This is a genomic window from Nocardia barduliensis, from assembly GCF_013315795.1.
GTDB lineage: Bacteria > Actinomycetota > Actinomycetes > Mycobacteriales > Mycobacteriaceae > Nocardia > Nocardia barduliensis.
In genome coordinates this window covers 1-53,604 of record NZ_JABLTE010000050.1, presented here as the reverse complement: position 1 = coordinate 53,604, position 53,604 = coordinate 1, and the positions used below count along the sequence as shown (strand labels likewise).

The 53,604-nt window shown below is 66.8% G+C and carries 45 protein-coding genes, 3 tRNA genes and 2 pseudogenes; 33 read left to right on the top strand and 17 right to left on the bottom strand.

From position 1 onward, the window contains the following. The first annotated feature begins 58 nt into the window (after positions 1–58). The 6 genes from HOV91_RS21715 to HOV91_RS21690 all read left to right on the top strand — a co-directional run bounded on the left by HOV91_RS21715 (position 59) and on the right by HOV91_RS21690 (position 8,644). Positions 59–4,000 (top strand): murein biosynthesis integral membrane protein MurJ, encoded by a 3,942-nt coding sequence (locus tag HOV91_RS21715; protein WP_438822684.1) that lies wholly within the window; start codon positions 59–61, stop codon positions 3,998–4,000. A gap of 303 nt (positions 4,001–4,303) precedes the next feature. Then, positions 4,304–4,885: an RNA polymerase sigma factor SigM gene (gene sigM / locus HOV91_RS21710; protein WP_174187241.1), complete on the top strand. Its 582-nt coding sequence runs from the start codon at positions 4,304–4,306 to the stop codon at positions 4,883–4,885. A gap of 102 nt (positions 4,886–4,987) precedes the next feature. Next, positions 4,988–5,776 carry an RsmA family anti-sigma factor gene (locus tag HOV91_RS21705; protein WP_174187240.1) on the top strand — a complete coding sequence of 263 codons (789 nt, stop codon included), beginning with the start codon at positions 4,988–4,990 and terminating at the stop codon, positions 5,774–5,776. Between the two features lie 109 nt (positions 5,777–5,885). After that, positions 5,886–6,902 (top strand): thioredoxin-disulfide reductase, encoded by a 1,017-nt coding sequence (gene trxB / locus HOV91_RS21700; protein ID WP_174187239.1) that lies wholly within the window; start codon positions 5,886–5,888, stop codon positions 6,900–6,902. Between the two features lie 57 nt (positions 6,903–6,959). After that, on the top strand, positions 6,960–7,292 hold the full coding sequence (gene trxA / locus HOV91_RS21695; RefSeq protein WP_174187238.1) for a thioredoxin: 333 nt from the start codon (positions 6,960–6,962) through the stop codon (positions 7,290–7,292). A gap of 158 nt (positions 7,293–7,450) precedes the next feature. Next, on the top strand, positions 7,451–8,644 hold the full coding sequence (locus HOV91_RS21690; protein WP_174187237.1) for an N-acetylmuramoyl-L-alanine amidase: 1,194 nt from the start codon (positions 7,451–7,453) through the stop codon (positions 8,642–8,644). Between the two features lie 71 nt (positions 8,645–8,715). Here HOV91_RS21690 and HOV91_RS21685 read toward each other — a convergent pair whose 3' ends face one another. From HOV91_RS21685 to rpmH, 9 genes are all read right to left on the bottom strand, one after another. Continuing rightward, positions 8,716–9,444, bottom strand: coding sequence for a GNAT family N-acetyltransferase (locus HOV91_RS21685; RefSeq protein ID WP_174187247.1), 729 nt, complete (start codon positions 9,442–9,444; stop codon positions 8,716–8,718). Positions 9,445–9,696: 252 nt separating this feature from the next. Further along, on the bottom strand, positions 9,697–10,710 hold the full coding sequence (locus HOV91_RS21680) for a ParB/RepB/Spo0J family partition protein (RefSeq protein WP_174187236.1): 1,014 nt from the start codon (positions 10,708–10,710) through the stop codon (positions 9,697–9,699). 70 nt (positions 10,711–10,780) lie between these two features. Continuing rightward, complete coding sequence (locus HOV91_RS21675) at positions 10,781–11,737, bottom strand: ParA family protein (protein ID WP_245560272.1); 957 nt, start codon at positions 11,735–11,737, stop codon at positions 10,781–10,783. 2,634 nt (positions 11,738–14,371) lie between these two features. Next, positions 14,372–15,166 (bottom strand): 16S rRNA (guanine(527)-N(7))-methyltransferase RsmG, encoded by a 795-nt coding sequence (rsmG, locus tag HOV91_RS21670; protein WP_174187235.1) that lies wholly within the window; start codon positions 15,164–15,166, stop codon positions 14,372–14,374. Between the two features lie 142 nt (positions 15,167–15,308). Beyond that, positions 15,309–15,815 (bottom strand): Jag family protein, encoded by a 507-nt coding sequence (locus tag HOV91_RS21665; RefSeq protein ID WP_174187245.1) that lies wholly within the window; start codon positions 15,813–15,815, stop codon positions 15,309–15,311. A gap of 159 nt (positions 15,816–15,974) precedes the next feature. Continuing rightward, a complete protein-coding gene (yidC, locus tag HOV91_RS21660) occupies positions 15,975–17,051 on the bottom strand; it encodes a membrane protein insertase YidC (protein ID WP_174187244.1) in 1,077 nt (358 codons plus the stop codon). 4 nt (positions 17,052–17,055) lie between these two features. Further along, entirely contained in the window at positions 17,056–17,454 is a 399-nt protein-coding gene (gene yidD, locus HOV91_RS21655) for a membrane protein insertion efficiency factor YidD (RefSeq protein WP_174187234.1), read from the bottom strand. After that, the gene (rnpA, locus tag HOV91_RS21650) at positions 17,451–17,882 is read right to left on the bottom strand and encodes a ribonuclease P protein component (protein WP_174187233.1); all 432 of its coding nucleotides are present in this window, start codon (positions 17,880–17,882) and stop codon (positions 17,451–17,453) included. Before rnpA ends, yidD begins: the two co-directional genes overlap by 4 nt. A gap of 21 nt (positions 17,883–17,903) precedes the next feature. After that, entirely contained in the window at positions 17,904–18,047 is a 144-nt protein-coding gene (rpmH, locus tag HOV91_RS21645; RefSeq protein ID WP_006550910.1) for a 50S ribosomal protein L34, read from the bottom strand. A 631-nt stretch (positions 18,048–18,678) separates the two neighbouring features. On the opposite strand from rpmH, the pseudogene HOV91_RS41315 reads away from it, so the two are divergent. From HOV91_RS41315 to HOV91_RS21590, 12 genes and pseudogenes are all read left to right on the top strand, one after another. Next, a pseudogene (locus HOV91_RS41315) lies at positions 18,679–18,967 on the top strand (chromosomal replication initiator protein DnaA); the annotation flags it as partial. Between the two features lie 557 nt (positions 18,968–19,524). Beyond that, positions 19,525–20,616: pseudogene (dnaA, locus tag HOV91_RS41310) on the top strand (chromosomal replication initiator protein DnaA); the annotation flags it as partial. 871 nt (positions 20,617–21,487) lie between these two features. Next, the gene (gene dnaN, locus HOV91_RS21635; protein ID WP_174187231.1) at positions 21,488–22,663 is read left to right on the top strand and encodes a DNA polymerase III subunit beta; all 1,176 of its coding nucleotides are present in this window, start codon (positions 21,488–21,490) and stop codon (positions 22,661–22,663) included. Between the two features lie 243 nt (positions 22,664–22,906). Next, a complete protein-coding gene (recF, locus tag HOV91_RS21630) occupies positions 22,907–24,154 on the top strand; it encodes a DNA replication/repair protein RecF (RefSeq protein WP_174187230.1) in 1,248 nt (415 codons plus the stop codon). Between the two features lie 358 nt (positions 24,155–24,512). Beyond that, a complete protein-coding gene (locus HOV91_RS21625; RefSeq protein ID WP_174187229.1) occupies positions 24,513–25,073 on the top strand; it encodes a DUF721 family protein in 561 nt (186 codons plus the stop codon). Positions 25,074–25,278: 205 nt separating this feature from the next. Continuing rightward, the gene (locus HOV91_RS21620) at positions 25,279–26,190 is read left to right on the top strand and encodes an alpha/beta fold hydrolase (protein WP_174187228.1); all 912 of its coding nucleotides are present in this window, start codon (positions 25,279–25,281) and stop codon (positions 26,188–26,190) included. A gap of 308 nt (positions 26,191–26,498) precedes the next feature. Further along, positions 26,499–28,541 (top strand): DNA topoisomerase (ATP-hydrolyzing) subunit B, encoded by a 2,043-nt coding sequence (gene gyrB, locus HOV91_RS21615; protein WP_174187227.1) that lies wholly within the window; start codon positions 26,499–26,501, stop codon positions 28,539–28,541. Positions 28,542–28,650: 109 nt separating this feature from the next. Then, positions 28,651–31,164: a DNA gyrase subunit A gene (gene gyrA, locus HOV91_RS21610; RefSeq protein WP_174187226.1), complete on the top strand. Its 2,514-nt coding sequence runs from the start codon at positions 28,651–28,653 to the stop codon at positions 31,162–31,164. A gap of 39 nt (positions 31,165–31,203) precedes the next feature. Next, positions 31,204–32,469: a DUF3566 domain-containing protein gene (locus HOV91_RS21605; protein ID WP_174187225.1), complete on the top strand. Its 1,266-nt coding sequence runs from the start codon at positions 31,204–31,206 to the stop codon at positions 32,467–32,469. Between the two features lie 197 nt (positions 32,470–32,666). Next, a tRNA-Ile gene (locus HOV91_RS21600) sits at positions 32,667–32,740 on the top strand. A 123-nt stretch (positions 32,741–32,863) separates the two neighbouring features. Then, the gene (locus HOV91_RS21595; RefSeq protein WP_174187224.1) at positions 32,864–33,109 is read left to right on the top strand and encodes a hypothetical protein; all 246 of its coding nucleotides are present in this window, start codon (positions 32,864–32,866) and stop codon (positions 33,107–33,109) included. Positions 33,110–33,366: 257 nt separating this feature from the next. Next, positions 33,367–33,693, top strand: coding sequence for a hypothetical protein (locus tag HOV91_RS21590; RefSeq protein ID WP_174187223.1), 327 nt, complete (start codon positions 33,367–33,369; stop codon positions 33,691–33,693). 83 nt (positions 33,694–33,776) lie between these two features. On the opposite strand, the gene HOV91_RS21585 is transcribed toward HOV91_RS21590, so the two are convergent. Both HOV91_RS21585 and HOV91_RS21580 read right to left on the bottom strand, forming a co-directional pair. Next, entirely contained in the window at positions 33,777–34,889 is a 1,113-nt protein-coding gene (locus HOV91_RS21585; protein WP_174187222.1) for an Rv3169 family protein, read from the bottom strand. Positions 34,890–34,948: 59 nt separating this feature from the next. Further along, complete coding sequence (locus HOV91_RS21580; RefSeq protein WP_174187221.1) at positions 34,949–36,040, bottom strand: phosphotransferase family protein; 1,092 nt, start codon at positions 36,038–36,040, stop codon at positions 34,949–34,951. A gap of 366 nt (positions 36,041–36,406) precedes the next feature. Between HOV91_RS21580 and HOV91_RS21575 the strand changes: the two genes are divergently transcribed. After that, positions 36,407–37,279, top strand: coding sequence for a helix-turn-helix transcriptional regulator (locus tag HOV91_RS21575; protein ID WP_246350519.1), 873 nt, complete (start codon positions 36,407–36,409; stop codon positions 37,277–37,279). Positions 37,280–37,617: 338 nt separating this feature from the next. Continuing rightward, complete coding sequence (locus HOV91_RS21570) at positions 37,618–38,859, top strand: phosphotransferase (RefSeq protein WP_174187219.1); 1,242 nt, start codon at positions 37,618–37,620, stop codon at positions 38,857–38,859. Positions 38,860–39,311: 452 nt separating this feature from the next. Here the strand turns inward: HOV91_RS21570 and HOV91_RS21565 are convergent, their stop codons facing one another. From HOV91_RS21565 to HOV91_RS21555, 3 genes are all read right to left on the bottom strand, one after another. After that, complete coding sequence (locus HOV91_RS21565; RefSeq protein ID WP_174187218.1) at positions 39,312–39,941, bottom strand: hypothetical protein; 630 nt, start codon at positions 39,939–39,941, stop codon at positions 39,312–39,314. Between the two features lie 254 nt (positions 39,942–40,195). Next, a tRNA-Ala gene (locus HOV91_RS21560) sits at positions 40,196–40,268 on the bottom strand. A gap of 215 nt (positions 40,269–40,483) precedes the next feature. Then, positions 40,484–41,140, bottom strand: a complete 657-nt coding sequence (locus HOV91_RS21555; RefSeq protein WP_174187217.1) for a TetR/AcrR family transcriptional regulator — start codon at positions 41,138–41,140, stop codon at positions 40,484–40,486. 126 nt (positions 41,141–41,266) lie between these two features. On the opposite strand from HOV91_RS21555, the gene HOV91_RS21550 reads away from it, so the two are divergent. The 7 genes from HOV91_RS21550 (at position 41,267) to HOV91_RS21525 (ending at position 45,658) form a co-directional block, all read left to right on the top strand. After that, positions 41,267–42,400 carry a VOC family protein gene (locus tag HOV91_RS21550; protein ID WP_174187216.1) on the top strand — a complete coding sequence of 378 codons (1,134 nt, stop codon included), beginning with the start codon at positions 41,267–41,269 and terminating at the stop codon, positions 42,398–42,400. Then, positions 42,397–43,332: a fumarylacetoacetate hydrolase family protein gene (locus tag HOV91_RS21545; protein ID WP_174187215.1), complete on the top strand. Its 936-nt coding sequence runs from the start codon at positions 42,397–42,399 to the stop codon at positions 43,330–43,332. Before HOV91_RS21550 ends, HOV91_RS21545 begins: the two co-directional genes overlap by 4 nt. After that, complete coding sequence (locus HOV91_RS21540; RefSeq protein ID WP_174187214.1) at positions 43,329–43,481, top strand: hypothetical protein; 153 nt, start codon at positions 43,329–43,331, stop codon at positions 43,479–43,481. The genes HOV91_RS21545 and HOV91_RS21540 overlap by 4 nt, the downstream gene beginning before the upstream one ends. Further along, entirely contained in the window at positions 43,478–43,834 is a 357-nt protein-coding gene (locus HOV91_RS21535) for a DoxX family protein (RefSeq protein WP_174187213.1), read from the top strand. The genes HOV91_RS21540 and HOV91_RS21535 overlap by 4 nt, the downstream gene beginning before the upstream one ends. Next, the gene (mhpA, locus tag HOV91_RS21530; protein ID WP_174187212.1) at positions 43,831–45,363 is read left to right on the top strand and encodes a bifunctional 3-(3-hydroxy-phenyl)propionate/3-hydroxycinnamic acid hydroxylase MhpA; all 1,533 of its coding nucleotides are present in this window, start codon (positions 43,831–43,833) and stop codon (positions 45,361–45,363) included. Before HOV91_RS21535 ends, mhpA begins: the two co-directional genes overlap by 4 nt. Before the next feature lie 108 nt (positions 45,364–45,471). Continuing rightward, positions 45,472–45,579 carry a DLW-39 family protein gene (locus HOV91_RS39515; protein ID WP_217441000.1) on the top strand — a complete coding sequence of 36 codons (108 nt, stop codon included), beginning with the start codon at positions 45,472–45,474 and terminating at the stop codon, positions 45,577–45,579. Between the two features lie 6 nt (positions 45,580–45,585). Next, positions 45,586–45,658: transfer RNA gene (locus tag HOV91_RS21525), tRNA-Ala, on the top strand. 239 nt (positions 45,659–45,897) lie between these two features. Here HOV91_RS21525 and HOV91_RS21520 read toward each other — a convergent pair. Both HOV91_RS21520 and HOV91_RS21515 read right to left on the bottom strand, forming a co-directional pair. Then, positions 45,898–46,746, bottom strand: coding sequence for a hypothetical protein (locus HOV91_RS21520; RefSeq protein ID WP_174187211.1), 849 nt, complete (start codon positions 46,744–46,746; stop codon positions 45,898–45,900). Between the two features lie 42 nt (positions 46,747–46,788). Next, a complete protein-coding gene (locus tag HOV91_RS21515; protein ID WP_246350517.1) occupies positions 46,789–47,316 on the bottom strand; it encodes a type VII secretion system-associated protein in 528 nt (175 codons plus the stop codon). A gap of 277 nt (positions 47,317–47,593) precedes the next feature. Between HOV91_RS21515 and HOV91_RS21510 the strand changes: the two genes are divergently transcribed. From HOV91_RS21510 to HOV91_RS39985, 3 genes are all read left to right on the top strand, one after another. Continuing rightward, positions 47,594–48,319 carry a ParA family protein gene (locus HOV91_RS21510; protein ID WP_174187209.1) on the top strand — a complete coding sequence of 242 codons (726 nt, stop codon included), beginning with the start codon at positions 47,594–47,596 and terminating at the stop codon, positions 48,317–48,319. Then, the gene (locus HOV91_RS21505; RefSeq protein WP_174187208.1) at positions 48,319–49,110 is read left to right on the top strand and encodes a hypothetical protein; all 792 of its coding nucleotides are present in this window, start codon (positions 48,319–48,321) and stop codon (positions 49,108–49,110) included. The genes HOV91_RS21510 and HOV91_RS21505 overlap by 1 nt, the downstream gene beginning before the upstream one ends. A gap of 655 nt (positions 49,111–49,765) precedes the next feature. Further along, entirely contained in the window at positions 49,766–50,281 is a 516-nt protein-coding gene (locus HOV91_RS39985; protein ID WP_438822683.1) for a C40 family peptidase, read from the top strand. A 59-nt stretch (positions 50,282–50,340) separates the two neighbouring features. Here the strand turns inward: HOV91_RS39985 and HOV91_RS21495 are convergent, their stop codons facing one another. Then, complete coding sequence (locus HOV91_RS21495; protein ID WP_174187207.1) at positions 50,341–51,045, bottom strand: YoaK family protein; 705 nt, start codon at positions 51,043–51,045, stop codon at positions 50,341–50,343. A gap of 230 nt (positions 51,046–51,275) precedes the next feature. Here HOV91_RS21495 and HOV91_RS21490 point away from each other — a divergent pair, with 230 nt between their 5' ends. Genes HOV91_RS21490 through HOV91_RS21480 form a run of 3 tightly spaced genes read left to right on the top strand, consistent with a single transcriptional unit; the run spans position 51,276 to position 53,537 of the window. Continuing rightward, entirely contained in the window at positions 51,276–52,052 is a 777-nt protein-coding gene (locus HOV91_RS21490; RefSeq protein ID WP_312884725.1) for an SDR family oxidoreductase, read from the top strand. Further along, positions 52,049–52,534 (top strand): pyridoxamine 5'-phosphate oxidase family protein, encoded by a 486-nt coding sequence (locus HOV91_RS21485; RefSeq protein ID WP_174187206.1) that lies wholly within the window; start codon positions 52,049–52,051, stop codon positions 52,532–52,534. Before HOV91_RS21490 ends, HOV91_RS21485 begins: the two co-directional genes overlap by 4 nt. 55 nt (positions 52,535–52,589) lie before the next feature. Beyond that, complete coding sequence (locus tag HOV91_RS21480; protein ID WP_174187205.1) at positions 52,590–53,537, top strand: acyl-CoA dehydrogenase middle domain-containing protein; 948 nt, start codon at positions 52,590–52,592, stop codon at positions 53,535–53,537. Positions 53,538–53,604 lie beyond the last annotated feature (67 nt).

The window sequence follows — 53,604 nt, the reverse complement described above, 5'->3', positions numbered from 1 at the left end:
ACGCGGGCCGCAGTCCGGCGCGATGCCGGTCACGCCGCGTCCACCTCGTTCCGGCGCGATGCCCGCGGTGCCGAGGCCGCCGCAATCGGGGCCGATCCCAGCCGCGCAACGCCCACCCCAACCGGGCCCGATCCCGGCCGCCGCGCCGGAATCCGATCGGGTGCCGCCGCCGCGCTACGCCCCGCCGCAGCCGCAGCAGTTCCCGCCACCGCCCCGGCAGCGGCCCGCCGCTCCGGTCCGGCATGAGCCCGCCGAACCGGATCGCCCCCGGACCAGGGAGTGGGCCGCCGCGACCCGCACCGCCGAGCCGCCGAAGGCGGAGGATGCGAAGCAGAGTGCGAGTTCCCGGCTGCTCAGCGACTCGGGATCGATCGCGTTCGCGACGCTGATCAGTCGGATCACCGGCTTCGGTAAGCAGTTGATGCTGCTGACCGTGCTCGGCCCAGCGATCGCCAGTGCGTTCACCGTCGCCAGCCAGATTCCGAACATGATCGCCGAGCTGGTGCTCGGCGCGGTGCTCACCGCGATCGTGGTGCCCACGCTGGTGCGCGCGGAGCAGGAGGACCCCGATCGCGGAGCGGCGTTCGTCCGGCGTCTGGTGACCGCGGCTTTCGTGGTCCTGGCCACCGCGGCGCTGCTGGCGACGGCCGCGGCGCCGGTGCTGACCACGCACGTCTTCCTGTCCGACGACGGCCAGGTCAATACCGCGCTCACCACGGCGCTGGCTTTCCTGCTGTTGCCCGCCATCCTGTTCTACGGCATGTCGGCGCTGCTCACGGCGATCCTGAACACCCGGCAGATGTTCAAGCCCGGCGCGTGGGCTCCGGTGCTGAACAATCTGGTCGTCCTGACCGTGCTGGGCTTGTACGTCCTGATGCCAGGGGAGATCACGCTCGACCCGGTCCGGATGAGCGACCCGAAACTCCTGGTGCTCGGGGTCGGCGTCACGATCGGCGTGGTGGTGCAGGCGGTCAGCCTCGTTCCGGCGATCCGCAGGGCGGGCATCGACCTGCGCCCGCTCTGGGGGATCGACGCCCGGCTCAAGCAGTTCGGCGGCATGGGCGCGGCCATCATCCTGTACGTGCTGATCAGCCAGGCGGGTTTCGTCTTCGCCACGCGGATCTCCTCGCATGCCGACGCGGCGGGTCCGGCGATCTACAACAACGCGTGGCTGCTGCTGCAACTGCCCTACGGCGTGCTCGGTGTCACCGTGCTCACCGCGATCATGCCGCGGCTGAGCCGCAACGCCGCCGCCGATGACACTCCCGCGGTGGTCGACGATCTCTCCGCCGCCACCCGGTTGACCATGATCGCGCTGGTCCCGGTGGTCACCTTCCTCACGCTGGCCGGTCCGCAGGTCGGGCAGGCGCTGTACGGCTACGGCAACTTCGGCTCCGACGCCGAACGTCTCGGGCTCGCGGTCAGCTGGTCGGCGTTCGCGCTGATCCCGTACTCGCTCGTGCTGATCCACCTGCGGGTGTTCTACGCCAGGGAGCAGGCGTGGATCCCGACCTGGATCATCCTCGGCATCACCGCCGCCAAGATCGTCTTCTCGGCGCTGGCTCCGGTGCTCACCGACGCCGAGCACGTGGTGATCGCGCTCGGCGTCGCGAACGGGCTCGGCTTCGCGGTCGGTGCCGTGGTGGGCGGTTACCTGCTGCACCGCAGTCTGGGTGATCTCCGGATGGCCAATGTCGGCCGCACGGTGACGCGTGTCGTACTTGCGTCGCTCGCGGGCGGCGCCGTGATGTGGATCGTGGACCGGGTACTCGGACTGGATCGCCTGACCGAGTCCTTCCACGGACCGGGTTCGCTGATCCGGGTGGCGATCACCGCGATCGTCATGTTCGCGGTGGCGTTCGGCTTGATGCGACTCGCCGGTATCCCGGAGATCGTCGCGATCACCGTGGCCATCTCCCGGCGCCTCGGCTGGACCCCGCCTGCCCCGGATCTCGACCTGGAGAGCCCGGTCGAAGATCCCTACGTCACGCAGGTACTGCGCAGGCCCGACTCGTATCTGGACTACCCGCGGTTCGATCCGTACATGGATGCCCAGACCATGGTGCTGCCTGTGATCAGACCTGATGCCGTTGACCGCACCGGCATGGGTGAGTTCCCGTACCCTGTTCGGCAGAGAAGCACAAGTGGCGAATTCGCCGGAACCTCGACATACCAGGGCGAAGGAGGACCGAGGGTGAGCGACGACGCGGTGGGCGGCGTCCCAGCCGCCGATTCTTCTGCGACCACGCCCGGCGGACTGTTCACCGATGTACCGCCGACCGCGGGGGAGCCGTTGGATCCCGCGTACGCGAACACGGAATCGGGCACGGCTCCGCCGGATCAGGCCGCGGCGAGACCGCAGGACAACCAGCTGCCGCCACGCGATCCGATGTACGACACCGGGATGATTCCCATCGGCTCGCCGGAGATGCCGCCGATGGGCGGCGAGAACCTGGGCGCCCGGCGGATTCCGCGCGGCCCCAAGCTGATACCGGGCGCTTCGGTGGCCGGTGGGCGCTACCGCCTGCTGGCCGGTCACGGCGGGGCCCGCGGTCTGAAGTTCTGGCAGGCGCTGGATATCAAACTCGATCGCGAGGTCGCGCTGACCTTCGTCGACGCCGACCAGAAGGCGACCGAGAACTCCGGTCAGGACGGCCCGCAGGCGATCCTGTCCCGGACACTGCGCCTCGGCCGGATCAACTCGCCGGGCCTCGCCCGGGTTCTGGACGTCGTGCGTGGCAGCTCCGGCGGCATCGTGGTGGCGGAGTGGACGCCGGGCCGGTCGCTGCGCGAAATGGCCGAGACGGTGCCGTCGCCGATCGGTGCGGCGCGCGCCATCCGCGCACTCGCCTCGGCGGCCGAGCTGGCCCACCGCGGCGGCGGATCGCTGTCCATCGACCATCCCGACCGGGTGCGCATCAGTGCCTCCGGTGACGCGGTGCTCGCCTTCCCTGGCACGCTGTCGGACTCCGACGCGCAGTCCGACGTGCGCGGCCTCGGCGCCATGCTCTACGCGCTGATCACCGCCCGCTGGCCGATCCGCTCCGGCGGTGTCACCGGCAGCGCGGCGACGGTGGGCGGGCTGCGGCTGGCCGACTTCGGCCCGGACGGCACGCCGGTGGAGCCGAGGCAGATCCGTCCGGAGGTACCGTTCGAGATCTCCGCGGTCGCCGTGCGCTCGCTGGAGTCGAACAAGGGCGTGCGCACCGCCGCCACGGTCCAGCACGTGCTGGAGCAGGCGTCGGTGGTCGATCAGAAGACCGACTTCATCCCGGTGCTCCGGCTCGGCCAGCGGCCGCCCGCGAACATGGACGACTCGCTCGCCGATCCGGAACTGCTGGCGGCCGAACGCGAACGCTCCCAGCGCATGATGTGGATCATGGTCGGCCTCGGCATCCTCGCCGCGCTGGTGGTCGGCATCGTGATCTGGTGGATGGTCAGTGTGTTCGCGCCCAGCGCGTCGGACGCGCCGCTGAACGAACAGCGCAATATCGGCCTGACCACGAACAACCAGCCCGTGCCGACACCGGCGGCCGCGGGTCCGAACCTCACGACGACCGGTGTGCCGGTCCCGGTGACCGGTGTGTCGGTGTTCTCGCCGGAGGGCACCGCCGACGGCGTGGCCAACGTCCAGGCGGTGCTGGACAACGATCCGGGCACCCAGTGGCGCACCGATCAGTACTTCCAGCAGTTCCCGGCGCTCAAGAAGGGGGTCGGGCTGCTTGCGACGCTGCCCGCCCCCGCCAAGCTCACGAACGTCTCGATCAACTCGCCGAGTGCGGGCACGTCGGTAGAGATCCGCACTTCACCCACCGGCTCGCCGACGCTGGATCAGACCCAGCTGATCGGCTCCGCCCGGCTGGACGACGGCGTCACCGACATCCCCGTGCGCGCCGACCAGGCCGCCCGCTATGTTCTCGTCTGGATCACCGGACTGGGCAACTCCGGAGGACAGTTCCAGACCGCTATCGCCGATATTCGTCTCGACGCCGCGCCCTAGGCCCCGGCTCCCCTACGCCCGCCCCTCCTGCGTGCGGGCCGTTCCCAGTGCGACGCTGAGCGACGCGCATTCCGCCGGACCCGGCCTCGAAGCCGGTTGCTGCCAAATCGTTACGGACGCTATGATCTTCGGGCGCTCTCAGCAGGGGAGCTTCCCAGGTTCCGGCGTTTTCGATCCTGGATGCTTGCGATATCTCGGTGATGGCCGAACCGTGCCCGTTGCCGCCGTGAGAGCTGTCCAAGGGGTTGGCTTTTGTCGTCCGAAGTGAACGAGGAGTTTGGCGGGGGGACGTCGCGACCGGTGATGTGTCATGAGCGTTCGTTCGCACCCGACGAGTACACCGATGTCGAGCTGTTGCGGGCGCATGTCCGCGGTCAGCGGCACGCGTTCGCCGAGTTGCTGCGCAGGCACAACGATCATCTCTGGCAGACCGCGCTGCGCACGTCCTACACGCGCGAGGACGCGGCCGATTCGCTGCAGGACGCGCTGTTGTCGGCGCATCGTACGGCTGCCTCGTTCCGCGCGGAGTCGGAGGTGCGCAGCTGGCTGCACGCGATCGTGGTGAACTCCTGTCTGGACCGGATCCGGCGCAACAAGACCAGGCGCGCGTTGTCGCTCACACCGGAAACGATGCCCGAGCCCAAATACGAGCGCGACGAGATGGCCGAGGTGGAGATGTCGATGGTGGTCGACCGCGCGCTGTTCTCGTTGCCGCCGGATCAGCGGACCGCGCTCGTGGCGGTCGATGTGGAGGGGTATAGCGTGGCCGAGGCGGCCGCCTTGCTCGGTGTGCCCGAGGGAACGATCAAGAGCCGATGCGCCCGCGCACGGCAGCGGTTGAAAGAGCGATTGGATTTTCTGCGTGATCCGGGGAACCGGAAGTAGTTGGGATGCGTCATTAACAGTGACGAACCACTGAACGATCCACAGGCAGTCCCCGTCGGCGAGGGGATACCCGCGATGTCAGATGCGAACAACGGAGGTGCGATGGCGACCGGGTCCGTGCCGCTGCCCCCGTTCACATCCGAATTGCTGGCTGACCTGCACGCCGACAATGTGACGCCGGAGCAGCGCGAGCAGTTGTGGCCCGTGGTCTCGCGCGATCCGGAAGCTGTGCGTTACCTGCGCTCACTCGACGAGGTCAGCGCCGAGTTGCGCGCCCTCGGCCGGGATGAGCGCATCGTCCATTCGATGCCCGAGGACGTGGCGGCCCGGCTCGCGCTGTTCGTCGACGCGCTGGAACCGCCCGAGGACGAATCGGCGGGGGATGCCGCGGTTCACCAGCTGCCGCGCCCGGCGGCGGATGAATCCGACCGTGCGGCAGAGCGTTCCGCGGCTGCGCCGATCGCTCTCGACGAGCGTCGCCACGGCAGGTTGCGCTGGTTGGCCGCAGCGGCTGCGACGATCGTCACCGTGGCGTGCGCCGGTGTGTTCGTCTCGACCATGCGCGACGAGGACGCCCCCGCGCCCACCGCACAGCCCACCACCGGCCCCGACGATCTGGGCGAGGACCTCACCGCCACAGCCGCCCTCAGTGCGCTGGGGCGCCACAGCGTCACCGGCTCGCTGGCAGGCCCGGGCGCACTCGAGCGTTGTGTCCTGGCGAACGGACTCGACCGTACGGTGCTCGGTTCCACCGACATCAGGTTCCAGGGCAGCAACGCGGTGCTCATCCTGCTCAACGGCCCGCGCCCGCCCAAGATCACCGCGTTGGTGGTCGGAACCGGTTGCGGTACAGGTGATCCACAGCGCAGGGCACTGCGGGACATCGGCTGACGGTGCGACCTGGGCCACGTGCACGGTGTGACCCCGGCGACGCGGGAACAACAGCCATTACCCTGTTGTTGACCGACACGTCCGAAACGAATCTTCCCGGAAGGGCCCCATGAGCGAGCGTAGCGAGCGAACGAGCGACACCGGCACGCCAGTTCGCGACCTGATCATCGTCGGCTCCGGACCGGCAGGCTACACCGCCGCCGTCTACGCGGGCCGCGCCGAGCTCCAGCCGCTGCAGTTCGAGGGGACCCAGTTCGGTGGTGCGCTGATGACCACCACCGAGGTCGAGAACTTCCCCGGCTTCCGCGAGGGCATCATGGGCCCGGATCTCATGGAGGAGATGCGCGAGCAGGCCAAACGGTTCGGCGCGGAGATCCGCACCGAGGACGTGGACGCCATCGACCTGACCGGACCGATCAAGAAGGTCGTCGTCGGCGGCGAGACGTTCGAGGCATACGCCGTCATCCTCGCCATGGGCTCGGCCGCGCGCTACCTGAACGTTCCGGGTGAGCAGCGGTTGCTCGGCCGCGGCGTCAGCGCTTGCGCCACCTGCGACGGCTTCTTCTTCAAGGGCCAGGACATCGTGGTGGTCGGCGGCGGCGACTCGGCGATGGAGGAGGCGACCTTCCTCACGAAGTTCGCCTCCAGCGTCACCATCGTGCATCGCCGCGAGGAATTCCGTGCCTCCCGCATCATGCTGGAGCGCGCGAAGGCGAACCCGAAGATCAAGTTCGTGCTCAACGCCGCAGTGGTCGAGGTGCACGGTGAGACCAGCGTCACCCACCTGACCTTGCGCGACACCCGCACCGGCGAGACCTCCGAGCTGCCCGCCACCGGCCTGTTCGTCGCGATCGGCCACGACCCGCGCAGCGAGCTCGTCAAGGGCCAGGTAGCCCTGGACGACGAGGGATACGTGCTGGTCCAGCACCCGACGACCGCGACCGACATCCCGGGCGTCTTCGCCGCGGGCGATCTGGTCGACCACACCTACCGCCAGGCGATCACCGCCGCGGGCACCGGTTGCCGAGCGGCCATCGACGCCGAGCGCTGGTTGGCCGAGCAGGGCGACATCACCTCGAACACCCTCGAGCACGCGGGTGAGTCGGTGGCCGTCCCCGCCAACTGACTTCGCGCCGTCCGTGCTGCTGATCCTCCGTCTCGCTGTATCGCAAGGAGAACATCTATGTCCAAGTCCGCCAACACGGTCGTCGTCACCGACGCGTCCTTCGCCGACGACGTACTGCTGAGTGAGAAGCCCGTCCTCGTCGATTTCTGGGCCGACTGGTGCGGGCCGTGCAAGATGGTCGCACCTGTCCTGGAGGAAATCGCGGGCGCGCACGCGGACAAGCTCACCGTCGCGAAGCTCGACGTGGATGCCAACCCCAGCACGGCCCGCGATTATCAGATCCTCTCGCTGCCCACTATGATGCTGTTCCGCGGTGGTAAGCCGGTCAAGCAGATCGTCGGAGCGAAGGGCAAAGCGGCTCTTCTGCGCGAACTCGAAGACGTCATCTGACGACGCGACCCCACGACGCGCCGTAGGATGCCTGGACCCGGGATTGTCGAAACCCGGTCCGGGTCTGAGACAATCGACCGACGCTCCGGTCGTGCGAAGGTGTATCCCATCGCATGGGTGGGTACCCGCGGGTTGACGGAAGGAAAGGGCTCTCACGCATGCACCGACTTCGTCACGGCGATTCCGGTCCAGCCGTAGCAGAGGTTCGGAGCACCCTGGCAAGCCTCGGGTTCCTACACGCGCACGTCAGTACCGACCACGCGGACGCGCGCGAATATTGGAAAGACACCGAAGTCTCCTTCGATCACCACCTCGACTCCGCGGTTCGCGCGTTCCAGCAGCATCGCGGTCTGCTCGTCGACGGTGTGGTCGGCCCGGCCACCTACCGGGCACTGAAGGAGGCGTCCTACCGGCTCGGCGCGCGCACGCTGATCTATCAGCTGTCCGCGCCCCTGTACGGCGACGACGTGGCCACGCTCCAGCGCAGGCTGCAGGACCTCGGTTTCTACGTGCACCGCGTCGACGGCTACTTCGGTCCGCACACCCATGACGCGCTGACCGCTTTCCAGCGCGAGATCGGGCTGTCGGCCGATGGCATCTGCGGCCCCGACACGCTTCGCTCGCTCGACTTGCTCGGCGCCAGGGTGACCGGTGGCAACCCGCACCGGATCGCCGAGGAAGAGGTGGTGCACCGGGCCGGTCCTCAGCTCACCGGCAAGCGGATCGTCATCGATCCCGGTCTCGGGGGTCCGGACAAGGGGTGCGCCGTGCCCACCGAGTACGGCGACGTCTACGAATCGGAAATCCTGTGGGATCTCGCGAGCCGCCTGGAAGGGCGGATGGCGGCCACGGGGATGGAGACCTTCCTGTCTCGTCCGTGGGGCGCCAACCCCACCGATGTCGAACGCGCGGACACCTCCAACGCGTTCGACGCCGACCTGATGATCTCGCTGCGCTGTGCCACCAACCCGAGTCCGCTGGCCAACGGCGTCGCCGGTTTCTACTTCGGCAACTCGCACGGCTCGGTGTCCATGATCGGTCAGGTGCTGGCCGGCTTCATCCAGCGGGAAGTCGTCGCGCGAACCTCGTTGCAGGACTGCCGTACCCACGCGCGCACCTGGGATCTGTTGCGCCTCACCAAGATGCCCACCGTGCAGGTCGACATCGGTTACCTGACGAACGATTACGACGCCTCGGTGCTCACCAACCCGCGCATGCGCGACGTGATCGCCGAAGCCATCCTGATCTCGGTGAAGCGGCTGTACCTGCTCGGGCAGGACGACCAGCCCACCGGCACATACACTTTCGCGGAACTGCTGGCCGAAGAACTGGCCGCCGCCGACCGGATGTAGCCCCGGTCTTCTCCGCAACGCGAAGCGCCCCTTGCCTTTTCGTATCGGCAGGGGGCGCTTCGATGTCTATCTCAGCGCGCCCCGATGCGGGTCGGCGCGGTCATCGAGGCGGCCGCGAGCAGCTGGTCCAGTGCCCGTTCGACGTCTTCCTTCCAGCCGTGGTCGGAGTCGAGCTCCAACCGCAGCCGCGGGAAGCGGTGATGGGGGGCCACGATCTCGAAGCCCACGTCCTCCAGGAAGTCGGCATCGATCATGCAGCTCTCGGGCGAGCATTCGGTCGCGGCGCCCGCCGCGCTCGCGCTCTTGATCGGAGCGACGATCCGCTCCAGCAATGTCATCGAGCCGAACCGCTCGGTCAGCGCATGCGTCGGCGGTTCGGTGCGGATGCCGAATGCCTCCAGCGCGCGCACGCCGCGTCGCACCAGATCGGCTACCACAGCCTGGATCAAGCGGTGGGCAACATCGGCATCCCGGTAGGGGAATTCGGCCCGCAGCGTGGTCAGCAGGACCGCGTCCGGGCTGACCGGGGAGGTGGGGAAGAGGGTAGCCCTCGGTACCGCGCTCGGCGGTGCGTAGAGCGCACAACCGGCCACGTTGCCGTCCACGTTCGCTACCTGTCCGCACGAACCCCACTCGAGCATGACCGTGGACAGCCAGGCTTCCTTCTCGAAGACCGGATCGCTGAAATTGCGCGAATCCTCCGCCACCGCGGGGTCCATCTCCCAGAACACACAGCGGCGCGCATGCGCGGGAAGCATTTCCAGTCCGCCGAGGGTTAGTGCTGTGACGCTGGTCGACACCGCTCTGCTCAGCCTCCAGCTGTCCGATTCATCCACGCTCACGTCGCATCTAAGTTTGCTCGCCAGCAAGAATAAGCGATCAACGAGAACCCGCCTCATTCCATGTCGCTGTGCTGTTGGTCAGAAGAACTTGTGCTGCTTCGCCGGGAGGCGATGCGCGCTCCACAACCGCGCGAATCCCTGCCGTCACAGTGACGTTTCGGCCGGGCACCCGCACCTATCGAACCCACAAGTTAAATTTCGTCACTTCTGTCACACGTTGGGGGCGTTCTGCTCCATCAGGGCGACGATGCGTTCGAGGTCATCGACCGACCCGAACTCGACGACGATCTTGCCTTTGCGCTTGCCCATACTCACGAGGACCCGGGTGTCGAAGGAGCCGGACAGTCGATCGGCCACAGCTTGTAAGCCCGGCATCTCGATCGGCTTGCGTCGCGCCACGGGAGAGGGCGCGGCCGCGTCCTGCTCTCGGTTCGCCAGCATGACGGCTTCCTCGGTAGCCCGGACCGAGAGTCCCTCGGCGACGATTCGGGCGGCGAGCACCTCTTGAGCGTCCGCACCCGCTTCGAGACCGAGCAGTGCTCGCGCGTGCCCGGCGGACAGTACGCCCGCCGCGACCCGGCGCTGCACCGGGATCGGCAACTTCAGTAGACGGATCATATTCGTCACCACTGGGCGAGAGCGGCCGATTCGGGCAGCCAATTCCTCGTGGGTGACGTCGAATTCCTCGAGCAGCTGCTGGTAGGCCGCCGCCTCTTCGAGCGGATTCAGCTGCACCCGGTGGATGTTCTCCAGCAGGGCGTCGCGCAGCATCGACTCGTCCGCGGTCTCCCGGACGATCGCCGGGATGGCAGCCAGGCCGGCCTCCTGACAGGCCCGCCAGCGCCGCTCACCCATGACCAGCTGATAGCGGTCCACGCCCGGTTCGGTCCGGCGCACCACGATCGGCTGCATCAGACCGAACTCACGAATCGAATGCACCAGCTCGGCGAGTGCGTCTTCTTCGAAGACCGTGCGCGGCTGTTTCGGGTTCGGCTCGATCTGGTCCGGCGGGATCTCCCGGTAGACGGCGCCACCGGCCTCGAGTTCGGCGTTCTCGGCGGGATCGGGTACCCGATGCAGGTAGGTCGCGGGTGGCTGCGGCCCCACCGGATCCAGACCGATGACACTCGCAGCGGCGCTGCTGAGGCCCGGTGTGGCCGTCGGTGTCGTCGGGATCAGCGCGGCGAGACCGCGCCCGAGCCCACCCTTCTTCGCCTGACTCATCGGTCTACCGACCCCTTCCTCGTTCCGCCACCAAACCGGACTGTGCCGAGCGTCGACTCGGCTGACCGAGTCACTCCGCCGACTTCGCCGCGGCGGCCTGCGGGACTACCGCGCGGGCCGCCATCTCACGTCCGGCATCCAGGTAGCTCATCGCGCCCCGGGAGCCTGGATCATAATCGAGCACCGTCATGCCGTAGCCCGGCGCCTCCGACACCTTGACACTGCGCGGAATCACCGACCGCAGCACGACATCGCCGAAGTGACCGCGGACCTCCTCCGCGACCTGGTCGGCCAATTTGGTGCGGCCGTCGTACATCGTGAGGATCACGGTCGAGACGTGGAGTTCCGGATTAAGGTGCGCCTGCACCAGACCGATATTGCGGAGCAACTGGCCGACACCCTCCAGCGCGTAGTACTCGCACTGGATCGGGATCAGCACCTCCTTCGCCGCGACGAGGGCGTTCACCGTCAGCAGCCCCAGCGAAGGCGGGCAGTCGATCATCACGTAATCGATGTCGTATCCGGCGATATTCGCCTCCTGGATGGCGGCTTTCAGCCGACCTTCCCTGGCCACCATCGACACGAGTTCGATCTCGGCGCCCGCTAGGTCGATCGTCGCGGGTATGCAGAGGAGGCGGTCGCTGTGCGGACTCGTCTGGATCGCGTCCCGAACCGAGACCTCGCCGATGAGCAACTCGTAACTGGAGGGGACGCCCGAATGATGTTCGATCCCCAGGGCGGTACTGGCGTTGCCCTGTGGATCGAGATCGATCACGAGAACCGTCATCCCTTGGTGCGCCAGCGCGGCCGCCAGATTCACAGCGGTGGTCGTCTTCCCGACGCCGCCTTTCTGATTGGCGATGGTGATGATGCGTTGCTCGTGCGGTTTCGGCACAGTCACCTTTCCTGGATGGAGGACCTGACTTGCACGTTGCGCTTCGGCAGCTATCGGGGTCTCACTGGGGGAGATGTGCCCGAACGGTGTGCTTCCGAATGCTTCCGCGTCGAAATTGCTGGAGTCCAGCATCCCCGGCACGCGCGACGTCGTTTCCCGTGAAACATTCGCCGGACCGCTCGACATAGACAGCTCCTAACCCGAGAAACTTCAGGACACGCGCGCGCGACGGGACGGGTCGACGTCGTGCCTGCAATAGCCTTTGTCGGATCGAACACGATGCACAACCGGGTCCGCGGCGCCCGATCGACCGAGCGGAGCTCCTCGCCGCTGTGACAACCAGATCCCTCCGTGGCACCGACGCTCACGCCCGACGACCACTAGCTTGCCAGCACTTCGCGCTTTAAGAAAGCTGAATCGCGGCGACGCGCAAAGCGACACGCAAAACCGCACGATTTCACACCGACACGCCCGCTGTTTCACATGAAACATTGCCCGCGCACTGACGTTTCCCAGGGATCGACAGCTGCGGAGGAGGCTCGGGCAATGAGCCAGTTCCCAACAGCCAAGGCCAAACGAAGCGCCCGCAATGGGAGACAACCCGATCCTGGGCGATGCTGGGGGAGATGTCGCCGGGCCACCCGAAGCTTCTGCCTATTCCCGAGCCGTGGATGGCTCGAGCCAACTCATCCTCTTTCTCGCAGACAGTTCCGCGAGGTGATGTTTCACGTGAATCATGCAGAGTCCGGGTGCGACAGCAGGTCCCGTGCCCACAGAACCTCCGGTCCACACACCAACCTCCGGTCCACACCGAGCTCTTGGCCGCACACCGAGCTCTTGGCCGCACATCGACCTTTTGGCCGCACACCGACCTCTTGGCCGCACCCGATCACTTGGCCGCCACACCGACCACACTTGGCGCCGGTTGACCATCTAGCGCACGCAAACCATCTGGCACACGCCGACTCTCCCGGACCACACGGACCTCCCCGCCCACGCCAACCACCCGAGCCACGCCGACCACCTAGCACGTGCGGACATCCCTGCGCGCGGGGACATCCGGGCGCAGGCCGACTAACCTAGCCCGCCGCAAGCCACCTAGTCCATGAGGCAATCCAAGCACCGGCACGCGGGAACCTCCGACGGACCGCTCGACGCGCGTTGATCTGATCTCGGAACTGCCGCCGGTTGTGGCGCGATTGTCGACCCTCGCGCCGCACTCCCGTCACGCGACACAGATCACCGCAGGGCATCAGGTTGGCCCACGTGAAACAGCGGCGTCAGCGCACCCCACCGCACCAACCACGTTGGGCACCCATCACCTGGCTTGTGCTTCACGACCACCTCAGCGACTCCGCGCCCGCGCGCTTGCGACACTCATTCAGCGCCCGAGGACCTTTGTGCTGGACCGCCGCCGGCCACACGAGAACCACCGGATTCGCAACAACCAATGAGCACGGCAGCCCCGGCGAGCACACCCGATACACACTGCTGCAGGTCCACCACACGAGCGACTGCCGCTATGGTGCCCGTCAATCGCAACGAAGTCCGGCGAGTATCGCCGCCACTGGCAGTCGCAATGTATGCGGGCCACGGCGCGTTCGACAGCAGCGCAAGTCCGCCCCCAACTGCACAGCTCGCTTGTTATTCCGCAGCCTCGGTTCGATCACTCCGGTAGAGAGATTCCGCACCGCGAGGGGCGCGTAATCGCTTCTCCGTCTGAAAGGCTCGCCCGTGGCGGGGTGCTGTCGAAGTAGCCGTCGAACCCAACTGTGTCACCTCAGGATGAGGACCACTGCCGGTGCAATCGGCTCGCACCACTGTTCGGCACCCCATCATCCGGCATGGTCGCATCGGCTGCCCGTGGTCGTCCCGCTAGGAGGGCTGATCCGCGCGGACACGTCCCCCCGGGTGATGTTGAGCGCAGCTCCGCATCGGCCGACCGACTTCGCTCTGATTCACGTGAAACATCCCCGGCGCAGGTGCGCTCACAAGCAGCAGGGACGGAGAGCCGAACTGCGGCACCCGCCACTCGGGGGCGTAATCGCAAAGCGTGCCACAGTGGTCCTACCGAACCGATCCTTCTTACGTGAACATCCGGGACATTTCATCTAGGCGGTAGAGAACAGAACACTGTCCGCGTGGACTTAAGAGCTTCGCGAGATCTGTCGCTCGACTATAGGGAGCGCACGCCAAATGGATGTTTCACGTGAATCACGGAGCACACACTTCCAGCGACGGACATCCACCGGCCAGCCTCGAATTCCCGGTCCGGACCCGAAGCGTCAGAAGTACACGGATCACCGCGTGGGTCTTGGAAGCTCCTCAGCCGCGACGCGACCACCGCCGCGGCGAGCGGGAGGATTCGGTGGCTCGGAAACCGAAGCCGACGGACACCAAACCAGCGAAGCCCTGCAGGCGGTGCGAAAGGTCGACCCGAACCGATCAACGTCAAGCCCTCGTCTGACGCCCGCGGCTGTAGCGGCATAACGAGGACGCCGGTGCGGCAAGCATCAGTAGCGCAGAGCCATCCAGCGTTGCCGCAACTGCCGCGACGGTCATCAATACCGCGATCGAGCGAATCCCGCCCATGTTCGCCGACCTCCGATACCCTGCGACGACTCGCCATTCCGTCAGAGTGACGAAACGATCCCGGGTCCAAGGTCGCACCCCAGCCCTTCGCGGTTGAGCGTAAAGAAAACAGATAGCAAGCGGTAGCTCACGGCGAGCGGCGACCCGCTTACGTCCGACTACAACCGCTAACGCTCACTGAGCCTTCCGCGCAGCACGCTTGGTGCGCCCCCGCTCCGTCCCTGTGGCTCGCGTCGCCTTCTCGCCGCGCTCGACCGCCCGTTCGGCGCGCCGCCGAGAAGTGCGCTCGGCACGGGGGAGCCGCTCCGCGCTGATCACCATGGTCGGCGTGGAAACCAAACCGGCGCCGCATTCCAGCAGGACCGCATTGCCGGCCCCGGCTTTCGCTAGGGCTTCGCCATCGCGCGCGAGTTCCTCCGCAGCACTGGCGCCCTTGAGGGCGAGCATGTGCCCGTGGTCGCGGAGGAGGGGAAGTGACCACTGGGCGAGTTTCCCGAGCGGAGCCACCGCACGGGACGTGACGACATCGGAACCACCGGCTTCCTTCATCACCCCGGACTGTTCGGCGCGCCCGCGTACCACAGTGACGTCCAGTCCGACGGATTCGATGAACTCGCTCAGGAAGATGGTCCGGCGCAGCAGTGGTTCGACGAGGGTGATCCGGAGGTCGGGCCGCGCGATCGCGAGCGGGATGCCGGGTAAACCCGCGCCGCTGCCGATATCGACCACGGAGGCGCCCTCAGCGATCAACTCACCGAGTACCGCGCAGTTGAGAATGTGGCGATCCCAGAGGCGAGGCACCTCGCGGGGACCGATCAGCCCGCGCTCGACACCTGCGGTCGCGAGTGCCGTGCAATATCGACGCGCGAGATCGAGTCGGTCGCCGAAGATGGTGGCCGCCGACACGGGTGGCTCCAACTCCGCGGGCACCGCGGGGGTTCCACCGAGATCTCGTTCCACGTGAAACATCCTTCCGAACTCGGGTCGATCTACGTGCGAGCAATCGGGCTCCGGACACGAACAAGGCCCCCGGTCCGAAGACCAGAGGCCCTATCCAACCACTACCCAGGCGAGGCGCGAAACATGCCGCCCGCTTCGGGAATGCCGCCGCTCAGCCGGGAACGACCACCACGTGGCGGTTCGGTTCGACGCCTTCGCTCTCGCTGCTGACGCCTTCCACCGCGGCCACCGCGTCGTGCACGATCTTGCGCTCGAACGGCGTCATGGGCGCCAGCGACTCCGGCTCACCGGATTCCAGCACGCGCTGGGCCGCGGCCGCGCCGAGCTCGCTCAGTTCCGACCGCCGCTTCGCCCGCCAGCCCGCCACGTCCAGCATCAGCCGACTGCGTACTCCGGTCGTCTGCTGAACGGCAAGACGAGTCAGTTCCTGCAAGGCGTCGAGCACCTCGCCGTTGCGTCCCACGAGCTTCGTCAGGTCACGGCCGCCGTCGATGCTCACCACGGCACGGTCACCTTCGACGTCGAGATCGATGTCGCCGTCGAAGTCCAGCACGTCGAGCAACTGCTCGAGGTAGTCGCCGGCGATCTCGCCTTCCTCGATGAGAGCTTCCTCGGCATCACTCACGGCATCGCCGGTGTCCGCCCCGGCGCTCACCATCGTCGTCGCCACGGTGGCGTCCCCTCCGTCGGTGTCAACAGTCATTTGATTTCCTTCATCTGCTCATCGCGCGCGCCGGGCAATCGCCGCCGGGCGGTACTCGCGATCAAGGGGTTGCTCAGTGATCGAGGCGGACTGTTCGTCCCACCGATCGTGGGCTCAGCGCCTGCGCTTCTGGTTCGCCCTGCCTCGGCTGCCCGGCCGCTTCTGACCGGCCGGACGGCGTTGGCCCGAGGCTTGCTTCGAGGGCTTGCTGGTGCCGTTCGTCGACGCGTCGGCGGTGTCGTCCGATGCGGTGTCGGTGGCGGCAGGTGCCGGCTTCTTCTTGACGTTGACCGGCTTGGCACCCGGCTTCGGCGCGTTCTGAGCGCGCTGCTCGAGCTTCGCCTGTTTCTTGGCTTCCTCTTCCTTCTCCATGCGGCCGAAGACGAGGTGCTGCTGCCCGTAAGTCCAGATGTTGTTGGAGACCCAGTAGAGCAGGATGGCGATCGGCAGGAACGGACCACCGACGAGCACACCGAGCGGGAACACCCAGAGTGCGAGCTTGTTCATCATCGCGGCCTGAGGGTTGGCCGCCGCTTCCGGCGTCTGCCGCGCCACCGAGGCGCGCGCGTTGAAGTGGGTGGCCAGACCGGCGATGACCATCAGGGGAATCGCGACGAGCGCGATGCTCAGCCGGCTCGGCACGCCGCCGAAGTCGGCGAATGCCTGCAGTTCGGCGACCGGCGTGGTGATGAACGCCGAGATCGGTGCGCCGAAGATGCGCGCGCTCAGGAAGGACTGGACGTCGGCGGCGCTGAATACGTAGTTCGCGGTGTTCGCGTTCTGCTCGGGCGTCAGGCCCAGCTGCCCGAACCCGTGACCGGTCCGGTTGAACGAGCGCAGCACATGGAAGAGCCCGAGGAAGACCGGTACCTGGGCGAGGATCGGCAGGCAACCCATCAGCGGGTTGAAGCCGTTGTCCTTCTGCAGCTTCTGCATCTCGAGCGCCATCTTCTGGCGATCGTTCTTGTACTTCTTCTGCAGCTCTTTGATCTGTGGCTGCAATTCCTGCATCTGCTTGGTGGTGCGCACCTGCTTGACGAACGGCTTGTAGAGCACCAGGCGCAGGGTGAACACCAGGAACACCACGGCGAGCGCCCAGGTGAGACCGTTGTCCGCGCCGAACGCGAACCCGAAGACCCGATGCCAGAACCAGAGGATCCAGGACACCGGGTAATAAATGAAGTCGAGCACGGCTCTATGCACTCCCGTCGTTCGTGTCGCCGATCACCGCGTGCGGCGATCCTTTACAAGCGTTCGGCTGCGACCGCGGTCCGGCGGACAGGCTCGGGTCCTGCGCCGCCGCGTCGGTCGCTGCCCCGTCTGCCGGCTCGGTGCGCGCTGTGCTCCGCTTCCGCTCCGGGACGGGGTCCCACCCACCAGGGTGCCAGGGCGCGCATTTGGCCAAGCGCACGACCGTCAGTCCGAGCCCGATGAACAGGCCCCGGGTGCGCAGTGCGGTCACCGCGTACTCGCTACAGGTCGGGGTGAATCGGCACACCGGCATGCGGGTGGGGGAGACGTAGGTCCGATACAGCTCGATCAGAAAGATCAGCACGTTCACGGGCAGTCTGGCGATCGTCGCCGAGCGGCTCATGCCGAACCACCCGTTGCCATGCCCGTCTCGGCGCCGACGCCGAGCTTGCGCAGTGCGGCGCGCAGCTGACGCAGCAGGTCCTCCGACGACGCCGTCGCCGCGCCCGGGAGCGCGCGGATCACGACATCGGTCCCAGGCGGCACTTCATCGACCACCCGGGCGCACATATGACGCAGGCGGCGGGCAACGCGATGTCGAACCACCGCGTTGCCCACCGCCTTGCTGACGATCAACCCGAAGCGTGGCCCGCCTACACGGACCAGCGCGTCCTCCGGGAGCTGATCGAGTCGTCCATTCGCGCCCACAATTCCGTCATACCCGTACGCGAGCGCATGCACGACCAGATCACGCCTCCCGATTCGCTGGCCGCGGCGCACCGTCCGGGAGAAGTCGGCACGATGATGCAACCGATACGGCTCAGGCAACACCCGAGCGTCCGAGAGCGAGGATCAGGCAGTGAGGGAAGCGCGGCCCTTGCGGCGACGCGCCGAGACGATGGCGCGGCCCGCACGGGTGCGCATCCGGAGGCGGAAGCCGTGAACCCGCGCCCGACGACGGTTGTTCGGCTGGAACGTCCGCTTGCCCTTGGCCACGGTCAACACTCCTCGAGTAGGCGGGCACCAGGTAGTGCCCGAAGCTTGTCGGTGATACGTATATTGCGCGAATGAATCGCAGGTCTGGTCATCATCGGCGCGCGTCGGTCCTGGCGCACAGTCGGTCGATCACGACCTAAACGCGGTCAGCACAAGACCGCCACCGCACCAAGGGGTGACTGTACGAGGGTACTGATCGGCTCGGAACGGGTCAAACTCGCCCCACCCTTCGGCCCGGTACCGGCGACCAGGCAGAACCGGTTCCCCGGTCAGTCGCTCCGGCAATCAGCGTGAGTTCGTCCACACCCCTAGGCATCGCGCGCCGCGGACCACTAAGGTGCATAGCCAGGCGATTGCTGCAGAACCGCAGGTCGTGGCGTCGGCCAATTCGCGCGTGCGCGCGTTCCACAGCTCCCCAGGGTTCTCCACATCTGTGGATAATTGTGTGGAAAGACCCCTGGAGTGGCATATTCGTAGGGCCGACGGTGCCACGCCGCTGTCCAGATGGGGGACCCGGGCAGCGTCCGAACCGGCTACGGACGTACGCAGATCACGGGACCGACCCAGAGCGTCGCACTCCACGCGTGCCCCGGCCGTCTGCTCCTATCGACCTACTCCGGGGAGGAACTGCATGGACGACGAGCAGAATGTGTTGGCCACCGTATGGCCCGAGGTTGTCACCGAGCTCACCACCGGCTCACCCGACGGCGCGATTCCTCCGGTGACCCGAGCACAGCAGGCTTGGCTGAAGCTGGTCAAGCCGCTGACGGTCGCACAGGGGTTCGCCCTGCTCTCGGTGCCCTCGTCACTGGCCCAGGAGGCCATCGAACGCGATCTGCGCGAGCCCATTCTCCGTTCCCTCGCCCGCCGGCTCGGTCCCCAGGTGGAAGGACTCGGTGTCCGCATCGCCGCCCCGACCACGCCGACCGTCGACCGGCAGAGCAACACGCCACGGCACGCGCGGATGACGAGCAGGCCCGAGCGCACCCGAGAAGGCCGCGGACCCACCGCGTATCCCGGTTCGGAATTCCCCGGCCGGGACGCCTACCCGGGGCCGCGTTATGCACAGTCCGCCGACTTCGCGCCGGCGGCGCCGTACCACGACGGCTCTGACTATCCGGGCGCCGAGTACGGCCAGGACTTCGCGCCGCCGGAGGAGTACCGCCAGCCGGATTACGCTCGTGCCGAGTACCCGCCGCGCGGCGAGTACTCCACGACTGCCGAGCTGCCGACGATGTCCGGGCCGGACGTCGCCCCCCGCCGGGAGCCCGGCCTTCCGCCGCGCCGGGAGTCGGCCATCCCGCCAGGGCAGGAGTCGCTGTTCAATCCCGAACCGTCCCCGGGCGGAATGCGCGGCCCGATCCGAGCGCAGGTACGCGAGACAACCGGCGACGACTCGGGTTTGGCCCACGACCCGGTGCGTGAACCCGTGGGAGACCACCCGCGCGGCGATCACGACGACGAGCCCGTGGTCAACGTTCGCAACTCCTGGCCGACCTACTTCGCCAAGTCGCAGGAAACCCCTGCCCCTTCGACGTCCTCGGCCAGCTTGAACGCGAAGTACACCTTCGAAACCTTCGTCATCGGCGCGTCCAATCGCTTCGCGCACGCTGCGGCAGTCGCCATCGCCGAAGCCCCGGCTCGCGCGTACAACCCGCTGTTCGTCTGGGGCGCTTCCGGGCTGGGCAAGACACACCTGCTGCATGCGGCGGGCCACTACGCACAGCGACTGTTTCCCGGCATGCGGGTCAAGTACGTCTCGACCGAAGAGTTCACCAACGACTTCATCAACAGCCTGCGCGACGACCGGAAGGTGGCGTTCAAGCGCCGCTACCGCGAGACCGACATCCTGCTGGTCGACGACATCCAGTTCATCGAGGGCAAGGAAGGCATCCAAGAGGAGTTCTTCCACACCTTCAATACCCTGCACAACGCGAACAAGCAGATCGTCGTCTCCTCGGACCGGCCGCCCAAGCAGCTGGCCACGCTGGAAGAGCGGCTGCGGACGCGCTTCGAGTGGGGCCTGATCACCGACGTGCAGCCCCCGGAGCTGGAGACACGCATCGCCATCCTGCGCAAGAAGGCGCGGATGGACCGGCTGGATGTGCCGCACGACGTGCTGGAGCTGATCGCCAGCCGGGTCGAGCGCAACATCAGGGAGCTGGAGGGCGCGCTGATCCGGGTGACCGCGTTCGCCTCGTTGAACGGCCAGCCGCTGGATCTGCCGCTGGCCGAGGTGGTGTTGCGCGATCTGATGCCGGACACCGCGGCGCTGGAGATCAACGCGGCGACCATCATGGCCGTCACGGCGGAGTACTTCAACACCACCCTGGAAGAGCTCACCGGTCCTGGCAAGGCGCGGCCGCTGGCGCAGGCCAGGCAGATCGCCATGTACCTGTGCCGTGAGCTGACCGATCTGTCCCTGCCGAAGATCGGTCAGGCGTTCGGCCGCGACCACACCACGGTGATGTACGCGGAGAAGAAGGTGCGCAAGGAGATGACCGAGCGGCGCCGAGTCTACGACCAGGTGCAGGAACTCACAGCCCGGATCAAGCAGCGCTCCCGCTGAGCCGTATCCACACCCGAGCACCGCCCTGACCTGGGGCGGTGCTTTTTTGTGCCTGTGGATTCCTCGAGGAATCCTTGTGGAGTCCTCGAGGAATCCCCTGGTTTGTCCACCGGTTCGTACACAGGGCGGGCTGACGGTCCCCGCAGGTTCCCCCACAGGCCGAATTCAACAGTTTCCCCAGGCTCAGTTGCGCACAGCCACTGACCAGCGGAGTGTCCGGATCCGGCCTTGTGGAATCCTCGAGGAATCCGTGTGGAGTCCTCGAGGATTCCTCGAGCTGTCCACGATTTCGTGCACATGTGTGAACAACTGGGTGAATCCGGTGGAACAACTCGAGGACCGCTCGAGGATGAATCCGGGACAACCTGGCAGCCTCCACAGACGCCCGCTGTTCATCCTCGAGACACCCCGCAGTCATCCCCACGGCACCACGCCCCGTGACCAGCGGATTCGGCCGCAGTCCACAGAATCCACAGTGCCTACTACTACTTCAGTTCTTCTCATTAGAGATCTCTCTTCAAAACAGGGTGTGTGGAAAGTCGGTCGGACAGCGCGCGTTCGGAGCCGGCCGGGTTCCTCGCAAGGACGACAGCGCGGAGGAGGTACGCCGACGGGTGATGCGGGCACGCGGTTCGCGTCGGCACAGCGCACGCTCGATCCCCCGCCTGACTGCCCCTCTCGTCCCTGCTCCGGACGCGACCGTCCGTAACGCCGGAGGGTCGGGCTAGGTGCGCGTGCCGCGCGCGGGTACGGTTTGATGTCGGTCGCCTGTGCCAGACTGCGAAGGCGGCCGATTCGGCAGGACCCTTTCGAGCACCGACACTGACGAGCCGACAACAGATCACGGAACCGGGAGAGGACAGATCGGGCCATGGAGCTTGCGAGCATGAAGTTTCGGGTCGCCCGTGAGGATTTCGCCGACTCCGTCGCCTGGGTGGCGCGCAGTCTTCCGTCCCGGCCCCCGGTTCCGGTGCTCGGCGGTGTGCTGCTGGTCGCGGACGAGGACGGTCTCACCGTGTCCGGCTTCGACTACGAGGTCTCCGCGCAAGTGCGGGTCGCGGCCGAGGTCGCAGGACCGGGCCAGGTGCTCGTCTCCGGTCGTCTGCTGGCCGACATCACCAAGGCGCTGTCCAACAAGCCCGTCGACGTGTCAGTGGACGGCACCCGCGTGCTGATCGCCTGCGGCAGCGCGAAGTTCTCCCTGCCCACCATGCCGGTCGAGGACTATCCCCAACTGCCCGAGGTGCCGCAGCAGACCGGTGAACTGGCTGTGGATGTCTTCGCCGAGGCCGTCGGCCAGGTCGCCGTCGCCGCGGGCCGGGACGACACCCTGCCCATGCTGACCGGTATCCGGGTGGAGATCGAGGGATCGCAGGTCGTCCTCGCGGCGACCGACCGATTCCGCCTCGCCGTCCGGCACATCGAATGGCGGCCCGCGCGCGCCGACATAGAGACTTCGGTGCTCATCCCGGCCAGGACGCTGTCGGAGGCCGCCAAGACGCTCGGCCCCTCCGACGCGCCCGTCCAGCTGTCCCTCGGCACCGGTGCGGGGTCGGACGGACTGCTGGGCATCGTGAACGCGGGCCGGCGGACCACCACCCGCCTGCTCGATGCCGAATTCCCCAAGTTCCGCCAGTTGCTCCCCAAGGAGCACACCTCGATCGCCACCCTCGCCGTCGCCGCGCTCACCGAGGCGATCAAGCGCGTCGCGCTGGTCGCCGAGCGGGGCGCTCAGGTGCGGCTGGAGTTCTCCTCCGACGGCCTGCTGCTGTCCGCGGGCGGTGACGACGCGGGCCGGGCCGAGGAGTGGCTGGAGGCCGATTTCCGCGGCGAATCGCTCACCATCGCGTTCAATCCCGGCTATCTCATCGACGGCTTGTCCGCGCTGCACGCGGAGCGGGTCACCTTCGGATTCACCACGCCGAGCAGGCCCGCCGTGCTGCTGCCCGCGTCCGAGGAAGAGCCCGAGGCGCTGGATTCCGGGACGTTCGCGGCGCTGTCGAGCCCGTACATCTATCTGCTGATGCCGGTCCGGCTGCCGGGCTGATCACCTGTGCGCGACCGGCAATCGTGCGGATCCGCGCCGCGTGATCCGGTGCGGCTGAGCGGCCACGTCGCTGGTTCATCCCCAGCGACGTCGGAGAACTCGCTTTTCCGACGGCCGGGACACGAGGTTATCCACAGATGCTCCACAGGGCTGCGGCACATCGCACGGTGCTCGCCGGACGCGGTGGCGACGTGCCGTTCGGCGGAAATGTCCGCTTCGGCCCAGGCAGGGGCACGATAGCGGATGTTCGTCCGAACTCTGTCGCTGCGTGACTTCCGCTCGTGGGAATATGCGGAACTCGAATTATCCCCAGGTCGAACCGTTTTCTTGGGATCGAACGGCAACGGTAAGACGAACCTGCTGGAAGCGATCGGCTACCTGGCCACCCTCGGCTCGCATCGCGTCGCCACGGAAGCCCCGCTGGTCCGGACCGGGACCGAGCGGGCGCGGATCGGCGCCACGGTGGTCAACGCAGGCCGCGAACTGCGCATCGATGTCGAGCTGAACCAGGGCAGCGCCAATCGCGCCCAGATCAACCGCTCACCGGTTCGCCGGACCCGGGAGATCCTGGGGATCCTCCAGACGGTGTTGTTCGCGCCGGAGGATCTCGCGCTGGTGCGCGGCGATCCCGGGGAGCGCCGCCGATTCATGGACGAGTTGTGCACAACTCGCCTGCCCAGGCTGGCCGCGGTCCGCGGCGACTACGACCGGGTCCTGCGCCAGCGTTCGGCCCTGCTGAAAACGGCCGGACGGCACGCCAGGTCGAAGGCGGATCTCAGCACCCTCGATGTCTGGGACGGGCACCTGGCCGAGCACGCTGCCGTGCTGCTCGCTCAGCGGCTGCGCTTGGTACACGACCTCGCGCCGTATCTCGCCAGGGCCTATGCCTCGATCGCTCCGGAGTCGCGTCCTGCCTCGATCGCCTATCGCAGCGCCGCGCTGCCCCCGGAGTTCCTGGATCCGGCCAGAACCCCGCTCCCGGAGGACACCGAGGAACTGGCGGCGATCGTGCTGCGCGAACTCGCCGCCGCGCGACCGAAGGAACTCGAGCGCGGGGTGTGCCTGGTCGGCCCGCATCGCGACGAACTGGATCTTCTGCTCGGGGATTCGCCCGCGAAGGGTTTCGCCAGTCACGGCGAATCCTGGTCGTTCGCGCTGTCCCTTCGGCTGGGGGCGTTCGAACTGCTGCGCGCCACCGGCGCCGAACCGGTACTGCTGCTCGACGACGTGTTCGCCGAACTCGATCGCCGCCGCCGCGCCGCGCTCGCGGCCGTCGCGGCGGACGCGGAGCAAGTGCTGATCACGGCAGCAGTGCCGGAGGACGTGCCTGCCGAGCTGGCTGCCGTGCCGCTGCGGGTGGACACCGCGGGTGGCCCCGAGGGCCGCGTCTCGCGAATCGTCGCGCAGGACCGTCCGGGGAATGGCGCGGACCCGGCGCTCGAGCGAGAAGGAGATCCGATCACCGGAGCGCCGGAATCCCGGGCGCCGTAGTTATTCACAGGAGGAATGGACAGGCGATCCGCGTGTCGGCGTCGACCGCTCCCGTCCACTACAGTGACCAGTCGTCGGGGAGACCGCTCGAGTTCGCACCAGCCGAAACCGTTTTCAACACCTGTGGACAACTACACCGGGCGCGCCGGGAAAGTTTGGTGGAGCGCAGGATAGCAACAGTCGAGCAAGCGATCGGTCTCGTCTGGAGAATCCGTCATTTGGGCGTCGAACAGGTCGTATTCCATGCGGAATTCGAGGTCGGTCCGCCGAGTTCCCGGCACTGGCAACCTTCGGCTGAGGCTGGGGACAACTTGAACGAAACTGGGGACAAACTACCGGCCGCGAAGGGAGAGGGGCGATGAGCGATCAGCCCGCGGAGCCCGAATCCGCAGGCCCGCAGCCAGAATTACGCGGGATCGATCTGGCTCGGCGTGCTCTGGAGGAGGCGCGGGCCGCGGCGCGGGCGAGTGGCAAGGCGGTCGGTCAGGGGCGTTCGTCGCCGCAACGCAGGCTGCGGGCCGGTGGCCGCAGGCGCACCGGATGGTCCGGGGCTGGACCGGACGATCGTGATCCACAGCCGTTGTTCAAACTGGCGGGCTCCATCGCCAAGAGCCGCGGATGGTCGAACAAGGTGGCCGAGGGCATGGTGTTCGGCCGCTGGGCGGCGGTGGTCGGCGAAGACATCGCCGCGCACGCCACACCGGTGACCCTGAAGGACGGCGTGCTGAGCATCGCCGCCGAGTCGACCGCCTGGGCGACCCAGTTGCGCATGTTGCAGGGCCAGATCCTCGCGAAGATCAATGCCGCGGTCGGCCAGGGCGTGGTGACCTCGCTGAAGATCGCGGGGCCTGCCGCGCCGAGCTGGCGCAAAGGTGAGCGGCATATCAGAGGGCGCGGCCCGCGGGACACCTACGGATGACCACCCGGAGCAGTATCTGATACGCGGTGTTACATTTACCCTTGCGCGGCGGCGTTCTGCGTCGGTCGGCCACCTCGGCCGACCTGCCCACCTGGGTGGACAACGCGCTGGGGTGCCATCGCGAGATGCGTTTCACGTGGAACGCTCGCCGATGCGCCCGAGGATCGCCGGGTCGAATCGGAATCGTCCGGATAGAAGGGGTTCGATGACCATCACCACGTCGGTCGGTCCGTTTCCGGCGGCCGCGACTCGGATCGTTCGCCGGGGCGAGGTCGAACTCGCGGTCTACGAATGCGGCAATCCCGAGGGCGTGCCGGTCCTGCTGATCCACGGCTGGCCCGACACCCATCTGCTGTGGAGCCGGGTGGCGGCTCAACTCGGCGGTCGGCACCGTGTGATCGCCTTCGACAACCGGGGCGCGGGCGACAGTTCGACGCCGAACGCGGTCGAGGCGTACCGGATCGAGGAACTCGCGGCAGATGTTCGTGCGGTCATCGACGCGGTCGCGCCGGGCGAACGGGTGCATGTCCTCGGACACGACTGGGGATCGGTGATCGGCTGGGAAGTGGTCGCCGCACCGGACGCCGCCTCGGCGGTCGCGTCGTTCACCTCGGTGTCCGGCCCGAATCTGGATTTCCTCGGCGCCTACCTGCGTGGTCCTCTCACCGCGGCACGGCTGCGCGGCGCGCTGGCCCAAGCCGTCGCCTCGGCCTATACCGTCGCGTTCCAGATCCCCGGGTTGCCCGATCCGGTGTTGCGGGTGTTGTCCGGCCGATGGCCGCGTTTCCTCGCGTTCTTCGACGGCATCGACCCCGCGCTGGTGGATACGGCGCCGACGCTGCGCGCCGATATGATCAACAACCTGAAGCTCTACCGGGCCAACATCCGCTCTCACCTGCGTCATCCGCGCCCGCGTCCGATCGAGGTACCCGTTCAGTTGATCGTCGCCACCGGCGACCGTGCCGTGCGGCCGGTGGTCAACGCCGAGGCCGATCGATGGGTGCCGCGTTTGACCCGGGTCGAGATTCCGGCGCGGCACTGGTCGCCGATCTCGCACCCGGCGGAGCTGGCGCGTCACACCGCCGCGTTCGTCGCTCGGGTCGAGGACGCTTGCTGATCCGAGCGCTCCGAACGGGATCCGCCGACGCATCTCTCAGCCCACTTCTGATGGATCAAAACCGTCGCGAGGCGGAACCGGGTCGCCGAAATCCGATTTCTCGCATCCACGGCGCTGTGAGGGGTGTCGGAGGTGCGTTGTAAGTTGGGTGTACCAGTAGGATGGTGACGTAACTAGCGGCGATACCTTCGGCGCGTTCCGCACAGTCCGCGTGTGGACCCTCATTCTCGAGAGACATGAGCAGGGCCCCACGTGTGCTGTCCGATCGCTCTATGCCGGGATCAGCAAGTAAGGAGAGCTACCGACCAGTGGCTGCCAAAGACTCCAACGCATCGGGTTCGACCAGAGCGACCGGGAAGCAAGACTACGGTGCCTCCTCCATCACGGTTCTGGAAGGGCTCGAGGCGGTTCGTAAGCGCCCGGGCATGTACATCGGCTCCACCGGTGAGCGTGGTCTGCACCACCTGATCTGGGAAGTAGTCGACAACTCCGTCGATGAAGCGATGGCCGGACACGCCACACGGGTGGATGTCACTCTGCTGGCCGACGGTGGGGTCGAAGTGAAGGACGACGGCCGCGGTATCCCGGTGGAGATGCATGAACAGGGGATCCCCACCGTCGAGGTGGTCATGACCCAACTCCACGCCGGCGGCAAATTCGACTCCGAGTCCTACGCGGTTTCCGGCGGTCTGCACGGCGTCGGTATCTCCGTGGTCAACGCTCTCTCGACCCGAGTCGAGTTGGAGATCGATCGCGACGGTTTCCACTGGAGCCAGAACTACATCGAGGCGAAGCCCGACGCGCTGGTCAAGGGAGAGCCCACCACTCGGACCGGCAATACCACACGCTTCTGGCCGGATCCCGAGATCTTCGAGACCACTACGTTCAACTTCGAGACGGTGGCGCGGCGGCTGCAGGAGATGGGATTCCTCAACAAGGGACTCACCATCACGCTCACCGATGAGCGCGTGACCGATTCCGAAGTCACCGACGAGGTGGTCAGCGAAACCGCAGATGCCCCCAAGCACGCTGGCGACAGCGCGCCCACCGAGCACAAGGTGAAGACCAGGACCTACCACTACCCGGGTGGTCTGGAGGACTTCGTCCGCCACATCAACCGGACCAAGCAGCCGATCCACAACTCCGTCGTCGGGTTCACCGGCAAGGGCACCGGCCACGAACTCGAGGTGGCGATGCAGTGGAACTCCGGTTACTCCGAGTCTGTGCACACCTTCGCCAACACCATCAACACCCACGAGGGCGGCACGCACGAAGAGGGTTTCCGCGCGGCGTTGACCACGGTGGTCAACAAGTACGCGAAGGACAAGAAGCTCATCAAGGAGAAGGACGGCAACCTCACCGGTGACGATATCCGTGAGGGCCTGGCCGCGATCGTGAGCGTCAAGGTCGGCGAGCCGCAGTTCGAGGGCCAGACGAAGACCAAGCTCGGCAACACCGAGGTGAAGTCGTTCGTGCAGCGCACCTGCAACGAGCACCTCACCCACTGGTTCGAGGCCAACCCGGCCGACGCGAAGACCATCGTGAACAAGGCGGTGTCCTCGGCGCAGGCCCGCGTCGCCGCGCGCAAGGCCCGCGAGCTGGTGCGGCGCAAGTCCGCCACCGACCTGGGCGGTCTGCCCGGCAAGCTGGCCGACTGCCGGTCCAAGGACCCGAGCAAGTCCGAGATCTACATCGTCGAGGGTGACTCCGCAGGCGGCTCGGCCAAGTCCGGCCGCGACTCGATGTACCAGGCGATCCTGCCGATCCGCGGCAAGATCATCAACGTCGAGAAGGCGCGGATCGACAGGGTCCTCAAGAACAACGAGGTCCAGTCGATCATCACCGCGTTCGGCACCGGCATCCACGACGAGTTCGACATCAGCAAGTTGCGGTATCACAAGATCGTCCTGATGGCCGACGCCGACGTCGACGGTCAGCACATCTCCACGCTGCTGCTCACGCTGCTGTTCCGGTTCATGCGCCCGCTCGTCGAGCACGGTCACGTCTACCTCGCGCAGCCGCCGCTGTACAAGCTCAAGTGGCAGCGCACCGAGCCGGAGTTCGCCTACTCCGATCGGGAACGCGACGGCTTGCTCGAGGCCGGTCTCGCGGCGGGCAAGAAGATCAACAAGGACGACGGCGTGCAGCGCTACAAGGGTCTCGGCGAGATGAACCCCAAGGAACTGTGGGAGACCACCATGGATCCGGCGGTGCGGCTGTTGCGTCAAGTGACGTTGGACGACGCGGCCGCGGCCGACGAACTGTTCAGCGTCCTGATGGGCGAGGACGTGGAGGCGCGGCGCAGCTTCATCACCCGCAACGCCAAGGACGTCCGCTTCCTCGATCTGTGAGCCCGTGCGTCTTTCGTGACGCGCGAACCCACGATCCCGCACTACACCATCTTGCGGCGCTCATGACGCCGAACGGGTGCGCGAGCAGCCGCAAGACACAGGAGACCTCATGACCGACACCACCCTGCCCCCGACCGGCGGCGAGCGCATCGAGCCGGTCGATATCCAGCAGGAGATGCAGAACAGCTACATCGATTACGCGATGAGCGTGATCGTCGGCCGCGCGCTGCCCGATGTGCGCGACGGTCTGAAGCCGGTGCACCGGCGCATCCTGTACGCGATGTACGACAACGGGTACCGGCCCGACCGCGGTTACGTGAAGTCCGCGCGTCCGGTCGCCGAGACCATGGGTAACTATCACCCGCACGGCGACGTACCGATCTACGACACCTTGGTGCGCATGGCGCAGCCGTGGTCGCTGCGTTACCCGCTGGTCGACCCGCAGGGCAACTTCGGTTCCCGTGGCAACGACGGCCCGGCGGCCATGCGCTACACCGAGTGCAGGCTCACGCCCATCGCGATGGAGATGCTGCGCGAGATCGACCACGAGACGGTCGATTTCGTGCCGAACTACGACGGCCGCTCGCAGGAGCCGGTGGTACTGCCGTCTCGGGTGCCGAACCTCCTGATCAACGGCTCGGGCGGCATCGCGGTCGGCATGGCGACCAATATCCCGCCGCACAACCTCAGGGAAGTCGCCGAAGCGATCTACTGGGCGTTGGAGCATTTCGACGCCGACGAGGAAGCCACCCTGGCCGCGTGCATGGAGCGGGTCAAGGGGCCCGACTTCCCGACCGACGGCTTGATCGTCGGCAGCCAGGGCATCCACGACGCCTACTCCACCGGTCGCGGTTCCATCCGCATGCGCGGTGTGGTCGAGATCGAAGAGGACAACAAGGGCCGCACCACGATCGTCATCACCGAGTTGCCCTACCAGGTCAACCCGGACAACCTCATCTCCTCGATCGCCGAGCAGGTGCGCGACGGCAAGATCGCGGGCATCTCCGACATCCACGACGAGTCCTCCGACCGCGCCGGCCTGCGCATCGTGGTCACCGTCAAGCGCGACGCCGTGGCCAAGGTGGTGCTGAACAACCTCTACAAGCACACCCAGCTGCAGACCAGCTTCGGTGCGAACATGCTGTCCATCGTCGACGGGGTGCCGCGCACCCTGCGGCTGGACCAGATGATCCGCCACTACGTCAACCACCAGCTCGACGTGATCGTGCGGCGCACCCGCTACCTGCTGCGCAAAGCCGAGGAGCGGGCCCACATCCTGCGCGGCCTGGTCAAGGCGCTGGACGCGCTGGACGAGGTCATCGCGTTGATCCGCCGGTCCGCCGACACCGAGACCGCGCGCACCGGCCTGATGCGGCTGCTGGACATCGACGAGATCCAGGCCACCGCGATCCTGGACATGCAGCTGCGGCGCCTCTCGGCGTTGGAGCGGCAGAAGATCGTCGACGAGCTGGCCAAGATCGAGCTCGAGATCGCCGACCTCAAGGACATTCTGGACAAGCCGGAGCGCCAGCGCGCGATCGTCCGCGACGAGCTGCGCGAGATCGTGGACAAGTACGGCGACGATCGGCGCACCAAGATCATCGCGGCGGACGGCGACGTGGCCGACGAGGATCTGATCGCCCGCGAGGACGTGGTCGTCACGATCACCGAGACCGGCTACGCCAAGCGCACCAAGACCGACCTCTACCGCAGCCAGAAGCGCGGCGGCAAGGGCGTGCAGGGCGCCGGGCTCAAGCAGGACGACATCGTCAAGCACTTCTTCGTCACCTCGACGCACGACTGGCTGCTGTTCTTCACCAACAAAGGCCGGGTCTACCGCGCCAAGGCCTACGAACTGCCCGAGGCCAACCGCACCGCGCGCGGCCAGCACGTGGCGAATCTGCTGGCCTTCCAGCCGGACGAGAAGATCGCCCAGATCATCCAGATCAAGTCCTACGACGACGCACCGTATCTGGTGCTCGCCACCAAGAACGGCCTGGTGAAGAAGTCCAAGCTCACCGACTTCGACTCCAACCGCAGCGGCGGCATCGTCGCGGTGAATCTGCGCGACGAGGACGAATTGGTCGGCGTGGTGCTCTGCTCGGCGGACGAGGACCTGCTGCTGGTTTCCGCGCTCGGACAGTCGATTCGCTTCTCGGCCACCGACGAGGCGTTGCGTCCGATGGGGCGCGCTACCTCCGGCGTGCAGGGCATGCGATTCAACGACAGCGACGAACTGTTGTCGCTCAATGTGGTTCGTGACGGCACATATCTGCTGGTCGCGACGTCCGGCGGCTACGCGAAGCGGACCGCGATCGAGGAGTACACCGCACAGGGCCGCGGCGGTAAAGGCGTATTGACCATCCAGTTCGACGCGAAACGTGGCACCCTGGTCGGGGCGCTCATCGTCGACGACGACGACGAGTTGTACGCGATCACCTCCGGGGGCGGCGTCATCCGGACGGCGGCGAAGCAGGTTCGTAAGGCTGGACGACAGACCAAGGGCGTGCGATTGATGAACCTCGCGGAGGGCGATACCTTGCTTGCGATCGCGCGCAATGCCGACGAGCCCGATCCCGATCAGGTCTCCGGTGGCGGCGACACCGGCTCCTCCGAGAAGTAACCCATCAGCGGCGGCAACGAACGGATCTAAGGATTCCCATTGACCACTCCGAATCAGCCGAATGACGAGCGGCACCAGACGAACGGTGTGACCGAGCGGATCGCACCGTCACCGATTCCGCCGCGGCCGATCCCACGGCCGGTCGCCTCGGCCGAGAACGGTCAGCCCGGCGGCCAGCAAAGCGGCGGCCAGCAGGGCGGTCACCCGGGTGGCGGCCAGCCAGGCGGTCACCCTGGTGGCGGTCAGCCGGGTAGTCACCCTGGTGGCGGTCAGCCGGGTAATCACCCCGGCGGCGGTCAGCCGGGTAGTCACCCGGGCCAGCCGAATGGGCCGCAGTCGGGCGGGCACCCCGGTAACCAGCCCGGCAACCCGCCGAACGCTCAGCCGCACGAGGGCCGCGAGCCGCAGGGTGAGTTCGCGCCGCAGCAGGGTGCGCCGGACCAAGCGCCCGGTGGCGACGGCCAGGACCGTTTCGACCAGCAGACGACGCGGATCACCAACCAGGCCCCGCAGTCCGCGCCCGAGGGCGAGGACAAGCAGCCGGTCGGCGCCGCCACCAACGGTGGACAGCAGTCGCCGTACCAGGACGGGTGGTCGCAGCTGCCGCAGCGGGAGCCGCAGTCCAACCTGTACCGTCCCGGCCAGGCGCCGGTCACCGGACGCCCGAACTCGGGTGGCGGGGTCGGTCTCGGCGGCGGCACGTCCAACGCGCGCACCACCGCCGACCTGGCCGCCAAGGCCGCGCGCAAGGAAGCGGCGATGGTGAAGTCGGTCGGCATCGACGGGCCCACTCGCAGCATCGCCCGGCCGGAGCTGATCAAGGACATGCCAGACCTGTCCGAGATCCGGCATCCGCTGCCACAGGCCGAGGCCCCCGGCAGCCCGCAGTCCGGGCCGGTCTCGCCCGCGGTTCCGGTCGCGGTGGCCGCGGCGGTCGCCTCCGGTGAGCCGTTGCGGGCCACGGTGCAGATCCGTCGCATCGATCCCTGGTCGACGCTGAAGATCTCGCTGGTGATCAGCGTGGCGATGTTCTTCGTGTGGATGCTGGCGGTCGGCCTGCTGTACATCGTGCTCGAGGGCATGGGTGTGTGGGAGCGGCTGAACAACACGTTCACCGACATGGTGTCCCAGGACAGCGGCTCGGTGGGGTTGATCGACGCGGGTACCGTCTTCGGCTACGCGGGCGTGATCGGCCTGATCAATGTCGTGCTGTTCACCGCGCTCGGCACGGTGGGCACCTTCATCTACAACCAGTGCTGCGACCTCGTCGGCGGCATCCAGGTCACCCTGGCCGACCCCGACTAGTCCGACCCTTCGCAACGGCCGGTACCCGCCATCACGGGGGTGCCGGCCGTTCGGCGTTCGCGCTGGAAGACCCACACCGCCCCTGCCCGCCGCCGCTAGGGTGCGTAGGTAGGGCATCTACCAGCCGTTTTGGTTCAGTGGAGAGGTGTTGTGTAGTCTCTACACGTTGTTGTTCACCGCGAACAACAGCCAGGTACGGGCCTATAGCTCAGGCGGTTAGAGCGCTTCGCTGATAACGAAGAGGTCGGAGGTTCAAGTCCTCCTAGGCCCACCCACGAACCTGCAGGTCAGACTACAATCGCGGCTCTGAGCACCTGCGTTATGTCACTGTGGTGTCACAGCAGGTCCTTCGACCCGCATCTCGAGGCGTTTCCGACCCAGGAGACACCTTCACATGTTCACTCCACGCCCCCGGCGCCGCTCCGACGGTTCGATCGCCTGGCAGGTCCAGTTCGAGTACCCCGACGAGGACGGCGTCCGTCGCCGCTCCTCGGAAACCTTCGACGACTTCGCGCCCGCGGAACGCTCGGCCGGACTCGTCGATCGCATCGGCGTCCACGAGGCGCTGAAAGTGCTCGAAGTCCAGCGCCATGATGGCAGCGGGGGTCCGCCTGACCGACCCGCTACACCGAGCGGCTGAGCGGCGTATCCGGACCAGCATTTCGCCTGGTGACGGCGTCACCAAGAACGTGTATGTGCACGTATCGAAACGTACCCAAACGCCGTGGGATGAGGTTCAAATCCGCTGGCATAGCCACGTTTCGAAGCCTTGGCCTGCAGTTTGGGCGGTCGGGGGGTGCGGAGGTTCAAGTGATGCGGTCGACGAGCACCGCCTCCCGGTCGGGCGTGCGAGCGCGCCGGCGGACAGCCCGGCCTGTTTCGGCGCGGGCCGATGCCTTGTCGAGCACCCGGGCGAGTTGCGAGCAGGTCGGGCCGGGGCCGAAGCGCGGCTTGGTGCGCGCGACGGCCGCGGGCTGCCCGACGCCCCGGGCGAAGGTCGCGCCGGTGTCGGCCTCCGCGCGCGTCGCCGACGACCTCGGCCGCCTGCCTGCCGAGCAGCTCGGCCAGCCCCTCGGCGGCGCTGTCGGCCAGGACCGACCAGCGGTCGACCCACTTGCGCAGCGGCTTGTCGTTGCTCGCCCGCTGCCGAAGCCCGTACCGGCCGAGGGCGACGCTTCGGCGGCTGCGCCGGTGGCTGTCGTCGGCCAGCAGCTGGGACAGTAGCCAGGACCACCATGACCTCGGCAACCCAGCAGGCTGCCTGACCACTCACCTGTTCGTGCAGCAGCCCCGGGCACCGTGTGCGGTCAGCCGATGCCCTCGATGAACGGTTCGATGTTGCCGTAACCGACCTGATCGCCGTACCGGCATTCGACGGCGTAATCCCACACGCCGCCCTTGAGCTCCGCCTGCACCTCCGGATCGGCCAGATCGAGAGTCTCCCCGGCGACCCATTGTGAACCCATCCAGGCGCCACTGGCCCACCCGCGAAAGCCGAAGTAGCCGCCGGTCTTACGGGAGTAGCGGGTCATCGCACGGAAAGTGAGCTCCATGGTCGAGCCGTCCTCCAGCGTGATCAAATCGCGGCCACCGGCGATCTCGTTGGTCGTGGTGTGTGGAACGAGATCCCATTCGTGCACGACGTCCACCACCCGCAGCCGTTTGCGATTGTCTCCCGCCGGAAACCACAGCTCGCCGTGGTGGGTGCCCAGCCGCTCGCCCTCCGGGCTCTCCGCGCCCTCGTACTGCAACGCGAAGTCATCGAACTGCATCGTCACCGAGTGCCAGTAGTAGGTAATGCGCGCCCGCTTCGGCGGCTGTAGCCCGAAGCCGACATCGACGCCCTCCGGTGGGGGCAGGTACTCGGCCGCCGACCGGCGAATACCCCAGGAGCGGTCGCGCTGGGTGACCCACGAATCCGGATCTATCTCGTAGCGCGTTCCGCCTACATTCAGCCAGCCGTGGGCACGACCGTACTGGAAGAAGCGGATCATGTGGTTCACGACCCGGCCCCGGCTTCGCCGGAACATCTGCGGCCGCTGCTCGACGACCGGCACGACACCCTCGGCCATCACGTCGAGGCTGATGCCGTAGTCGTTCTCGTCGAGGCGAAAGCCGACGCGCGAGTAGTCAGCGGAGATGCGGTAGGTGATCGGGCCGACGGTGAGCCCGTCAACGTCCGGCCGCAGCTCTCGCGACGCGCGCACATTGTGCTGAGCGCTGCCCTCGACCACCGAGACGTAGGCGTCGATGACGTTGCGATTGGTGTATTTTCCGAGGCCCGCCCCGATGAAGAATCGGCCGGTGGTATCGAACGCGCCGAACCACACGCGCTCGCACCACTGCAAATCGCTGGTGTCGACGTGGTCGAAGGTGGACACGACCTGGTGGCTGAGCAGCTCGTCGCTGGGAATAACCATCGTTCCTCCGGTTTTTGATCGGCATAGGCGCCGAACGATTGTCAGGGTTATGGGTCGTGCTAGACCTGCGACAGCAGCCTGTCCAAGCCCTGAGTCGCGACGTTGTCGGTCTCGAAATCCGGCGGATATCCCCGGATCCCGGAGCGGACGATATTGCGCGCGTGGGGGATCAGGATCACGCCCAGCCGCAGCGTCTCCAGCACCTTGTGGAAGAACAAGTTTTCGACCCGACTTCCCATGACCCGTTCGTAGTGCGCCACGGTCTCGTCCTCGCCCGGAATGCCCTCGAGTTCGGGTGCCCCGAACGGCCAGGCGTAGGTGGGTTCCAGCACGATGAACCACGCCAGGTCAGCGACAGGGTCACCGAGATAGGCCATCTCCCAGTCCAGGACCGCCACTACCCGCTGATCCCGGTAGATCAGATTGCCGGGCCGGGCGTCGCCCCAGCACAGGGCAACGCGGGGCGGCGTGAAGGTGTTGGCCTTCAGCCAGCTCAGAGCATGCTCGTACACGGGGATGCGGTGGTCCGGGCTGGCCCACGCCAGCATCTTCTCGCATTCGGCGATCTGGCGATCGAGTGCGTCGCTGCCTGCGCCCGGAACCTCGAGGCACGGCAAGTCGAGTTCGGACCAGGCCAGACGATGAATGTCCGCCACCGCCTCGACGGCCCGGTGCCACAGCAGGCGTCGTGTCTCGGGGTCGGCCTCGAAGAACAGGCCCTCGGACCGCAGCCGCCCTGCTGGAACCACCCCATCGACGCGCTCCATGACGAAGAACGGCGTCCCGAGATGCACCGGATCATCCTCGTACCACCGCAGCCGCGGTACCGGTACGGCTGTGTCACGCAGCGCGTCCATCACGCAGAACTGGGTGCGCAACTCCTTATCCGGAAAAAGTGACCCACTGCCGGGGAGCCACCGGATGACCAGGCGCTCGTGCTTCGGTATCGCATCGGCGCGATAGGACAGCTCGAAGAAATATGTCTCGTTGGAGAACCCTTCGCTGCTGCCGCGCAATTCGGTCATCCGCAGGTCTTCCACGTCGGGCAGTTTGGTGCGCAGCCACGTGGCGAGCCGCTCGGATAGGGCGGCGAGATGCTTTTCTCGGCGCACCCCGCGATCACCCTTGGCCCGCTTACCCGGCGTCGTCACCGTTTCTCCCCGGACGAGGCGGCCCGTACAGGGCGCTGATCGTAGCGGCGGGCACCCACGTCGCCTGTCCGTCGATACCCGCACGCATTCGAGCGGGGTGTCTGTGCCGGTCCAGGATCAGGTCTTTTTCGGACCGGGAATTCCTGGTCGGCCGCGATCGAGAATGAGGTGATCGAAATCCGAGAAATGCTTACCCGGGAGAATCGGGGAATGGAATTGTACCATTCCCGAAATGGGTACGTGACATTCCCTCGCCCGCCGTGACTCATCTTGTCTTCCACACACCGATATTGCGATGGAAGAGCACGGGCTACAAGAACCGAGGTGAAGGTACCACTTGCAGTGACAGGAAAGAGCTGGCAGATTATGCCGGTGACCTCGGACAGCGACGCGCGGCGTCGCGAGCTTGCAGCATTCCTCCGCGCGCGCCGAGCCCGGCTCCAACCCGAGTCGGTAGGTCTTCCGTCGGCCGGGCGGCGGCGCCGTGTGCCCGGCCTGCGGCGAGAGGAGGTCGCGAACCTTTCGCAGGTGAGCTACAGCTGGTACACCCGCCTCGAGCAGGGGCAAGATGTTCAAGCGACGGCCGAGGTCGTCGACAGCATCGCCGCCGCGCTACGACTGAGCGGAGTCGAGCATCGGCACGTGCGACGTCTCGCCGGACTTCCCGTCGGCCCGCACCCCTTCCCCGGCCGCGACGACACAGCAGACGAACAGGCACGGAAGTTGCTGGAGGGGTTGTTACCCGCACCCGCATATGTCATAGGTCCGAGATTCGACTACCTTGCGTGGAACGATGCGATGCTCGCGGTGTTCTGCGATATCGGCCAACTCCCACCGCACCGCAGAAACGTGTTGTGGGCGACATTCACCGTGCCGAGGGTTCGATCCGCACTGGCCGATTGGGAGGAACACGCCCGCGCCACCATCGGTCAGTTCAGAGCGGAAGCAGCTGCCCATCCGGCCGATACCCGTTACTCGCATATGGCCGAAGAACTGGCGGCTGTCAGCCCCGAATTCCGGCACTGGTGGCCGGAACACGAGGTAGTCCAAGCTGCTGCGGGAACGCAGGAATTCCGGCATCCGCGCGTAGGTCTTCTCACGACATACCTGATGCAGCTACGGCTGATCGACCGTCCTTCGCTCAAGGTCGTCGTTCACCTGCCTGCGACGCCGTCCGAAGCCGAGAAGCTCGAGGCCCTTCGAGGAGAAGCCGCCTGGGGGGCGGTCGTCGGTTCGTGACGGGATCCGTCCCAGCACCTTTCGGGCGGAACTCATGGGACAAGTGGTGGTCGGGAAGGTCGACATCGAGCCACGCGAGGACGAACGGCTGAGCCGCCGGATATGTCGCCGTACACGCTGTGGCCGACATGGCCGCCGGGAAGTACATCTCCCTGGCCGGCGGCGGCGGTCGCGCAGAGCGTCCTCGATATGACCGAGGGGCATGGCCGCCCTCGTGCGGGCTACGGCCGCACGAACGATGTCACGGTCGTCGTTCCAGAGGACCCGCCGGCAGGCATGCCTCAGCTACGATCACCAATTCACATAATAGTTAGATTATTATTCGATATTGTCGTCTGATGAGTTCATTCAAAGAGGCACAGATAGATGGGATCGGTGGCGGCCACGAGCCGGTCGAACCCTCTGCCCGGTACCTGTTCCGCCGCGTCGTAACCGTCGGCAGCTTGTACCTCGCCGATCGGGTGCGGGGTCGCCAGGCTCGTAGCGCCACCGCGCCCCCGACCGGCCGTACCGAGGTAACCCGCGACTGGCTGACCGCAGCCCTGTGCGCCGGCACCGCCGGCGCCGAGGTCGAGGATTTCGAGACCTGGGATGTCAGCAGCGGCACAGCTCACCGTTTCGGCATCCGCGTCTCCTACAACGATGTCGGCCGACATGCGAACCTGCCGACCGACGTCTTCGCCAAGACTACGCACGGCTTTCGCCAGCGGCTCATCCTGGGCTTCTCGAAGGTGCTCAACGGCGAACCGACCTTCTACACCACGTTCCGACCGAGGCTGGACATCGAGGCGCCGAACGGGTACCACGGCGTCTGGGACGATAGTTCCTGGCGGTCGATCACACTGATGGAAGACATCTCCGCTTCGAAGGGTGCCACCTTCCTGTCACCCATCGAGCCGCTGTCCCGTCCGCACGTCGAAGACCTGCTCTCGAACCTCGCCGCCATGCACGGGCGGTTCTGGGACTCGGAAGATCTGCACACTCACGGTCTACGCGATTCGCTCGACGTCGTCAGCTGGCCGGATCGCCTCGTCGGCCTACGTTCACGGTCTGTGGTGGGGGAGAAGCGCGCCATCCAGGTGATCCCGAAAGCACTGCATGGTCGAGCAAGTGAAATATTCGATGCGACATTACGATCGCTGAGCAACGACCGCGCTCTGACACCGACCCTGCTGCACGGGGACCCGCACGCCGGGCAGATCTACCGCACTGCCGACGGACGGATCGGGCTCGCCGACTGGCAGGTGGTACATCGCGGCCGATGGGTGTTCGACGTGGCGTACACCTTGAATACAGCCCTGTCGGTTGAAAACAGGCGCGATTGGGGTGAAGAGCTGATAGCTTTCTATCTCGACCGGCTGACCGAAGCCGGCGGCGAAAAGCTGGACTTCGACGCGGCCTGGTTGGAGTATCGACGGCACGCCTTCTACCCCTATATCGCTTGGGTATTCACCATCGGACGCGCCGCATACCAGCCGAAATATCAGCCCGATACACACTCACTAGCCATCATCGAGCGTGCCGCGAACGCCATCGTCGACCTCGGGGCGTTCGAGGCGTTGACTACGACGACTCCCTGACAACTTCTGCCGATCCGATGACGAGCCCGACTGGTCGGGCTCGTCATCGGGAGCAGGCGGAGCAGCGTCCACCGAAGCGGCATGGGGCTGCTGCACGAGCGGATCGGTGGGCGGTTCACGAGTTCGCACTACCGCCGACGAGGCCATCCACTCACCTGAGCGCCGTTGCAGTACTAGATCGGGGCAGGGCGCGTGTCTGCCACCGCTGAGAGGCCCGCCTTCGTGGGGCAATCGCGACGTAAGAGGCGCGGGAGATGCCCGGTGACGCGGTCACCGATCCACAATCCCGGGCCGGTATTTCGCCTGGTGACGGCGTCACCAAGAACGTGTTTGTCTACGTATCGAAACGTAACCAAACGCCGTGGGATGAGGTTTAACTCGCTGTCGGACTGACCGTAGACCGCGAGATCTCGGCCGCGGTCTACGGGTCACGCCGCCCAGAGCGGGTTGATTCAGCCGCGATGCAGCCCGCGCTTGTTCGCTCGCGGCTTCGCAGAATCGGCCCAGGTGGGTTCGTCAGGTCTTGGCGTGTCGGCCACGCTTCGCTGACTGTCCGCTCCGGCGGCGGCTCTGGCATCGATCTCGCGTCGCGCGAAGGCGATATCCCGTGCGCTCCGTACGGACAAGCGGCCGAGCGAACTCGCGGCGAAGAACAGGATCAGCGCACCGAGACCATAGAAGTAGGCCAGTTGTAGCACGGCACGTTTCAGGTCGGACGTGGCGACAGGGTCGCCGACATCCCCGATCCCCAGTGGGCTCGCCAGCAGCGGCCCGATCACGAACCACGAGCCCGCCGCCACGGCCAGCCACCCGCCGAAGCTGGCTACGAGCCGGTTGCGGCTGGCCAGCATGAGCAATCCGCCGATGATCGCGGCGACGCCAGGCAGTACTTGGAGCCACCCACGCGCCGCAGTCCACACCCATGGCTCGTCCGGAGTGAACGCGAAGTCGAAGTACGGCCCGAGGAACGGGATCAGCGCACCCCAGGCGCCCAAGAGCAGCACCGCGAGCCCGCCGAGGGCTCCGCGGCTACGCGGAATCCGAAGCGGACGTGCGGGGACATTGTCGTCGACGTCCCTCATGACGCCTCCATTCGTCGAAGTAGGTGCATATACCGCCTACCCTTTGCCCACCGCGATACGCACGAACAACGCAGGCGGCGCCCCTACTTTCCGCTCGCGGCCAGCACCCGATCCGGCGGGGCACAACGCGGCCCCGGGCGGGACGGCCGCGTCCACGGTGACCATTCTCGATCGGTCTCATGGCCGACGAAGCCGCTGCGGAGGTTCGGAAGGCAAAAGGCGAGTGCTCCTCACGGGCACTCGCCTTCAGTTTGTGGAGCCTAGGGGAATCGAACCCCTAACCCCTGCCTTGCAAAGGCAGTGCTCTGCCAATTGAGCTAAGGCCCCGGCACCGTTCATCACGGCTTGTGCGTACAGACGCCTGGAAAACGGTACCTGCTCGTCGTTGACATGGTCAAAACGGCTGGATACGGGCCTGTGCGCCGGTGATGTCGGCCGCGCGGGCGGGGATCGTCACCGATGGGTCGTATCGGGGGGCGAACCGGAGAAGAAGGTCACCGAGCGGCGTCGGTACCGCGACCGCTCGATGTCACCGCACCCGGTCAGGCGGCGTCGCCCGGCACTGCGTCCAGGGATGGCAGGGGAAGCGAGCAGATTTCGCGGGCCTCGTCGGCGGGGATGCCGAACATGCGCAGCAGGTCCTCGGTGACCTGGTCGGTGGCGGACGCGTCGTCGCGGTCGGGGTGATCGTGCAGTAGCTGCCCCAGGCACAGGGCCGCCCCGGCCACGATCGTCATGGCCAGCTCCGCGTCGTGCGTCTGGAACCGGCCCGCGCGTGCGGCGGCTTCGATATCGCGACGAGCCCGAGGTGCGAGACCTTTCCTGGCGGCCGTGAGCGTCAGCCCGTTGTTGAGCAGCACCTTGCTCAGGGTCGGGACTCGCCGGTGCATGCGTCCGGTGAGGCGGAAGCTCTGCGCGAAGACGTGGGCCGGGTCGTCGAGGTCGGCGCAGAGGCGGTCGAGTACTGCGCCGTGCTGGTCGAGCGCCTCCTCGACCGCGGCCTGCAAGAGCTCTTCGCGGCTTTGGAAGTGGTTGTAGAACGACCCCATGCCGACGTCGGCCGCCTGGGTGATCTCCAGGATCGGCGCGTTCGCTTTCCCGGTCGCGATGAACGACTGGGCCGCACTCACCAGGGCCGCGCGGGTACGGGCCTTGCGGCGCTGCAAACGGTTGGGTTCCGTGCCGGTCTGCTCGGTCACGCCCGCTCCTCCCTGTCGACGGCCTCGACCATGGTAGCCGCTTCAGTTATGACGAATTCATCAGTGAGTTTGACTGAATATTGCGTCGCATGTGACGATATCGTCAGCAAATGTAGGGAGTGGTCGGTGGCCGATCAGCACGACCCGCACACCGGGATGCACAGCGAGCACGGCGCGGTGGCGGGTGAGCATCCGGGGCGAGCGCCCGATCCGGTCATCAAAGTGCACGATCTGGCGTGGCTGGAGTTCGAGAAGCCGGACCTGGAGCGGGCTGAGGTCTTCGCGCACGCGTTCGGCTTCTCGACTTCGTTGCGCACGGCGGACGAACTGCACCTACGGGGTGCGGACCCCGCGGCGCCGTGCGTCGTGATTCGCCAGGGTGCGCGCTCACGGTTCCTCGGCCCGGCTTTCCGCGCGGCGGACACCGCCGACCTGCTCCGGCTGGCCCAGGCCGAAAGCGGCACGGTGGTGAACCTGCCCGAGAGTTTGGGCGGATCGGCGGTCGATCTGACCGACCCGAGCGGACTGCGGGTGCGGGTGGTCGCCGATACCCATACGTTGCCCGCCCTGCCCGGGCAGCCGCCGCACACGCTGAACTTCGGGTACGAACTCGCCCGCGTGAACCGGACGCAGCGGCCGCCTCGCGTGCCGGCCCGGGTGCAGCGGCTCGGGCATGTGGTGGTGCAGACCACCAGGTACCGCGAGACGCTGGACTGGTATCTGCGGCACCTGGGCCTGCTGGTCAGCGACTTCCTCTACTACCCGGGCCAACGCGAACGCGGCCCGGTGATGAGCTTCATCCGCTGCGATCGTGGCCGGACACCGGCCGATCACCACACCCTGGCGTTGGTGCTCGGGCCGGTGAACCGGTACGTGCATTCGGCCTATCAAGTCGCCGACCTGGACGCACTGGCTGCAGGCGGCGAGTACCTGCGCGATCACGGTTACTACCGGTCGTGGGGGATCGGCAGACATATCCAGGGCAGCCAGATCTTCGACTACTGGCGTGATCCGGACGGGTTCCTGGTCGAGCATTTCAGCGACGGCGACATGTTCGACTGCACGGTGGAGCCCGGCTGGGCGCCGTTCACCGCCTCGGGGCTGGCGCAGTGGGGGCCACCGGTCAGTAAAGACTTCCTCGGCCTCAAACCAGGCCGGGAATCCCTTCGCGAGTTGCGTGCGATGGTCGACGCGCTGCGCGAGGACAACGAATTCGACCTCCGTCGCCTGCGCGGCCTGTTGAAAGTAGCCAGCTCATGACTATTTCCGTTCTCCGCACCGCCGACGCCTGGTGGGTCGTCACACCCGCGGGCGCGGCCGAGGTCGACACCCAGGCGACCACCACCGGCCAGTTGCTGGCCGATCGGGAGGCGATTGTCGTGGCGTCCATAAGCGGCGAGGTCGTGCCGGTCGACAGCCTTTCGCTGATCTCTCCGGTGACCGCACCGTGCCGGGTGGTCGCCCAGATGACCAACTTCGCCTCGCACGTGAAGGATTCCGGCGGTGATCCGGCAACGGTGCCACTGACGTTCTTCCGCAAAGCCTCGGGGTCGATCAGCGGCCCGCACGACGACGTCATCCGGCCGCCGCACGTGCGACTGCTGGATTACGAAGTAGAGATCGGGTTGGTGTTCGGCCGCGAGATGCCGGTCGGCTCCGAGATCACCGAGGCGAACATCGCCGACTACATCGCCGGGCTGGTCGTCACCAACGACATTTCCGCCCGCGATGTCCAACTGCCGAAAAGCCAGTTCTACGAGGCGAAGTCGTATCCGACATTCACCCCGGTCGGGCCGACGCTGGTGCTGCTGGAGGCAGACGAGCTGAAGCGGTTCACCGACCTGCGGCTGCGGTTGTGGGTCAACGGCGGGCTCCGGCAGGACATGACCGTCGCCGACATGATCTACCGGCCGCTGGAGACCCTGCGCGTGTTGACCGGTTTCCAGCGCATGGACGCCGGTGACCTGCTGCTCACCGGAACCCCCGTCGGTACGGCGATCAGCGCCCCGCCCAAACCGGTCGAGATCATCGGCTCGCTGCTGCCGCCCGCGACGAGGTGGAAGATGTTCTTCAAACGCCAGGCGAAGAACCCGAAGTACCTGCACGACGGAGACGTCATCGAGGCGACGGTGTCCACCGACGACGGCGCCATCGATCTGGGCCGCCAGCGCACCACGGTGAGGTACCGGTGACCGAGAACCTATTGTCGCCCCGCTACGCGGAACCGGCCGACCTGCCCGAGATCGAATCCGTGCCGCCGACCGTGCGTGGCCTGCCGGAATCGACTTACTCCCTGCGGGAGCGAGCCGCGCAAGCAGGGAAGATCGGGGTGCGTCGATGAGCGTCGCATCGGTCGTGCTCGCCTTGGTCCTGGCGGTGTTCTTCGCGGCGATCGGTGCGGCGAAGGTGTTGGCGGTGCCATCGATGCGGGAGCGTGCCGAGCACGTCGGCTACACCGTCGCCGCCTACCGAGCGATCGGCTCCGCTGAGCTCGCCGGTGCGCTGGGTCTGTTGCTCGGCCTCCGGTGGTGGCAGCTCGGAGCCGGGGCAGGGATCGGCCTGACGCTGTTGCTGGTCGGGGCCGTAATCGTGCACGTGCGCACCGGCGACGGGGTGGGTGGGTTCGCTCCCGCGATCGTCAGCTGCCTGTTCGCTGTCGCGTATCTCGTCACCCAGTTCGGAGCCGTCCGATGAACGTTCCGGTGGTGATCGTCGGCGCCGGGCCGACCGGGCTCACCGCGGCCGTATCGCTCGCCCGATACGGAGTCGAGTCGCTGGTGCTGGAGCGCTGGGCAGGCGTCTACCCGCAGCCGCGCGCGGTGCATTTGGACGGCGAAATCCGCAGGCTGCTGGCCATGCTGGGCGTGGGGGACGAATTCGACGCCATCTCCCGGCCCGCGCTGGGGCTGCGCCTGCTCGACCGCAACTTCCGGGTGCTGGCCGAATTTCGCAGGGATCCGGCGGGCGGCCGCGACGGGCACCCGGACGCGAACATGTTCGACCAACCGGAACTGGAGGCACTCCTGCGGGCCGCCACGCGGCGCCATGCGGAGGTGACCCTTCGGGGCGACGTCGAAGTCACCGCGGTGACCGAGGAAACCGACTGTGTCCGTGTCGACTTCACCGACCGGACCACCGGTGCCACGGAGTCGGCCCGTGCGCGCTACGTGCTGGGTTGCGACGGCGCCAACAGCCTGGTTCGCGCCGCCATCGGCGCCCGGATGCGTGAACTGAACTTCGAGCAGCGGTGGCTGGTCGTCGACATCGAGACCACGGCCGAACTCGGGGAGTGGGAAGGCGTACATCAAGTCTGCGATCCGGACCGCGCCGCGACGTACATGCGCATCGGCACGACCCGGCACCGCTGGGAGTTCCGGCTGCGTCCCGGTGAGGCCGAAGCGGACTACGCCGGGATCGGCCGGCTGCACGAGCTGATCCGTCCGTGGACCGGCGACGTTGCGGTCGCGGATCTGCGGCTGCTGCGGGTGGCCGAGTACACCTTCCGCGCCCAGCTCGCCGACCGCTGGCGCGCGGGCCGGGTCTTCCTGCTGGGCGACGCGGCCCACCTCACCCCGCCTTTCATCGGTCAGGGGATGGGCGCCGGACTGCGCGACGCGGCCAACCTCACCTGGAAGCTCGCCGCGGTCCTCGCCGGAAGCTTGCCGGAGCGGGTGCTGGAGTCCTACGAGACCGAACGAAAACCGCACGCGCGGACCATGATCCAGCTGGCCAAACTCACCGGGATGGTCATGACCGACGGCGGCGAACTGGGCAATCTCCTGCGCCGCCTGCTCGCGCCACAGCTGCGTCGGCTGCCCGGCTTCCACACTTTGGTGACCAGTGGCCGGACACCGCCGCTGTGCCGGTCCCAGCTGGTCGCACGGCGGCGTCCTGGACGCGGCCGCGCGGGCCATCTGGTTCCGAACGCGGTGCTGGAGGACGGACGTCGCTACGACGATGTCGTCGCGGGCCGGTACGCGATCGTCACCACGATCGAACCCACCTCCGCGCAGCGCGCCCGGATTCGCGACCTTGGCGGAGTGCTGGTCATCGTCGGTCCGGCGGACGAACTGGGGCGCTGGGTGCGCCGGGGTGGGCACCGTGCGGTTCTCGTGCGGCCCGACGGCGCCGTGCAACGCGCCGCTCGCGACTTGTCGGCGCTGTGCGCGGCCATGCCGCGATTCCACCGCGGTTCGAGTGGCCGATCGACTGCCGATACGTAACTGACGAAATGTTCAATTATGGCCCCGGTGCGCTGCCCAACAGCGGTGTGCTGAGCCGGGCTCGACTCGTTCTGGGCTCGTTCCCACCAGCGCAGTAGGGTGGAAACCATGAAAATTCTGCTCACCGCCGGTGTCGTAGTACTGGTCCTCTTCGGCATCTCCAAGCTGCGTCAGCGCGGCGACGCGGACCTGTGGCACGAGGTGACCACCCGCTGATCCACGGGGGCCTTAGCTCAATTGGCAGAGCACTGCCTTTGCAAGGCAGGGGTTAGGGGTTCGATTCCCCTAGGCTCCACTTGTGACCAGCGGAAACGCTGGGACCGGTCGCACGGGTTCGATCCGGGGACATGGAATCGGCACGGTATCAGTGCCGGAATCGGTTGAGGTCGCCGTGAATCGCTGACCGAACGACAGGCCCACCTCCCTCAGCGTGCTGACACCACCGTCACGTGACACGACCAGGTCACGCGGGGCCGGAACGCGCGGACCGGAGCAGACCCGAGGGCAGTGCCGACACCGGTGACGCCAAGGGCGCTAGCCACCGTCGGGCACCGTGGGAGTACCCCGGGGTGCGCGGTGAACTTCCCATAGGGAATCGGCTGCGTCCCCGGCTTTGGGATCCACCTCGACACCGACCATGGAGATGTCCTCTTGTGAGGGCCATAGCCGGGTCATCACATCGCCCGTCGCCGCGTACACGTCACGATCGATGGTCGTCCGGCTGTGCAGATGCCCGGACATCGATGCCGCCGCGGAGCCCCCGGGGCGAGCCGGGCTACAAGAGAGCAGGACCAGCGGCCCCGGCCGCGTGTGCAGCGCTTGCGCCAGGTGATGGTTGGCGGCCAGCAACTCGGCGTACGTCGCTCCATCGATCTGCACCGGTTTCGACCCCCATCGCCCCGTCCTGACCGAGATGTGAAAAGTGTCGCTGTCCGCGTGCGCATGCGCGTAGACGGGATCGGTGTCGGCCCAGGGCGCCGTGCGCCGCTGCCCGAAGACCCACTCGGGCTTCTTCGCCGCTGGATCCTTCTTCCAGAACGCGTAGTGCACGTGATCGCTCGATCTCAATTTCGCTCGGGCCCAGAGCTTCTTGCTTTCGGCATCTCCCTTACGCGATGGAAACGACACCCCGATGACGTTCCCTCGGGAATCTGTCAGCGGAATGCTGACGACATCGTCGGCCTGGAAACGGATGGCACGGCCGGAACGAAGATCCGCGCCGACCATGCGCCGGGCCGAAGGCGGGATGTCCGAATGCGCGAAGGGGACCGTGCCTTCGGCATCGGCGTGCTCGAGGCGGACCGCCGTACCACGCAGATGGGCGCCGGTGGCCGTGAGGCGGCCTGCCACCGCTCGCGCCGCATTGCCGACGGCCGTATCCAAACGCCCGAGCATGTGGGCGAATACGGGTAACACAGGGCGGGCTCACAACTTTCGGTCGGCGTTCCGCAATACCTCCGACGCGAGGCGGAATGGCGCGGGTCCCCCGGGATTGAGCAAGATATCGGTTCCCGAGGGGATGACGGCGGGAAGTTTGCTACCCAGCACAGGCCACCAGCGACCGGAACCCACGTCCACCTTTTGCGCCTCCGCGGTGACTACCAGCACACACGGGACGCCGTCCGGCGCGGTGTCCACCATCGGCTGGTCCTGCTCGTCGCACACGATTTCGACCACCGAGTTGCGGATCAGGGCCAGCAGCTCGTCGCCGACCGGCTTACCCTCGGCGACCGAACGCAGCAGCGCATCCGTGGGGTCCGTCGGTGTGTCGTCGTTTCCAGGAAGGTATCCCGGATTCGGCTGAAATGGACCGGCTCCGCCGTTCTCGTCCATCATCCAGCCGCCGATGACGGCTTCCGGGGGAGGTTCCGACCAGGGGTTGACCGGCTTCCACCCCGGATCGACCAACAGCATCCAGTCGTCACGCTGGATCGTGACCGGTTGCGGCTCCATCACACGAACTGCCCTTCTCGACGGGGTCCCTCATCGTCGAACCGCGAGAGTCTTCGCTCCAATCATCGGCCTGGCGCAGTCTCAGCAAACGGTGTCTATTCCCAAACTGGGGAAGTTCTGCCACAAGCAGGCCGATCGACCATGTTTTGTGTCCAATTGGACACAGCGCGGCGAGCGGCACGGCCGCGGTGCGGGGGCGCAATCGGACGAAATTCGCTCGTCGTGTGCCAGACTGGCCCAGCACAGTAATGCACTCCTCACCCTGGGAGGACCGTCTATGACGAATTCTGTTGCGCCACTCGAATTGCCCGAACCGCTGGTCATCACGCTGGGGAATCTCAAGGGCGGTGTCGGCAAAACGACATCGGCGTTCTTCTTGGCGAGTTACTTCGCTTCGGTGCACGAACTGCGGGTGCTGGTGATCGACGCCGACCCGCTGAGCCAGACCGGGTACTCCTGGTATCGACGGCTGGTCAAAGGGGGCGTCGAAGTGCCGTTCGACCTGGTCGCCTTCCCCTCCCGGCACGTGAACGACTGCATCACGGACAACGCCGCCGATTTCGACGTCATCATCGTGGATGCCGGCGGCGAGTCGGCCGAGATCTTCAAGGCCGCCATTCCGGAGAGCGACGAGCTCTTGCTGTTGACGAGTGTCAGCCCGTCCGAGGTGAAACGCGTGCCGAGCACGTTCAAAGCCGCCGAAGAAGCGGCAGCCGGTAGCGACCGGGAAATCCGGGTGCGGGTGCTCATGACCAAAGTTCCGGTGATCATGAAGAAAGGCGTGAACGTCTCGACCGAATATCGCGCGCAGCGGGGACACCTGGAAAGTGCGGGCTATGACGTGTTCGATTCGTATCTGAGCGCTTGGAAATGGTATCGGGAGGCGGCCGACGGGGAGGTCGGGGAGGGCGCCGAGAACCCGATCGAGGACCTGGCCGAGTACCGGCGAGTGGGCGACGAGCTGGTGAGCGCCTACCGCGTCCTCATGGAGGTGTCGGCCTGATGCCTCCGCAACGCAGGAAAGGTTCGATCGGCGGTGCCAACCCGCTATCCGACGGCGCCGAGCACACGCCACCGGTCTCGCCGCTGCGCGATGCCGAATGGCGGCGGCCGAAAGCGGCCGTGAGCCCGAATGTCCTGACCATGCCGGTGCCGGACGCGGGCGACGGTCCGCTGAGCGATCGGGAACGGGCCCAACTGACGGCGTGCGAGTCGTCGATCGACACGCTGCGCATCGCCTTCTGGGCGGCCGGGCGCGCTCTGCAGATCGTGCGCGACGGCCGGCTGTACCGCGACAGCCACGAGACCTTCGACGAGTACGTGGAACAGCGATGGGACATGCAGCGGTCCTACGCCCACAAGCTCATTCGCGCCTGGCCGCTGGCCGCCCGGCTGCATCCGGTGGCGCCCGCGATCAACGAGGGTCAGGTTCGGGAATTGCTGCCGGTCGCAGCCGAATACGGCGAGGACGCGGCGGTCACCGTCTACACCACCGTCGCCGCCAGCGCCGAGGTGAAGGTGACGGCGGGAAAGCTTCGGCAAGCCATCGCGCTGCTTCCCGAACGCTATGACGAGGAAGTGGTGGTCGAACGCCTCCAGGCGTGGCTGCGCGGGGAATTGCCGCAGGACCCGGCCGACCGCGCGGCGGACATCTTCAGCACGGTGGAATCGCGCCTCGCCGCGCTGACCAGGCGGGTAGTCAAGGGATCGAGCAACGATCCGCGCGCGGCCCGCGAATTCGCGGCGAAGCTGCGGACGATCGCGAAACAGATCGAGGAGCAGATCACCGCGTGAAGTTCGCCGGCTCGCAGTCGCCCCGCGGCGGGAGCCGATTCGCGCGGGGATGTGTTTCCCGGGTGGCCGATTCCAGGAGCATCGAATTGTATTTCGGAAATCCGTGGCGAAACGAGTTATTGTTTTGTTACGAAATATGGGCGTGTTGAGCTTTACGTGTTGTGTGCTATGCCGAAAGGTGAATGCTCGGATCGGATCCGCTGGACTGACGAAGCACCGTGATGGTTTTCGAATCAATTCGAGGTCTTCGGTGAAGTCCGTCGCGCCGGGAATTCTGGCGACGTACGGCTCGCGCCGAAGAACGGCGATATGAGCATCGGAGGACCGCATCATGGCATCATCGACCGACGTCCGATATACCCGCTACCTGCGACGTGCCGTTTTCTGGGCACTCACCGCCGGAGCGGCGGCCCTCATGGGCATGTTGTTCAGCGCCGCGGAGGCATCGGCCCAGCCGATGACCATCCCCGGCGTGGGGATAATCGAGATTCCCGACGATATTCCGCTGTCCGGACCGCCGGAAGAACTGTTCCGGCACAACGCGATACTTCCGGTCACCGAAACTCCGGTGACGGCCGCGAGCTACGAAATCGAGAACACTGCCGCTGCGCAGGTTCCGCAGATAGAAATAGCGCCGGCCACGCTCGGTCCGGCGATCGAGTTCCCGGTTTCGGTGGTCGTCCCCGTGATCGAGGTACCGACGATCGTTCCGGCGATCGAGATCCCGCTGCTGGGCGTGCTTCCGGAGCTCGAGCTTCCGTTCCTCGCGGACATTCCGCAGATCATGCCACGTGCGCCCACCCCGCCCGCGGCGGTGATACCGCAGAAGACCGCAGGCGAAATGGCTGTCGACGCGGCGCGAACCAAACTCGGCGCCGATTACAACTACGGCGCGGTCGGCCCCGACTCCTTCGATTGCTCGGGACTGGTGCAGTGGTCCTACGAGCAAGCGGGCGTAGACGTCCCGCGCACCAGCTACGACCAGCTCGCCATCGGAACCCCGGTACCACTCGATGACCTGCAACCGGGCGATATGGTCTCGTTCTACGGCGGAAGCCACTCCGCTATCTACGCAGGCGACGGCAAAGTCATCCACGCATCGACCTATGGCATCGGGGTGACCACCTCCCCGCTGTCCTCGATGCCGGTCACCGGCGCCCGCCGATTCTGACTTCCTCTTCGTGGACAGCCACCCCAGCCGCGAGCATCGGCAGACGCGTGGCCCCGATTTCACTGGGTGAGGGGACCGTGCCGGTCCAGATGCAGATAGGTGAATCCGGTGACGAGCAAGCACACGACGGTCGCGGTGATCAGCATGGCCCACCCGGCGACCAGCAGGCTCAGCAGACCGCCGACCAGTGCGCCGAGCGCGAAACCCGCGTAGAGCAGGAAGTATCCGAGCCAGTCCGCGTAGTCGCCGCCGCTGATATGACGCTCGATGCCCTGCCCCATCTTGACCAGAGTCCCGGTGACGTAACTGAGCGGCACCGATACCTCACCGTTCTGCACGAACGATGTATTGAGCGCCCCGACGCCGAAGGCGACGAACATGATCGGCAGCAGCCCGATCGGCTCGGTGGCCGTCTGATATTCCAGGATGTCGATGGCCGAAGCGAGCGCCAGGCAGACGGTGGTGAGCAAGGTGGGTCCGTGCGGGTGCCCGGACCAGTAGCGCCTCCGGCACCACGAGGCCACGACCACACCGGCGAGGAACGACATCAGCAATCCGGCAGCCGCCAACGCCATGTCCGGCTCGTCGTGGAAGTACCCCAGCACGGCCCGCTCGGTATTGCCCGTCATGAAGGTGACGAAATAGCCAGCCGTATGCATGAACGCCGCCGCGCCGATCAGCCCGGCAAGCGCGGCCAGCACCCAGGACAGTCTGGCCTCGCTGTCGAAAAGCGCCGCTTTGCGACTTTCTTCCAGCTCCGGCACAGGTCAACTCCTTCCGGGTACGGGGCGACACCATAGTGAAGCAGGCTCGTCGGCGGAATCCGCCAGCGCAGCGCCGGTGTTTGCCATTCGATCGCCGATGCTCTACGGCACCAGCCGGTTCCTACGCGGTAACCAAGTAATTCGGAAGTGCCGTCTTCCCTGGTGCCGCGACGGTGACACAAGATCCTGTTGGTTACGAAAAGTAACTGACCGAGAAGGGATCTCCGATCGTGAACGCAGGAAACAAGGCCGTGGTCACCGGCGGCACGCACGGCATGGGACTGGCCATTGCGGAGGCGCTGCTCGCCGAAGAGGTGGAAGTGGTCCTCACCGGCCGCAATGAGCGCACGCTCGAGCAGGCGCGCGTCCGCCTGTCCGGTCGACCGGCCCATGTCGTGCGGTCGGACGCGGCGAGTGCGGCCGATATCGCGGCGCTCGGCGAACTCGTCGAACAGCGACTCGGCCATGTCGACGCGCTGTTCGTGAACCACGGGACCGCCGAGTTCCAGACACTGGACGCCGCCACCGAGGAATCGTTCGATCGCCAATTCACCGTCAACACCAAGGGCGCGTTCTTCACCGTCCAGCGGTTGGCCCCGCTGCTGCGCGAGGGCGGATCGATCGTCTTCACCACGGTCGCCAACGACGTCGTATTCCCCGGGCTCAGCGCGTATTCCGGTTCGAAGGAAGCGCTGCGGGCCATCGCCCAGGTGCTGGCGGCCGAGTTGCTGCCGCGCCGGATCAGGGTGAACTCGGTGGCGCCGGGATTCATCGAGACGCCGACCATGGGCGTTGTCGGGCTGACCGAACAGCAGCGGGCCGAATTCCTGGAACAAGGCGAGCGCAGTACACCGTTGCGGCGCAATGGAACTGTGGACGAGGTGGCGAAGGCCGCGCTGTTCCTCGCCTTCGACGCCACGTTCACCACCGGGATCGAGCTACCGGTCGACGGTGGTTGGGGGCAGGGGCTCGGAGTGGCCGGGGCGGACGCGGAGGCGGCGGCGTGACACAGAAGGTGACGGCGTTCGCGGAGATCGAGGCGGAGTTCGACGCCTACGTCGGGCGGATCGTGTACGCGACCATGGTGACGGTGGACAAGCGGAACCGGCCGCGCACCAGGGTGCTCATCCCGATCTGGGAAAACGTGGACGGCCGCCCGCTCGGTTGGCTGGCGACCTATCGGACACCGGTCAAGGCAGCGCACATCGCGAACAATCCGCATGTCAATTTCTCGTACTGGGCGCAGGGCACGAACAACTCGGTCGCGGTCGACGCGACCGCGGAGTGGGTCGACACCCCCGAGATCCGGCAGCGGGTGTGGGAGCTGTACCGCGAGACGAGTCCGCGCGGGGCCGGTTACGACCTCGGGCAGTTCTGGCGGTCGCCGCACGATTCCCAACTGCAGATCCTGCGGTTGGAGCCGTGGCGGGTCCAGGTGATCCGCGGTATGGATCTGCGCAGCCGGATCTGGCAGGCGCCCTCCGCGTAGTGGCGGGCCGGCCGGGACCGCCGCGGTGGGTTCGCCGCTCGGTTACCGTGCTGAGGTGGATACTCTGCTCGACTTCCTGGTGACCGAGCCGGTGGCGACGGCGCCGCTCGACGACGTCGCCGCGGCGTGGACGCGACATCGCGTGGCGGCGAGACGATTCGACCAGCCGGTGGAGGTGGCGATCGCGGGCGGTTTCGGCGCCGATCGGCTCGGGTTCGCCTTCCTGTCCGGCTATCAGGAGGCGCTGCGCACGTTGATCCCGGACCTGCCGGAGGACGATCTGGTCGCGATGTGCGCGACCGAGGAGGGCGGTGGTCACCCCGCAGCGATCCGCGCCACGCTCACCGAACGGGATGGCGTCTGGCTGGTCGACGGCACCAAATCGTTCGCGACAATGGGCTCTTTCGCGCGGCGGTTGGTGGTGATCGCCAGCGTCGGTACGTCACCGGACGGGCGGAATATGTTGCGGGCCTGCGAGATCGAGGCCGGTGACACCGGTGTGCGCCGGACCGACAACCCCGCACTCCCGTTCGCGCCCGAGGTTCCGCACGCATCGGTTGTGCTGACCGGCGTGCCCGCGCGCGTGCTTCCCGGCGACGGATATCTGGACTACCTCAAGCCGTTTCGCACGATCGAGGACATCCACGTGCTCGCCGCCACGCTGGGCTGGCTGACGCGGGTTGCCCGACTGTCGGACTGGCCGCAGGCGAGCCGGCAGCGGCTGCTGACCATGGTGGCCGCCGTGCGCGGCATGGGCATCGATGCGCCGACTTCTCCCGGTGTCCACATCGCACTCGGCGGCCTTTTCGAATTGTTCGGTGAACTGATGGCCGGTCTCGAGCCGCTGTGGCAGTCCTCGGACCCGGAGATCCGGCAGCGGTGGGAGCGAGACCGGCCACTGCTCGCGACCGCGGGGCGGGTGCGCGGCCAGCGACTCGCCGCCGCGTGGCGGGCGGTCGAACCGTCCGAATCAGCCTCGGGCCAGCGGCCTGGCTCGGCCTGAAACCGGCCTGGAAAATGGGGAGCGGGCCTCGGCGAAGGGGGGGAGTTAGCCGAGGCCCGCGTAGGGT

Excerpts from the sequence above, each read along its gene's own strand:
- HOV91_RS21665 (WP_174187245.1), bottom strand. The coding sequence starts at position 15,815 with ATGGTGAGCGCCGGGGCGGACACCGGCGATGCCGTGAGTGATGCCGAG.
- HOV91_RS21620 (WP_174187228.1), top strand. The coding sequence starts at position 25,279 with ATGACCATCACCACGTCGGTCGGTCCGTTTCCGGCGGCCGCGACTCGG.
- HOV91_RS21565 (WP_174187218.1), bottom strand. The coding sequence starts at position 39,941 with ATGAGGGACGTCGACGACAATGTCCCCGCACGTCCGCTTCGGATTCCG.
- HOV91_RS39515 (WP_217441000.1), top strand. The coding sequence starts at position 45,472 with ATGAAAATTCTGCTCACCGCCGGTGTCGTAGTACTGGTCCTCTTCGGC.
- HOV91_RS21545 (WP_174187215.1), top strand. The coding sequence starts at position 42,397 with ATGACTATTTCCGTTCTCCGCACCGCCGACGCCTGGTGGGTCGTCACA.
- HOV91_RS21675 (WP_245560272.1), bottom strand. The coding sequence starts at position 11,737 with ATGCTGGACTCCAGCAATTTCGACGCGGAAGCATTCGGAAGCACACCG.
- HOV91_RS21715 (WP_438822684.1), top strand. The coding sequence starts at position 59 with ATGCCCGCGGTGCCGAGGCCGCCGCAATCGGGGCCGATCCCAGCCGCG.
- HOV91_RS21625 (WP_174187229.1), top strand. The coding sequence starts at position 24,513 with ATGAGCGATCAGCCCGCGGAGCCCGAATCCGCAGGCCCGCAGCCAGAA.
- dnaN (WP_174187231.1), top strand. The coding sequence starts at position 21,488 with ATGGAGCTTGCGAGCATGAAGTTTCGGGTCGCCCGTGAGGATTTCGCC.
- HOV91_RS21505 (WP_174187208.1), top strand. The coding sequence starts at position 48,319 with ATGCCTCCGCAACGCAGGAAAGGTTCGATCGGCGGTGCCAACCCGCTA.
- trxA (WP_174187238.1), top strand. The coding sequence starts at position 6,960 with ATGTCCAAGTCCGCCAACACGGTCGTCGTCACCGACGCGTCCTTCGCC.
- gyrA (WP_174187226.1), top strand. The coding sequence starts at position 28,651 with ATGACCGACACCACCCTGCCCCCGACCGGCGGCGAGCGCATCGAGCCG.
- recF (WP_174187230.1), top strand. The coding sequence starts at position 22,907 with ATGTTCGTCCGAACTCTGTCGCTGCGTGACTTCCGCTCGTGGGAATAT.
- HOV91_RS21680 (WP_174187236.1), bottom strand. The coding sequence starts at position 10,710 with ATGAGTCAGGCGAAGAAGGGTGGGCTCGGGCGCGGTCTCGCCGCGCTG.
- yidD (WP_174187234.1), bottom strand. The coding sequence starts at position 17,454 with ATGAGCCGCTCGGCGACGATCGCCAGACTGCCCGTGAACGTGCTGATC.
- trxB (WP_174187239.1), top strand. The coding sequence starts at position 5,886 with ATGAGCGAGCGTAGCGAGCGAACGAGCGACACCGGCACGCCAGTTCGC.
- mhpA (WP_174187212.1), top strand. The coding sequence starts at position 43,831 with ATGAACGTTCCGGTGGTGATCGTCGGCGCCGGGCCGACCGGGCTCACC.
- HOV91_RS21510 (WP_174187209.1), top strand. The coding sequence starts at position 47,594 with ATGACGAATTCTGTTGCGCCACTCGAATTGCCCGAACCGCTGGTCATC.
- HOV91_RS21690 (WP_174187237.1), top strand. The coding sequence starts at position 7,451 with ATGCACCGACTTCGTCACGGCGATTCCGGTCCAGCCGTAGCAGAGGTT.
- HOV91_RS21705 (WP_174187240.1), top strand. The coding sequence starts at position 4,988 with ATGGCGACCGGGTCCGTGCCGCTGCCCCCGTTCACATCCGAATTGCTG.
- sigM (WP_174187241.1), top strand. The coding sequence starts at position 4,304 with ATGTGTCATGAGCGTTCGTTCGCACCCGACGAGTACACCGATGTCGAG.
- HOV91_RS21570 (WP_174187219.1), top strand. The coding sequence starts at position 37,618 with ATGAGTTCATTCAAAGAGGCACAGATAGATGGGATCGGTGGCGGCCAC.
- rsmG (WP_174187235.1), bottom strand. The coding sequence starts at position 15,166 with ATGTTTCACGTGGAACGAGATCTCGGTGGAACCCCCGCGGTGCCCGCG.
- HOV91_RS21515 (WP_246350517.1), bottom strand. The coding sequence starts at position 47,316 with ATGGAGCCGCAACCGGTCACGATCCAGCGTGACGACTGGATGCTGTTG.
- HOV91_RS21575 (WP_246350519.1), top strand. The coding sequence starts at position 36,407 with ATGCCGGTGACCTCGGACAGCGACGCGCGGCGTCGCGAGCTTGCAGCA.
- HOV91_RS21585 (WP_174187222.1), bottom strand. The coding sequence starts at position 34,889 with ATGGTTATTCCCAGCGACGAGCTGCTCAGCCACCAGGTCGTGTCCACC.
- HOV91_RS21535 (WP_174187213.1), top strand. The coding sequence starts at position 43,478 with ATGAGCGTCGCATCGGTCGTGCTCGCCTTGGTCCTGGCGGTGTTCTTC.
- HOV91_RS21595 (WP_174187224.1), top strand. The coding sequence starts at position 32,864 with ATGTTCACTCCACGCCCCCGGCGCCGCTCCGACGGTTCGATCGCCTGG.